At 39.7% G+C, this 57,671-nt stretch carries 57 protein-coding genes, 1 pseudogene and 1 riboswitch (2 of these 59 cut by a window edge); of the genes and pseudogenes, 37 read left to right on the plus strand and 21 right to left on the minus strand.

What is annotated here, in order from left to right; genetic code table 11:
• Positions 1-568 carry the 5' portion of a D-2-hydroxyacid dehydrogenase gene (locus tag J2S74_RS20925; protein WP_307329608.1) on the minus strand. 395 nt of this gene lie to the left of the window's left edge, so only the first 568 of its 963 coding nucleotides appear in the window; it begins with the start codon at positions 566-568; its stop codon lies off the left edge, out of view.
• A gap of 557 nt (positions 569-1,125) precedes the next feature.
• Positions 1,126-2,556 carry a hypothetical protein gene (locus tag J2S74_RS20930; RefSeq protein WP_307329611.1) on the minus strand — a complete coding sequence of 477 codons (1,431 nt, stop codon included), beginning with the start codon at positions 2,554-2,556 and terminating at the stop codon, positions 1,126-1,128.
• A 241-nt stretch (positions 2,557-2,797) separates the two neighbouring features.
• On the opposite strand from J2S74_RS20930, the gene J2S74_RS20935 reads away from it, so the two are divergent.
• The 4 genes from J2S74_RS20935 to J2S74_RS20950 all read left to right on the plus strand — a co-directional run bounded on the left by J2S74_RS20935 (position 2,798) and on the right by J2S74_RS20950 (position 7,482).
• Positions 2,798-4,513, plus strand: a complete 1,716-nt coding sequence (locus tag J2S74_RS20935) for an ABC transporter ATP-binding protein (RefSeq protein WP_307329614.1) — start codon at positions 2,798-2,800, stop codon at positions 4,511-4,513.
• A gap of 104 nt (positions 4,514-4,617) precedes the next feature.
• On the plus strand, positions 4,618-5,232 hold the full coding sequence (locus J2S74_RS20940; protein ID WP_307329618.1) for a DNA-3-methyladenine glycosylase: 615 nt from the start codon (positions 4,618-4,620) through the stop codon (positions 5,230-5,232).
• Positions 5,233-5,291: 59 nt separating this feature from the next.
• On the plus strand, positions 5,292-5,516 hold the full coding sequence (locus J2S74_RS20945) for a DUF3892 domain-containing protein (protein WP_307329621.1): 225 nt from the start codon (positions 5,292-5,294) through the stop codon (positions 5,514-5,516).
• Positions 5,517-6,219: 703 nt separating this feature from the next.
• Positions 6,220-7,482 (plus strand): M20/M25/M40 family metallo-hydrolase, encoded by a 1,263-nt coding sequence (locus J2S74_RS20950; RefSeq protein ID WP_307329623.1) that lies wholly within the window; start codon positions 6,220-6,222, stop codon positions 7,480-7,482.
• A gap of 1,259 nt (positions 7,483-8,741) precedes the next feature.
• On the opposite strand, the gene J2S74_RS20955 is transcribed toward J2S74_RS20950, so the two are convergent.
• Positions 8,742-10,406, minus strand: coding sequence for a M20/M25/M40 family metallo-hydrolase (locus J2S74_RS20955; protein ID WP_307329626.1), 1,665 nt, complete (start codon positions 10,404-10,406; stop codon positions 8,742-8,744).
• Positions 10,407-11,014: 608 nt separating this feature from the next.
• On the opposite strand from J2S74_RS20955, the gene J2S74_RS20960 reads away from it, so the two are divergent.
• The 5 genes from J2S74_RS20960 (at position 11,015) to J2S74_RS20980 (ending at position 16,694) form a co-directional block, all read left to right on the plus strand.
• On the plus strand, positions 11,015-12,280 hold the full coding sequence (locus J2S74_RS20960) for an L-lactate MFS transporter (protein WP_307329629.1): 1,266 nt from the start codon (positions 11,015-11,017) through the stop codon (positions 12,278-12,280).
• 35 nt (positions 12,281-12,315) lie between these two features.
• A complete protein-coding gene (locus J2S74_RS20965) occupies positions 12,316-12,696 on the plus strand; it encodes a Na-translocating system protein MpsC family protein (RefSeq protein ID WP_307329754.1) in 381 nt (126 codons plus the stop codon).
• A gap of 28 nt (positions 12,697-12,724) precedes the next feature.
• Entirely contained in the window at positions 12,725-15,082 is a 2,358-nt protein-coding gene (locus J2S74_RS20970; RefSeq protein ID WP_307329632.1) for an FdhF/YdeP family oxidoreductase, read from the plus strand.
• Between the two features lie 17 nt (positions 15,083-15,099).
• Positions 15,100-15,921, plus strand: a complete 822-nt coding sequence (gene fdhD / locus J2S74_RS20975; RefSeq protein ID WP_307329635.1) for a formate dehydrogenase accessory sulfurtransferase FdhD — start codon at positions 15,100-15,102, stop codon at positions 15,919-15,921.
• Positions 15,922-16,166: 245 nt separating this feature from the next.
• Positions 16,167-16,694, plus strand: a complete 528-nt coding sequence (locus J2S74_RS20980) for a YceI family protein (RefSeq protein ID WP_307329637.1) — start codon at positions 16,167-16,169, stop codon at positions 16,692-16,694.
• Positions 16,695-16,868: 174 nt separating this feature from the next.
• On the opposite strand, the gene J2S74_RS20985 is transcribed toward J2S74_RS20980, so the two are convergent.
• Positions 16,869-17,480 carry a trimeric intracellular cation channel family protein gene (locus tag J2S74_RS20985; RefSeq protein ID WP_307329641.1) on the minus strand — a complete coding sequence of 204 codons (612 nt, stop codon included), beginning with the start codon at positions 17,478-17,480 and terminating at the stop codon, positions 16,869-16,871.
• A 567-nt stretch (positions 17,481-18,047) separates the two neighbouring features.
• Here J2S74_RS20985 and J2S74_RS20990 point away from each other — a divergent pair.
• The 3 genes from J2S74_RS20990 to J2S74_RS21000 all read left to right on the plus strand — a co-directional run bounded on the left by J2S74_RS20990 (position 18,048) and on the right by J2S74_RS21000 (position 22,178).
• The gene (locus J2S74_RS20990) at positions 18,048-19,838 is read left to right on the plus strand and encodes a S9 family peptidase (protein ID WP_307329643.1); all 1,791 of its coding nucleotides are present in this window, start codon (positions 18,048-18,050) and stop codon (positions 19,836-19,838) included.
• 326 nt (positions 19,839-20,164) lie between these two features.
• Entirely contained in the window at positions 20,165-20,671 is a 507-nt protein-coding gene (locus J2S74_RS20995; protein ID WP_307329646.1) for a DUF5392 family protein, read from the plus strand.
• A gap of 259 nt (positions 20,672-20,930) precedes the next feature.
• Entirely contained in the window at positions 20,931-22,178 is a 1,248-nt protein-coding gene (locus J2S74_RS21000) for an ATP-binding protein (RefSeq protein WP_307329755.1), read from the plus strand.
• 14 nt (positions 22,179-22,192) lie between these two features.
• On the opposite strand, the gene J2S74_RS21005 is transcribed toward J2S74_RS21000, so the two are convergent.
• Complete coding sequence (locus J2S74_RS21005; RefSeq protein ID WP_307329648.1) at positions 22,193-23,152, minus strand: calcium/sodium antiporter; 960 nt, start codon at positions 23,150-23,152, stop codon at positions 22,193-22,195.
• Positions 23,153-23,374: 222 nt separating this feature from the next.
• Positions 23,375-23,572: a hypothetical protein gene (locus J2S74_RS21010; protein ID WP_307329650.1), complete on the minus strand. Its 198-nt coding sequence runs from the start codon at positions 23,570-23,572 to the stop codon at positions 23,375-23,377.
• Between the two features lie 513 nt (positions 23,573-24,085).
• Here J2S74_RS21010 and J2S74_RS21015 point away from each other — a divergent pair.
• The 6 genes from J2S74_RS21015 to J2S74_RS21040 all read left to right on the plus strand — a co-directional run bounded on the left by J2S74_RS21015 (position 24,086) and on the right by J2S74_RS21040 (position 29,514).
• Positions 24,086-25,411 carry a S8 family peptidase gene (locus J2S74_RS21015; RefSeq protein ID WP_307329757.1) on the plus strand — a complete coding sequence of 442 codons (1,326 nt, stop codon included), beginning with the start codon at positions 24,086-24,088 and terminating at the stop codon, positions 25,409-25,411.
• 221 nt (positions 25,412-25,632) lie between these two features.
• Positions 25,633-26,196 carry a DUF6944 family repetitive protein gene (locus J2S74_RS21020; protein WP_307329651.1) on the plus strand — a complete coding sequence of 188 codons (564 nt, stop codon included), beginning with the start codon at positions 25,633-25,635 and terminating at the stop codon, positions 26,194-26,196.
• A 74-nt stretch (positions 26,197-26,270) separates the two neighbouring features.
• Positions 26,271-26,870 carry a DUF6944 family repetitive protein gene (locus J2S74_RS21025; protein WP_307329653.1) on the plus strand — a complete coding sequence of 200 codons (600 nt, stop codon included), beginning with the start codon at positions 26,271-26,273 and terminating at the stop codon, positions 26,868-26,870.
• Positions 26,871-27,041: 171 nt separating this feature from the next.
• Entirely contained in the window at positions 27,042-27,368 is a 327-nt protein-coding gene (locus tag J2S74_RS21030; RefSeq protein WP_307329656.1) for a hypothetical protein, read from the plus strand.
• A 71-nt stretch (positions 27,369-27,439) separates the two neighbouring features.
• On the plus strand, positions 27,440-29,110 hold the full coding sequence (locus J2S74_RS21035; protein ID WP_307329659.1) for a CocE/NonD family hydrolase: 1,671 nt from the start codon (positions 27,440-27,442) through the stop codon (positions 29,108-29,110).
• 137 nt (positions 29,111-29,247) lie between these two features.
• Positions 29,248-29,514 carry a DUF1871 family protein gene (locus tag J2S74_RS21040; RefSeq protein ID WP_307329662.1) on the plus strand — a complete coding sequence of 89 codons (267 nt, stop codon included), beginning with the start codon at positions 29,248-29,250 and terminating at the stop codon, positions 29,512-29,514.
• Between the two features lie 28 nt (positions 29,515-29,542).
• Here the strand turns inward: J2S74_RS21040 and J2S74_RS21045 are convergent, their stop codons facing one another.
• Complete coding sequence (locus J2S74_RS21045; protein WP_307329665.1) at positions 29,543-30,022, minus strand: DUF456 domain-containing protein; 480 nt, start codon at positions 30,020-30,022, stop codon at positions 29,543-29,545.
• Positions 30,023-30,412: 390 nt separating this feature from the next.
• Between J2S74_RS21045 and J2S74_RS21050 the strand changes: the two genes are divergently transcribed.
• The gene (locus tag J2S74_RS21050; RefSeq protein ID WP_307329668.1) at positions 30,413-30,973 is read left to right on the plus strand and encodes a GNAT family N-acetyltransferase; all 561 of its coding nucleotides are present in this window, start codon (positions 30,413-30,415) and stop codon (positions 30,971-30,973) included.
• A 44-nt stretch (positions 30,974-31,017) separates the two neighbouring features.
• On the opposite strand, the gene J2S74_RS21055 is transcribed toward J2S74_RS21050, so the two are convergent.
• From J2S74_RS21055 to J2S74_RS21065, 3 genes are all read right to left on the minus strand, one after another.
• Positions 31,018-31,788: a class I SAM-dependent methyltransferase gene (locus J2S74_RS21055; RefSeq protein ID WP_307329671.1), complete on the minus strand. Its 771-nt coding sequence runs from the start codon at positions 31,786-31,788 to the stop codon at positions 31,018-31,020.
• Positions 31,789-31,961: 173 nt separating this feature from the next.
• A complete protein-coding gene (locus J2S74_RS21060; RefSeq protein ID WP_307329675.1) occupies positions 31,962-33,323 on the minus strand; it encodes a PFL family protein in 1,362 nt (453 codons plus the stop codon).
• A gap of 13 nt (positions 33,324-33,336) precedes the next feature.
• The gene (locus tag J2S74_RS21065; RefSeq protein WP_307329676.1) at positions 33,337-33,624 is read right to left on the minus strand and encodes an ACT domain-containing protein; all 288 of its coding nucleotides are present in this window, start codon (positions 33,622-33,624) and stop codon (positions 33,337-33,339) included.
• 151 nt (positions 33,625-33,775) lie between these two features.
• Positions 33,776-33,853: riboswitch (glycine riboswitch) on the minus strand.
• 568 nt (positions 33,854-34,421) lie between these two features.
• Between J2S74_RS21065 and J2S74_RS21070 the strand changes: the two genes are divergently transcribed.
• Entirely contained in the window at positions 34,422-35,198 is a 777-nt protein-coding gene (locus J2S74_RS21070; protein ID WP_307329678.1) for a FixH family protein, read from the plus strand.
• 146 nt (positions 35,199-35,344) lie between these two features.
• Here the strand turns inward: J2S74_RS21070 and J2S74_RS21075 are convergent, their stop codons facing one another.
• The 5 genes from J2S74_RS21075 to J2S74_RS21095 all read right to left on the minus strand — a co-directional run bounded on the left by J2S74_RS21075 (position 35,345) and on the right by J2S74_RS21095 (position 38,131).
• Positions 35,345-36,217: a hypothetical protein gene (locus J2S74_RS21075; protein ID WP_307329680.1), complete on the minus strand. Its 873-nt coding sequence runs from the start codon at positions 36,215-36,217 to the stop codon at positions 35,345-35,347.
• A 140-nt stretch (positions 36,218-36,357) separates the two neighbouring features.
• Positions 36,358-36,546, minus strand: coding sequence for a hypothetical protein (locus tag J2S74_RS21080; protein WP_307329760.1), 189 nt, complete (start codon positions 36,544-36,546; stop codon positions 36,358-36,360).
• 269 nt (positions 36,547-36,815) lie between these two features.
• Positions 36,816-36,977 (minus strand): YfhD family protein, encoded by a 162-nt coding sequence (locus tag J2S74_RS21085; RefSeq protein ID WP_307329681.1) that lies wholly within the window; start codon positions 36,975-36,977, stop codon positions 36,816-36,818.
• A gap of 47 nt (positions 36,978-37,024) precedes the next feature.
• Positions 37,025-37,147, minus strand: coding sequence for a YfhE family protein (locus J2S74_RS21090; protein ID WP_307329683.1), 123 nt, complete (start codon positions 37,145-37,147; stop codon positions 37,025-37,027).
• A 78-nt stretch (positions 37,148-37,225) separates the two neighbouring features.
• A complete protein-coding gene (locus J2S74_RS21095; protein ID WP_307329686.1) occupies positions 37,226-38,131 on the minus strand; it encodes a TIGR01777 family oxidoreductase in 906 nt (301 codons plus the stop codon).
• A 116-nt stretch (positions 38,132-38,247) separates the two neighbouring features.
• Here J2S74_RS21095 and recX point away from each other — a divergent pair, with 116 nt between their 5' ends.
• Together recX and J2S74_RS21105 are read left to right on the plus strand one after the other, a co-directional pair.
• Positions 38,248-39,060: a recombination regulator RecX gene (recX, locus tag J2S74_RS21100; RefSeq protein WP_307329689.1), complete on the plus strand. Its 813-nt coding sequence runs from the start codon at positions 38,248-38,250 to the stop codon at positions 39,058-39,060.
• A gap of 116 nt (positions 39,061-39,176) precedes the next feature.
• A complete protein-coding gene (locus J2S74_RS21105) occupies positions 39,177-39,497 on the plus strand; it encodes a YfhH family protein (protein ID WP_307329691.1) in 321 nt (106 codons plus the stop codon).
• A gap of 137 nt (positions 39,498-39,634) precedes the next feature.
• Here J2S74_RS21105 and J2S74_RS21110 read toward each other — a convergent pair whose 3' ends face one another.
• The gene (locus J2S74_RS21110; RefSeq protein WP_307329694.1) at positions 39,635-39,796 is read right to left on the minus strand and encodes a YpzG family protein; all 162 of its coding nucleotides are present in this window, start codon (positions 39,794-39,796) and stop codon (positions 39,635-39,637) included.
• 44 nt (positions 39,797-39,840) lie between these two features.
• Positions 39,841-40,002 carry a small, acid-soluble spore protein K gene (sspK, locus tag J2S74_RS21115; protein ID WP_307329696.1) on the minus strand — a complete coding sequence of 54 codons (162 nt, stop codon included), beginning with the start codon at positions 40,000-40,002 and terminating at the stop codon, positions 39,841-39,843.
• Between the two features lie 92 nt (positions 40,003-40,094).
• Here sspK and J2S74_RS21120 point away from each other — a divergent pair, with 92 nt between their 5' ends.
• Complete coding sequence (locus J2S74_RS21120; RefSeq protein WP_307329699.1) at positions 40,095-40,361, plus strand: YfhJ family protein; 267 nt, start codon at positions 40,095-40,097, stop codon at positions 40,359-40,361.
• A gap of 241 nt (positions 40,362-40,602) precedes the next feature.
• Here the strand turns inward: J2S74_RS21120 and J2S74_RS21125 are convergent, their stop codons facing one another.
• Positions 40,603-41,586 (minus strand): metal-dependent hydrolase, encoded by a 984-nt coding sequence (locus tag J2S74_RS21125; RefSeq protein ID WP_307329702.1) that lies wholly within the window; start codon positions 41,584-41,586, stop codon positions 40,603-40,605.
• A 328-nt stretch (positions 41,587-41,914) separates the two neighbouring features.
• Here J2S74_RS21125 and J2S74_RS21130 point away from each other — a divergent pair, with 328 nt between their 5' ends.
• The 9 genes from J2S74_RS21130 (at position 41,915) to J2S74_RS21170 (ending at position 51,207) form a co-directional block, all read left to right on the plus strand.
• Positions 41,915-42,223, plus strand: coding sequence for a hypothetical protein (locus J2S74_RS21130; protein ID WP_307329705.1), 309 nt, complete (start codon positions 41,915-41,917; stop codon positions 42,221-42,223).
• A 28-nt stretch (positions 42,224-42,251) separates the two neighbouring features.
• Entirely contained in the window at positions 42,252-43,361 is a 1,110-nt protein-coding gene (gene mutY, locus J2S74_RS21135) for an A/G-specific adenine glycosylase (protein ID WP_307329708.1), read from the plus strand.
• Positions 43,346-44,104 (plus strand): SDR family NAD(P)-dependent oxidoreductase, encoded by a 759-nt coding sequence (locus J2S74_RS21140; RefSeq protein WP_307329711.1) that lies wholly within the window; start codon positions 43,346-43,348, stop codon positions 44,102-44,104. The genes mutY and J2S74_RS21140 overlap by 16 nt, the downstream gene beginning before the upstream one ends.
• 235 nt (positions 44,105-44,339) lie before the next feature.
• Positions 44,340-45,098 carry a DeoR/GlpR family DNA-binding transcription regulator gene (locus tag J2S74_RS21145; protein WP_307329714.1) on the plus strand — a complete coding sequence of 253 codons (759 nt, stop codon included), beginning with the start codon at positions 44,340-44,342 and terminating at the stop codon, positions 45,096-45,098.
• Positions 45,095-46,006, plus strand: coding sequence for a 1-phosphofructokinase (pfkB, locus tag J2S74_RS21150; protein WP_307329717.1), 912 nt, complete (start codon positions 45,095-45,097; stop codon positions 46,004-46,006). The genes J2S74_RS21145 and pfkB overlap by 4 nt, the downstream gene beginning before the upstream one ends.
• A 14-nt stretch (positions 46,007-46,020) precedes the next feature.
• On the plus strand, positions 46,021-47,904 hold the full coding sequence (locus J2S74_RS21155) for a PTS fructose transporter subunit IIABC (RefSeq protein WP_307329720.1): 1,884 nt from the start codon (positions 46,021-46,023) through the stop codon (positions 47,902-47,904).
• Positions 47,905-48,291: 387 nt separating this feature from the next.
• Positions 48,292-49,905, plus strand: a complete 1,614-nt coding sequence (locus J2S74_RS21160) for a gamma-glutamyltransferase family protein (protein WP_307329723.1) — start codon at positions 48,292-48,294, stop codon at positions 49,903-49,905.
• A 196-nt stretch (positions 49,906-50,101) separates the two neighbouring features.
• On the plus strand, positions 50,102-50,671 hold the full coding sequence (locus tag J2S74_RS21165; protein ID WP_307329725.1) for a chromate transporter: 570 nt from the start codon (positions 50,102-50,104) through the stop codon (positions 50,669-50,671).
• The gene (locus J2S74_RS21170; RefSeq protein ID WP_307329728.1) at positions 50,668-51,207 is read left to right on the plus strand and encodes a chromate transporter; all 540 of its coding nucleotides are present in this window, start codon (positions 50,668-50,670) and stop codon (positions 51,205-51,207) included. Before J2S74_RS21165 ends, J2S74_RS21170 begins: the two co-directional genes overlap by 4 nt.
• A 274-nt stretch (positions 51,208-51,481) precedes the next feature.
• Here the strand turns inward: J2S74_RS21170 and J2S74_RS21175 are convergent, their stop codons facing one another.
• Together J2S74_RS21175 and yfhS are read right to left on the minus strand one after the other, a co-directional pair.
• Complete coding sequence (locus J2S74_RS21175) at positions 51,482-52,444, minus strand: NADPH:quinone reductase (RefSeq protein WP_307329730.1); 963 nt, start codon at positions 52,442-52,444, stop codon at positions 51,482-51,484.
• 80 nt (positions 52,445-52,524) lie between these two features.
• Positions 52,525-52,749 (minus strand): mother cell protein YfhS, encoded by a 225-nt coding sequence (gene yfhS / locus J2S74_RS21180; RefSeq protein WP_307329733.1) that lies wholly within the window; start codon positions 52,747-52,749, stop codon positions 52,525-52,527.
• Between the two features lie 107 nt (positions 52,750-52,856).
• Here yfhS and fabL point away from each other — a divergent pair, with 107 nt between their 5' ends.
• The 5 genes and pseudogenes from fabL to J2S74_RS21205 all read left to right on the plus strand — a co-directional run bounded on the left by fabL (position 52,857) and on the right by J2S74_RS21205 (position 57,103).
• Positions 52,857-53,648 (plus strand): enoyl-[acyl-carrier-protein] reductase FabL, encoded by a 792-nt coding sequence (fabL, locus tag J2S74_RS21185; protein WP_307329736.1) that lies wholly within the window; start codon positions 52,857-52,859, stop codon positions 53,646-53,648.
• 164 nt (positions 53,649-53,812) lie between these two features.
• Positions 53,813-54,013: pseudogene (locus tag J2S74_RS21190) on the plus strand (gamma-type small acid-soluble spore protein); the annotation flags it as partial.
• Positions 54,014-54,253: 240 nt separating this feature from the next.
• A complete protein-coding gene (locus tag J2S74_RS21195) occupies positions 54,254-54,721 on the plus strand; it encodes a DUF3939 domain-containing protein (protein ID WP_307329741.1) in 468 nt (155 codons plus the stop codon).
• 16 nt (positions 54,722-54,737) lie between these two features.
• The gene (gene ntdP / locus J2S74_RS21200) at positions 54,738-55,265 is read left to right on the plus strand and encodes a nucleoside tri-diphosphate phosphatase (protein ID WP_307329744.1); all 528 of its coding nucleotides are present in this window, start codon (positions 54,738-54,740) and stop codon (positions 55,263-55,265) included.
• A gap of 95 nt (positions 55,266-55,360) precedes the next feature.
• On the plus strand, positions 55,361-57,103 hold the full coding sequence (locus tag J2S74_RS21205) for an ABC transporter ATP-binding protein (RefSeq protein WP_307329747.1): 1,743 nt from the start codon (positions 55,361-55,363) through the stop codon (positions 57,101-57,103).
• Positions 57,104-57,321: 218 nt separating this feature from the next.
• Here the strand turns inward: J2S74_RS21205 and J2S74_RS21210 are convergent, their stop codons facing one another.
• Positions 57,322-57,671, minus strand: partial view of an FUSC family protein gene (locus J2S74_RS21210; RefSeq protein ID WP_307329749.1) — the end only. It continues 730 nt past the right edge of the window; the window shows 350 of its 1,080 coding nt (coding positions 731-1,080); the start codon falls outside the window, past its right edge — the gene reads right to left on this strand; it ends in the stop codon at positions 57,322-57,324.

The raw sequence follows: 57,671 nt of genomic DNA on the forward strand, positions 1-57,671 counted from the left end.
CATTTAGTTGTTCAGTCGTATACATCTCATCCACATTTTCTTCCTCTTTAGAGGAATGACGAATGCCTATTACATGCATTCCGAAGGCCTTTGCTATTTTTGCAGTTTCTTTTCCAATGGCCCCAATCCCTAAAATTCCTATTGTCTTCCCATGGATTTCAAGGTTTAGATTAGCATGGTCCCATGTCTTTGTTTGCTGATTTCGGACATAGCTATGTATCTTCCTAGTTAATCCAAGAATTAATGCAAAGATTGTTTCAGAGATGGGAAAGGCGTGGACGCCATTGGCACTAGTTAAAATCACATTTCTATTTTCGATTTCTTCCAAAGGCATGCTATTAACACCGGCACTCCAGCTTTGCAGCCAACGGAGCTTTGAATTTTCATGTAAACATTCCTTTTCTATACCCTTCTTCCATCCGGCAATAATCTCAGCATCCTCTATGTGGTTTTCCCAGATGTCACGATCCCTGCCCACAATGATCTCCCAATCAGGAATGACTTCTTTCACCTTCTCCACTAAATCTTGTTGAATGTTATGTGTAATTACTAATTTTCTATTTTTCATTATTTAACTCTCCATTCAAAGGGGAATTTACTTTTTATTTTAACAGAATATGAAGAAGGGAAGTAGTGTCACAAAATATTCATTTAAAAATGGTAAATAGTGTCCAAAATTTTTATAGCACATGGCATATTAACGTAGAATTACTTCCTAGCTTCTGCTCCTACTATGGATAAATAGGAGGAATAAAAATGAAGTGTAGAACATGTAAAGGATCTGGTACGTTAAAGTGCAGGAAAGGTACCTGGCCGATTTAAGCAATTGTTTAAGTCTAGTTAAAGCTTATTTCTCAAAAAATATAGTCATAAAAGTATAAATGGTAGCAGGCCATACGGGTCCTGCTACCATTTTATTTTGTTTTATAAAATTCGTCTCCCGCGGTTAACCTTGCGGTATAGTTGTATAGATTTATTAGCCACACAAAATTTCGTGATCCAGATGTTAACGCGACACTTCTGTACTTTCTAATGGTACTAGCTTTCTCATGTAAAATAATTTACCTTTTTTAACGAGTTAGCGATTGGTTAACTAGGCAGTTCCTCTTTCTTCTATTGCTTTATTCATATTAATAATATAGCTATAATGGTTGCAATAAATAAACCTGCCATTACCGGAATAAAGTTTTGCCGGACTAAATCCATTGGTTTGACACCTGCTATTCCTGCATCCGCTGCAACCCCGAAGGCCCATGCTGCCAGTGTTCCACCACCTGCGAAAATAGTAGCTACTTGCCCTATAGAAGCAAGGACGGCAATATCTAAACCAGCTCCACCTCCAATGCCTGCTGCAAGTGCCCCAACTAATGGCAATCCGGAAAAACCGGAACCATCCATTCCAGCAAGAATTGCGATAATCACCATTCCAACAACGATTGTAATTGGGTTGCCATCAATGTGGTGAGCCATTGCTGTCCCTAGATCAAATAAAAATCCTGGTGCCCCTTCCCCAAGAACTTTTTCTGCGTGGTCTGGGTGACCTAACAAGAAAAATGCTGCAATTGGAATAATGGGAGCAAAGATCTTGATGGCAAAATAAAATCCTTCACGAATGTGCGTTACGATATTTTCAAAGGATTTCGTTCCTGTTGTGATAAAGGAGGAAATGAGCAATAAAGTAACGGCTGTTCCTCCAAGCAATGCAGTTGCGGAACCCCCTTGGATGGCGGCGTCTGGGTTAAAGAAGGCCCGGTAGAGCATTAGAAATACGACACTGAACAATACGAAGGGAACAAACATTGCAAGGAACTTCGTTTGTTTAGTTGGTTTCTTAATGCTATTAGTATCCCCGATTTCTAATGCTTCCTCTGACTGCATGTATTGCATTGTACCTGTTTTAATCCCTTTTCTTATTTTAAAATAAGCTAGGGTAATGGCCACCAATCCAACAGTTAATGAAAATAAAGCCGTATACGGTAAAATCTCACCGGAGCTCACTCCTGCTGCAGAGGAAGTAATCCCAGTAGCACCTTGAATGACTAAATCCCCAGACAGTGCCATTCCATGACCAAAAAGGTTAATGGCAATAGCTGCACCCATGGCAGGTAAGCCTGCTTTCATAGCTACGGGAATAAGGACGGTACCAACAAGGGCAACGGCTGGCGTCGGCCAGAAAAACGTTGCGGCAATATACATCGCTCCGCCTAATACGAAAAAGGCGGTTGTGGGATTAACCATTAATCGTTTTAATGGTGATACCATCAAAACATCTGCCCCCGTGGCCTGGAGGGATTTTAGCATGGCTACCATTAAGGCGATGACAAGCATAATATCAAAAAGAGTGATACCTGCATTTAAGAAAGCCTCAAATACCACCTGTGAGGAGGCGACAAAACTATCAATAAAAGGTTTATCCATATGATAAATGAACCCTAATACAAATGTACCGATAATGGACGGCAGAACCACATCCCGCCGGAAAATCATGAATGTAAAAATTGCTAATATAACAAGAAGGAATACCCAGTGTGAAAGTGTTAAAGTAACCTGTTCCATCGTAATCTCCTTTCGGATGAGTTTAGGTTAAATTGTTCACCATACTGTATGGTTTTGCCTGGGTATGTGTTCCTGATGAAAAAGCCTAATGGAGACGTTTCGATCTTAGTAATGAACGTATGGGGCTTAGTGGAGGCATGAAAAGTCTTGCAAATATCTACATATTTAATTTTCATTGATTAATATGCTTGTTCCCTCTATAATCCATATATACGTTTTCGAAAATAAGGGAGTGGCAGCTTTGATACGCCGTTTTTTGTCTTACTATATACCACATAAAAAATTATTTGCCGCCGACTTTACCAGTGCGGTCTTTGTAGCCATTTTAGAGCTTGCATTCCCATTAGCTGTGCAATGGTTTGTTGATGATCTACTGCAATATGGCGATTGGTCGACCATTCTATGGGTAGGGGCAGGATTGTTTTTTATTTATGGATTAAGCACATTTTTACAATATGTCGTTCACTATTGGGGCCATAAACTGGGAATTAACATTGAAACAGATATGCGGGAACAGCTTTTCGAGCATGTACAAAAGCAATCCTTCCGTTATTTTGACAATACAAAAACAGGCCACATTATGAGTCGATTCACAAATGACCTCTTTGACATTGGGGAGCTAGCCCACCATGGCCCTGAAGATATGTTTATCGCCATTATGACCTTCATTGGTGCCTTCTGGATTATGTTTACGATCAATGTGAAATTGGCCATTGTCATCCTTTGTATCGTTCCATTGTTAATTGGCCTTATCGTATTTTGTAACCTGCAGATGAATAAAGCTTGGAAGCAAATGTTTCGGGATATTGCAGATGTAAATGCTAGAGTGGAAGACTCTGTTTCTGGTGTCCGAGTGGTCCAATCCTTTACAAATGAAAGATTTGAGATTTCTAGATTTAATAAACAAAACAAGAAGTTTAGAAAAGCAAAGATCCTATCGTACAAGGTGATGGCCTTTAGTTTATCAAGCATTTATATGCTCACGAGATTCATAACCTTAGCTGTTCTTGTTTATGGAGCTTGGTTGAGCTTTAATGGACAACTATCTAATGGGGAGCTTGTTGCTTTCATTCTTTATGTGAATGTCTTGTTAAAACCTATTGATAAGATCAGTGCCTTAATGGAGCTTTACCCGAAAGGGATGGCAGGATTTAAACGATTTACGGATATGATTGACTCGGAACCTGAGGTACAAAATCGAAAGGATGCTGTTGAAGTATCCTATCTTCATGGAGACATAAAGCTTGATAATGTTAGCTTTCGATATGATAACAGTAAATCAGTTTTAAACAACATTAATTTGAAGATTGAGGCGGGACAAACAGTGGCCTTTGTGGGACCTTCGGGAGCTGGAAAAACAACGATATGCTCTTTAATCCCAAGGTTTTATGATGTTGACGAAGGTTCTATTTCCATCGATGGTTTTGATATTCGTCAAATGACGAAGGAATCCCTGCGTTCTCAAATTGGGATCGTTCAGCAGGACGTATTCTTATTTACAGGAACATTGAGAGAAAACATCGCCTATGGAAAACTTGATGCTACAGAGGGACAAATTAGGGACGCTGCTCGCCGGGCTCATTTAGAAGACTTTATTCATTCCTTACCTGACGGTTATGAAACACAAATTGGGGAAAGGGGCTTAAAGCTCTCTGGTGGACAAAAACAACGTATTGCCATTGCTAGAATGTTCTTGAAAAATCCGCCGATTCTTATCTTAGATGAAGCTACCTCTGCTTTAGATACAGAAACAGAATTAATTATTCAACAGGCACTGTCCGAATTGGCGCAGAATCGAACAACACTAGTGATCGCCCATAGACTTGCAACTATACGGAATGCAGATAAAATTGTAGTAGTAACAGAGGATGGTATAGCTGAAGAGGGAACCCATGAAGAGCTCCTTAACAAAGGTGGTATCTTTGCGAATCTTCATCAAGTGCAGTTTCAAAAGTAACAAGAAATAACCACCTTTTTCTGGGTGGTTATTTCTCTGTGTAGAATTTGATGTTTCTTCAAATAGTAACAGGAAGAAGAGGATAAGGTGGTAATTAGGAGCCAATGAATAGCAGACCATTAAACCAACAGTTTTTTGATCAACCAACACTTGAATTAGCAAAAAATTTGTTAGGGAAGCTTCTAGTGAAAGAAACGGAGGAAGGTATTACATCTGGATGGATAGTAGAAACGGAGGCGTATATTGGACCAGGGGATCGAGCGGCTCACAGCTACGGAAACCGAAGGACAAAACGGACGGAAGTAATGTTCGGCCCCCCTGGATTTGTTTATACATATGTTATGCACACCCACTGTCTTGTAAATGTGGTTAGCGGGGAAGAAGGAAACCCTGAAGCAGTACTCATACGAGCGGTGGAACCTTGCGATGGAATGGACCTTATGTATCAACGAAGAGGCCAGGATAAACGAGAAAAGGACCTCACGAACGGCCCAGGTAAATTGACCAAGGCAATGGGGATAGTAAAAGAGGACTATGGTCGTCCTTTTTTTGAACCTCCCCTATATATTGCAGAAGGGAAGCCACCCGGAAGTATGGAAGAAGGACCTCGAATCGGAATCGACAACAGTGGAGAAGCAAAGAATTACCCATGGCGTTTCTGGATAAAAGGAAATCCCTTTGTCTCTAGGGCACCTTCTTCGAGAAAAAAAAGTGACTGAATTCAAATAGTATTTTTTCACAAAAATGGAACATGCTAGTTAATGAAGGAGGCGATAACATGGCACAAAAAGTTACTGCCGTTAGGAAGAACAACGAAGGAGACATCGTAGAGCTTCAATTATCGTCAGGAGAAGTGGTGGACTATAAACAGGCACAGCAAATGGCCAAAAATGGTGAAATTGAACATGTCAATGTATTCCGTGGAAGAGATGGAGAAGAGCATCTACGAAGTGACGCAGATGGAATTAAGGAAAACAACTTAGATAATTTACCAACATTTTAAACAGATTTAACGCTAAAGAAAGGCCGATCCCAGATGAGGATGATCGGCCTCTTTTTAGTTGTTTAGGAAATTATATTTTTTATGAATGTGGATAACAGTAGCTGAATAATCGTCTAGCTTCATGTGCCATCGACTCGAGAAAATTTCTGCCCGAATAAAAAGCAAGAAGCGCTTTTTATCGGTCAGAGCATTTTCCGTTCGAATAGGCAACGCGCGCGTTGCCGCTTTGATAGGCAGGCGCATTACGCTTTTGTACTGTGAACAGAGTAATGTATGTTAAGATTAAAATAGTTGAGTCTGTTCAAAAAAGTCGGTTTTTGAGCTTTCTGTTTGAAAATTATGTATTGATACATTATTTATTTCAAACGAAGTTGATTGAAGCGCAAGGCATGGGCTGTCTCTTCCTCTACTAGCAAAGCTCCGAAGCGAAGCTAGCAAATGTTTTAGCGACGAGTAATCGCAGGAGCAGAGGAAGAGACACAGTTTTTTCCCGAGGAGGCTGAAGCGTTGCCCGCCGAGCCAGGATGGCGACATTACGCCGTTGCCCACAGGACGTGGACTGCCCTTAGGCGTAAATGGAATGCCTGAAGCGTAAATCAACAAAATAGTTTTCATTTTTCGTTGGGTCTATAAAGACATGGGTACCTTGAACACGCTCTTGGAGATGGTTTAGAAATTAAATTGATAGTTGGAGGTCAGGATAATGGTTGAAGAAAATAAAGTAACGATATCACAAAGAATAGAAGATAATTATCAATTACTTATAGAACATTCATACATAAAAGAAGCATTACAATTCATAAAGTTGGAAAACGAGAATACGTTAAAGGATCAAATGGAGTTAACCGAAATCCCTGCACCAACCTTTGACGAAAAAGTCCGCGGTGTGGAGTATAGAAAACGTTTGGAACAATTAGGCCTGAAGGACATCCAGACAGATGAAGTTGGTAATGTATTTGGTATTCGTCCTGGTACGGGAGATGGACCAACGTTGGTGGTATCGGCACATTTAGATACGGTTTTTCCTGAAGGAACGGATGTAAAAGTAAAAAGGAAGGACGGAAAGGTGTATGCTCCTGGGATAGCTGACGATGGGAGGGGATTAACGGTTGTCTTGACTATTCTTAGAGCTTTGGAACAACTTAATATCAAAACCAAAGGGGATATTTTATTTGGTGCAACCGTAGGGGAAGAAGGACTGGGTGATTTAAATGGCGTAAAAGCGTTGTTTAAAAATCGGGGGGAGGAGATTGACGGTTTTATCTCTATTGAACCGGGATCTCCAGCAAGGACAACCTACTTAGCTACTGGAAGTAAAAGGTATAGCATTACTTTTACAGGTCCAGGTGGACACAGCTTCGGTGCATTTGGCCTCCCAAGTGCCATCCATGCATTAGGCCGTGCAGTGGCCAAGATTTCCGAGCTTGAAACACCAAGTGATCCGAAGACAACCTTTACGGTAGGAACAATTGAAGGGGGAACATCTGTTAATACCATTGCTGCAAAAGCCAATATGGTTATGGACTTACGTTCCACTTCCCAGGAGGAATTGTTGAAGCTGGAAGATAGGGTATTGAAGATGATTCAACAAGCTGCAGAGGAAGAGAATAAACGCTGGGATTCAGAGGGGATCGCCGTTGAGATTCAGCAAGTAGGAGACCGTCCAGCCGGCTCTCAACCTGCAGATTCCATTATCGTCCAAACTGCCTTGGCTTCAACGAAAGCAGTAGGGTTTGAACCGAGCTTAGGTTCACCAAGCAGTACGGACTCCAATGTCCCAATAAGTTTAGGGATACCTGCTGTTACCCTAGGTGGGGGCGGAGAGTTTGGGGGAGCCCATACCTTAGAGGAATACTTCGATCCAACGGATGCTTACTACGGACCGCAACAGGTTCTCTTAACTGTATTAGGTCTTGTGGGAGTAGAAGGGGTTTCTGAGCCATTGTTAGAAAAAAGAAGTAAGTGAATGGTAACAGGGAGCGGGTTCAACGTGACCTAAAATGCGTTGCCCGCGGAACCAGGACCACCTGACATTACGCCTGTAACTAGTTCGAGAGACAAGGTTAGTACCATTTTCATATTCCATCGTACAAAATTACTATTGCACGGAGGTCTCCCCTGAAATATACGAAGTCCATGTTGCCGTTGGCACTCTCGAAGGAGTGAAAGGCGGCGACTCCAGCAGGAAAAGCAATAGTTGAAGACCCCGCAGGGTGCACTTCCCGAGGAGGCTGAGGCATTGCCCGCGGAAAGCGTCCGCCTGTAACGGATTCGAGTGACATGATTAATACCCATTTTCATAATCCATGGTGCAAGTATTTACTTGCATGGAGGTCAACCATGAAAATACGAATCTGGTTGTTATTCGCTACGGTCCACTCCCTTTCCGCGGACGACCTGTCAAGCCCCCACGGGCTTTGCCCTGTGTGGTCTTGGCTTGCTCGTTCTTCCGCAGGAGTGTCGTGGACCTTCGCTCATTCCAATGCAGATTAAAATTTTCATTCTCCATGGTGCAAAATTTCGTTTGCATGGAGGTCAACCATGAAAATACGAATCTGGTTGTTATTCGCTACGGTCCACTCCCTTTCCGCGGACGACCTGTCAAGCCCCCACGGGCTTTGCCCTGTGTGGTCTTGGCTTGCTCGTTCTTCCGCAGGAGTGTCGTGAACCTTCGCTCATTCCAATGCAGACTAAAATTTTCATTTTCCATAGTGAAAATTTCACTTGCATGGAGTCTACCTTGAAATTACGAAATCCATGTTGCCGTTGGCACTCTCGAAGAAGTGGAAGGCGGCGACTCCAGCGGGAAAAGCAATAGGCGAAGACACCGCAGGGTGCACTTCCCGAGGAGGCTGAGGCATTGCCCGCGGAAAGCGTCCGCCTGAAGCGAATTCGAGAGACAATGTACAATTTTCATTCTCCATGGTGCAAAATTTCATTTACATGGAGGACTACCATGAAATATACGAAATCCATGTTGCCGTTGGCACTCTCGAAGGAGTGAAAGGCGGTGACTCCAGCGACGAGCACAGCTTCTTGAATTCGCTACGAGTTGTCTCGACGGATATGCTACGAAGCAATACTTGTAGAGGAAGAGACAGGACTTACAGCTGAAGACCCCACAGGAGCACGCTAGTGCGACGAGGAGGCCGAAGCATTGCCCGCGGAAAGCGTCCGCCTGAAACGGATTCGTATAATTCCCTTGGGTTTAACAATTTAGAAACCTTATACCTTCTCCCCATTCAACAGCTCGCGAATCACTAGGTTTGTTAAATTAGGAACCACTTCTAAGGAATAATCCAGCTCCATTCGCTCAAACTGCTTATGGGCATCAAACCCATAGGGTCCAATATTAATGACAGGTACATTAATATCCTGAATATCCTGATACTCTACGTAATGCTTCGTGCCCCATCCAGGGTTGTTATCACTAACAGCATTAATTCCCTCTTCATCATCACTTAAAGCTACGAAACTCATATCAGAAATGTAAGGGAAATAGTTTTTCGTTACAATTGGATGCTTATACTTCGGCTGTACCGCGGCAACGGCATTATCCAGAGCTCCGATCAAGCGCGTCTCCAACTCATTTTTTCCCGTAACATCAATTCTTGGAGAATATAAAGAAGAGTAAAACAAAATGATTGCTGGGCTACGGTCCGTCATCCATTTCCACGCCTCTTCCACGACCTTCGCCGCAAACATCCTTGTATCCACCTCTGGACTAGTGAGTAACAAATCTTCCTTGAATGCCTTCATATGCTTCAAATAGGCATCCCCATGCTCCGCAACTAACGTCTTTTCCAGTTCCTCGTAAGTCATAACACGAGCCTTCCATGGTGCTTCCACATATTCTTGGCCAGTGGTACTACTAAACTGAGCAAGCCTTTCATTAAAGAGTGTCAAAGCATTATGAAAGGCAATCTCCGCCTGCTCCTTCAGTTTCACCAACACATCCTTTGGCGACCAAGAATGGATAAAAAAGTTGTAATAAACGTAAGCAGACAGGGCTGTTTGCACCGTGTACGTTGGCTTTAAATCTGTTTGCTTAAGAGAAACAGGAGGTACCGTTGTTTCCCCATGGGCCTCGTTACACAACTCCGGGTTATAGCTGATCTGTCTCGTAAGCTCGGCAGCAATAAAGTTAGGATCAATCCCCTCAAAACAAGAACCCACGTGAGTTTCTGCCCCTGTGATAAAAAACGATGGCAGCAGCTTCCCAACGGTTCCTTTATAAATATAACGACTCACATCTCCTTCAAATCTTGGTGAAACGAAATCTGCATTGATTGCGGCAATATACTCAAACCCGTGTTCTTCTCTCAAAGCTTTTAATTCCTTAAGTGCTGATAAAATACCGTGGGAGCTGTCCTCCTCATCACATTCGATGACAACACATAAGTTCCCGGACAATTCTTCCGGATGGTCCGAATAATAGTTTAGTAGATATAAATGACTGGCCACACCACTCTTCATATCTAGGACGCCTCTTCCAAATAGATAATCTCCAGAACGTAAATGCTCATCTATCAATGGAGGAAGCTCTTCTCCTTTTAAGGAATCCATAAGTTGATCTGGGTCACATGCCTTGTCCTTTAAGTGATTAAAATCATCGATACCAACCGTATCCATATGCCCCATTAAAACAACCGTTTTATTACTAGGAGCCTTTGTTCCCTTCACAAAGGCAATCACATTATATCTCTCTAAGCTATCATCGTTCGTTTGCTGCTTAATAACAAATCCAGGATTCTCTTTAAAGTAAGGAAAGGAGGAAATAAGTGTGTAAATAGCTTGGCTGATCTCCTTTTCTCCTTCTGTATTTACAATACTTTCGACGTTCACTAACTGCTTTGTGAAAAACAAAACGTCTTCTCGACAAGATAACATATATAAATTACCCCTTTATTAATTTCATTCTAATTAGCTATTATATTATACCCTAACCCTCAATCTACCTAGAAATATTAGGAACTACTATTTTTTCATCAAACTATTAACAACATAGATATAGTAATAACCCTTGACCACACGGGAAAAATAAATTACTATGTTAATAGAAAAAGTGAACATTTTGTGAACGTTATTGTAGCTAGTTTGGTCCTGAGACAGCGTCCCTGTTATCAACTAAACAGCAATGAATTGGAAACGCTTTTACTAGATGTTACATTGTTCTTAGCCTAAAAATGAAGAATCTGTGATTAGGCGTTAAACAATCTTATTCGTTTATGAAACTAGGATAGTGGTCAGAAGATAGCGCACCTGTTGATCAACCACCGTCACATTCGAAAGAAGCCATATGGGCTTTCTTCAGAAATGTGACGGTTTTTTATTTGAGAAATCTTCAAAAGGGTGCACTTCCCCTTTTGGCAATTTCTCAAATAAAACGATGCGCGTAGGCGGCGTAACCTTTTAAAGCCGATTATGAGTGTTTTTTTCGTAATTGGCGCACGTCGATGAAGCCATCGTTACTGAGTTAATAACAAGGAGATGAAATCATGAATCAAAAAGTAAAAAATCGTTGGTTAATCGCTTTATCGGCAGTAGGAATTCATATCTCCATTGGAGCGGTTTATGCATGGAGTGTATTCACAAATCCATTAAGGGAGCAGTTTGGCTGGACATCGAGCCAAGTGCAGTTGACATTTAGTATTGCCATTTTATTTCTTGGACTCTCAGCTGCCTTTTTAGGTCACTTCGTAGAGAAATACGGACCAAGAAGAGCAGGTCTATTGGCATCGTTTTGTTTTGGGGTTGGTGTTTTTTCCTCTGGATTTGCAGTCAACCTAGGCTCACTTCCACTTTTATACCTTTCCTTTGGGGTATTAGCAGGTATTGGTTTAGGAGTTGGTTACATAGCTCCAGTATCAACGCTAGTGAAGTGGTTTCCTGATCGTAGAGGGTTAGCAACAGGATTAGCCATTATGGGGTTTGGTTTCGCGGCAGCTATCGCAAGCCCCATCATGAACTCCCTGATAAGCTCCGTTGGTATTGCCAACACATTCTTTATTCTTGGAGCCGTTTATTTTGTTGTCATGACATTATCTTCTTTATATTTAGAGCGTCCACCAGAAGGTTGGATGCCTGAAGGCTTTAAGGATAAAGTGAACTCTGGAAAAGTTAAAGTGAAGAAAGATCTTTCACAATTAATGGCAAACGAAGCTATTAAAACCCGTCGATTTTATTATTTATGGATAATGCTGTTTATCAATGTTACTTGTGGTATTGCCATTTTATCTGCAACAAGTCCATTAGCGCAGGAAACGGTTGGTTTAACGGCAGCACAAGCAGCAGCACTTGTGGGTATTCTCGGTGTTTTTAACGGCATAGGGCGCCTTGGATGGGCATCTATTTCTGACTATATCGGCCGTCCAAATACGTATACAACGTTTTTCGTTATCCAAATTGTTTTATTTGCACTATTACCATTTACTACAGCAGCACTACCATTCCAAATCATGTTAATGATTATTTACACATGCTATGGAGGAGGATTCGCTTCTATCCCAGCTTATATTGGTGACATGTTCGGCACCAAACAACTTGGCGCGATTCATGGATACATTCTAACAGCTTGGGCTGCAGCAGGATTAGTTGGACCATTGTTTGCTGCATGGATGTACGACACCACAGGAAGCTATGCTAATAGCCTAATTTTCTTTGCTGGATTATTCGCAGTTGCCTTAATCATCTCCCTTGTGATTCGTATTGATATTCGAAAACTGGAGAAAGCTAACGAAGAGAACGAACAAGCAGCGGCTTAACGTTTAAAGAATTGATAGAGGAAGGCATGGATTCCATGAATAAATATGAAGCGGAATTTAGTAATCTAGTGAGAAGCTTTCGTAAACGGCATATGGGAAAGGGACCGAGTCAAATTCGAACTACCTTTTGCCGCAACTGGGCAATATGCGAAATGGAAGGCAACCTTTCCCCTGTGGAAAAATTCATTGCCACAGCGGAAGATGGCAAGCAGATGCTTCGAGCAGCGCGAACGGAAATGGTAAAGGATATTTATAGAAATAATTATCCTACCGAAATGGAAGAGCTTTTAGGAGCAAAATATTTAGATTTGTTCGTTGATATAGATATTGAAAAGGACTTTGGCATGTCCATTTTTGTTTTTGATGAAAATCTTGAAAAGAAGTTTGGGTCCGGAAGAGCAGAGGAGAAAAGATAATAATCTTTAAATAGAAAAGGTGATTAGCATGGGGAAAACAAAACATCAAGGACCAATGAAAAAATCAAAATTACCAGCACCGGAACACTGGGTAAGTCCCATTCCCTTTGGGTTAGGGAAATTGAAACCGAAACATATCCGAGATTCCTTTAAAACCATTTGGGAAAATAAAGATAATTTAAATTATGCAAAAAATATTATAACGAAAGGTGTTTGCGATGGTTGTGCATTAGGGGTTTCTGGATTATATGACCAAACGTTGACGGGACCTCACGTATGTACAACAAGATTCAATGTCCTTCGTTTAAATACAATGCCGGCGATTAAAGAAGATATTCTTCATTCCGATATTAATGAACTAAGAAAATATTCAAGCACAGAGTTACGTAAATTAGGGCGTATCCCATACCCAATGATTCGTAGAAAAGGTGAAAGGAAGTTTTCTCGGATTACTTGGGACGATGCAATGGATATGATTGCAAATAAAATGAAGAAGTTGGACCCGAAGCAATACGCTTTTTATTTAACTTCAAGGGGAATTACAAATGAGTCTTATTATGTAGCAGGGAAAGTAACTCGCTTCCTTGGAACAAATAATATTGATAATGCTTCCCGCATTTGCCACTCTCCAAGTAAAACAGCATTAAAGCGTTCCATTGGAGTAGGAGCCTCAACTGTTAACTATCAAGATTGGATTGGTACGGATGTACTTTTATTTTGGGGAAGTGTTGCCTCCAATGCGTCTCCTGTATCCACAAAATACATGCTCGAGGCAAAGAAAAAAGGTACAAAAATTATTGTAGTTAATCCATACAGAGAGCCGTCTATGGATAAGTACTGGGTACCTTCTGTTCCGGAGTCTGCTCTTTTTGGAACGAAAATTGCAGATGACTTCTACCAAGTAAACATTGGTGGCGATATTGCCTTTATGCACGGAATTATGAAGCATTGGTTTGAGATGGAAGCAAGTGAGCACGGCTCAGCTATTAATCATGCATTTGTTAAGGAACACGTGAATAACTACGAGGAATTAAAGGACCATGTAAATAATCAAAGCTGGGAGGAGATCGTGCAGTCTTCCGGTGTAACAAAAGAAAGAATTATAGAGTTGTCTCAACTACTTGCTAACAGTAAAAATGCTATTTTTGCTTGGGCGTTAGGATTAACAATGCATTCCTTCGCCACAGATAATATCTCTCAGGTGGCAAACCTTGCTCTGTTACGTGGATTCTTAGGACGTAAACATAGCGGTGTCATGCCATTCCGCGGTCACTCCTCTGTTCAAGGCAGCGGTGAAATGGGAGCTGATCCTTTCGTATTACCTGGGGGCGATTTCAAAGGCGATAACATCGAGCGTATGGAAAAACTCTGGGGGTTTGAATTACCAAAATGGCAAGGGGATATTGTGGGAGTTACCCTTGAAAATATTGTTCTTCCTGAAGATCATGAGCGAAAAATCAAGCTCTACTATTTATCAGGTGGTAATTTCCTAGAAACCATGCCAGATCCAAATTTTGTAGAGAAAGCTTTATCTAAACTAGATATTCGTGTTCACCAAGATATCATTTTAAACACATCTACACTAGTGGATGCGAAGGAAGCGGTTATTGTCTTACCAGCAAAAACACGCTATGAACAAGAAGGAGGAGGAACTTCCACCTCTACGGAGCGAATGGTCTACTTCTCTCCAGAAATTGAAGGAAACAAAAATAAAATCGAAGAAGCACGTGCTGAATGGAAGATTTATATAGATCTTGCGAAGCGGGTAAAACCAGAAACGGCTCATCTAGTAGATTTTGAGGATGCACACGCCATTAGAGAAGAAATTGCCAAGGCGAATCCAAGTTATGATGGAGTTCAGCACTTGAAAAAGCAAGGAGATGTATTCCAATGGGGCGGTGCTTGGTTATGTGAGGACGGAGTTTGTCCAACACCAGATGGAAAAGGAAATTTAATTTCTGTTGAGATTCCAGATTTAAATAAAGAACCTGGTGATTTCTATATCACTACACGGCGTGGAAAGCAATTTAATTCCATGGTTTACAGCGAAAAGGATCCTTTTAATGGGGCCGAACGATATGATGTTCTCATCAATGAAGAGGATGCGAAGGAATTAAACATCCAAGAAGGAGAAGGAATCGTAGTTCATAATAGTTTCGGTGTATTCCAGGGTCGAGCTAAATTCGATGCCATCACTAGAGGGAATGTGGGTGTTCATTTCCCAGAGGGTAACTTCTTATTACCTAAGGGACGCTACGAAAAATTTGCTGGTATTCCAGATTTCAGCATTGCCGTAAAAATTGAAAAGGCAGATAAATATAATGCACGAAAAGATACGAAGTATGTAGAGCGCCGAATTGAGGATTTAGAAACGGAAGTAAGCTAAAAAGGAGTTGATCTTTTATGGTCAATGAAGTAAGGAGAACACAGCCTATCACTAAATATGAATATGGCAAGTTATTCGAGGTGGAGGACACGATAGCTACGGAATATCCTTTAACGGTTTTCGTTAATGGGGAAGAATTTGCAACGATGGTGTGCACCCCAACACACTTGAAGGAACTTGTCATTGGTTTCTTAGCTTCCGATGGAATAATTCGCTTCCCTGATGATATAGACTCCTTATCAATCGATGATGAAAAGGGATTTGCTTATGTTCAATTAAAAAATAAGCAAATATCCAGTCAATCGTTTGTCACGAAAAGGTTTATCGGTTCATGCTGTGGAAAAAGCAGACAATTTTATTTTCAGCATGACGCAAAAACGGCTAAAACAATACGAAGCAGAAATACCTTAACTGTTCAGCAGTCTATTCATTTAATGAAGACCATGCAAGAGGACTCTTCCGACTTTCAACTAACAGGAGGTCTCCACAATACAGCGTTGTGTACAAAAGATAAAGTAATCGTCTCCCGTTCCGATATTGGAAGGCACAATGCACTGGATAAAATCTATGGATATTGTATGGAAAATAATATTTCCCTAGGAGATAAGGTATTAGTTTTTAGTGGAAGGATTTCTTCAGAAGTGCTGTTGAAAGTTTCCAAGATTGGCGTGGGTATCATCCTATCTAAATCAGCTCCGACCACATTGGCCATTGAACTTGCCGAGGATTTAGGAATAACGGCTGTGGGATTTGTAAGGGGAAATCGCTTAAATGTTTACAGCCACCCAGAACGAATAATCAATGACTTAACTAGTAGGAAAAACTCATACACCGTATAACAGAGATATTGTTATGTTAAATTGAAGGGGATCCAGCTAACGAATGAGTGGGTCCCTTGTTTTTCTTATTCGTAAAAATACAGCTTTAAAATGTCTAACAAGTGGACTTTGTTAGGCATTTTGTTTTTATGTGCACAACTTAACTTACAAAAAGTAAATTTATTTCTTGACTGATATTAATTTATATTATAAAGTTGGTTACATAAAGTAAGTAATAGTAAAAAACAAAATGGAGGAAGATGAAAATGACAACTTTTACTTTAGACAAAGTGCACAGTGGTTTGGAATTTCAAGTGAAGCACATGATGGTAGCAAAGGCGAAGGGAGAGTTTAAGAATTTTGATGTGGCAGTTACGGGGGACATTAACAATTTAGAAGATCTAAATGTAGATGTTACTGTCGATGCAGCATCCATTAGTACAAACAATGATGATCGTGATGGTCACTTACGTTCAGCGGATTTCTTCGATGTGGAAAACTTCGAAACTATTAAAATTAAAAGTGAATCCATTAAGCGACTCTCTGACGATGAATATGAAATGACTGCACAGGTTACGATCAAAGATGTTACAAATACAGAAAAATTTGTTGTTGAGTTTAATGGAACGTCCAAAAATCCAATGGACGGCAGTACCGTTGCAGGCTTCGAAGTAACGGGGAAAGTTAATCGTGAAGCTTATGGATTAACTTGGAATGCTCCACTAGAAACTGGGGGAGTACTTGTGGGGAAAGACGTTAAATTAAACGCCAATTTCGAGTTTATCCTAAATTAATAGAAACATAGATTTGCTTGGATACGCTACAGGCGGACGCTTTCCGCGGGCAACGCTTCAGCCTCCTCGGGAAAACCACCCTGCGGTGTCTTCAGCCGTTGCTTTTCCCGCTGGAGTCGCCGCCTTCCGCTTCTCCAAGCTTTTAAAAAAAGCAATAAAGTTCGCGAAAACAGCCTAAAAATTACTGGAAGACCCAGTCTTCACTGGTACCTTCCAATTATAATGAACGGAAAGCATTCGAAGAACGATTATGGAAATAAATAATGCACCTATGGCAAAATTAGATGTAATCCAGCCCATTCCAATAACGAACCCTCCAAGTGCTGCCCATACAATATATATTTCTTTTCTTAATACTAATGGTTTCCTTCCAGCTAGTACATCTCGAATCATTCCACCGCCAGTTCCAGTTAAAACTGCAGCTGCAATTACAGCACTCATTGGGTGTCCCATGGAAGTGGCGAATAGTGCCCCTTGAATGGCGAAGGCGGCTAATCCGATTGCATCAAAAAACACACCCCATTTTTTCCAAAGCTGGAGCCAAATACGGGGTACTAGAAATGCCACTGTCATAACGATAATAGCTATTGTAAAAAGGGTTCCTTGCTCCCATAGTGCTGAAACGGGAATTCCAATGAGTAAATTTCGAATCGCACCACCACCGAAGGCTGTGGCAAATCCCAATACATAAACTCCCATTAGATCATATTCTTCCTCTAAGGCAACTACAACACCACTCAATGCAAAGGCAACAGTACCAATTATATTTAATATTTCCCAAGTCATTTCAAATCCCCTTTTAATAGGTAAATGCTAACTTAGTCTTAAGCTGTTTTCTAAAAGGTTGCTTCTGCGCCACTCCGTTTGCTCGTCGCAGGGAAAGAGTGCTTCTGCGCCACTCCGTTTGCTCGTCGCAGGGAAAGAGTGCTTCTGCGCCACTCCGTTTGCTCGTCGCAGGGAAAGAGTGCTCCTACGCCACTTCGTTTGCTCGTCGCACAAGATCATGTTGTTTTTAAAGCATACTTTTTGCTTGGATACGCTACAGGCGGACGCTTTCCGCGGGCAACGCTTCAGCCTCCTCGGGAAACCCGTCCTGCGGTGTCTTCAGCCGTTGCTTTTCCCGCTGGAGTCGCCGCCTTCCGCTTCTCCAAGCTTTATAAAAAAAAGAAACAAAGTATGTGAAACATCCTATCTATAAAACAGATGACTAATTATATCACTAATTTTTTTGAATGATAACCATTCGTAGTTGTAAAAACTATTTGATTATTATGAATCTACTTTTTTTGTTATGATGGAGTAGATTTGGAATTGAATTATACCACCATAATAAGAGAGGAGTGTATGACTTCAATGAGTTCAGTTAATATTAACGCTTATTTACATGTACGCAAGGCAAATAATCCTGTATATCATCCGAATGGAGAAAGGTTAACATTTCTTACTGATTATACTGGTCTGCCACAAGTATGGGAATTAAATAGGGGAGAAGGTTGGCCATCTCAAATTTCCTATACAGATGAAAGAATCATGTTTGTACAGTACATAACCGGGACAACGAAACGTATCGTTGGTATGGATGAAGGGGTGAACGAACGGCAGCAGCTGTTTTTATTAGAGGATGATGGAGAAATGATCCCTTTAACGGATTCACCTGATCATATCCATCACTACGGCGGTAGTTCCCCAGATGGTAAATTTATTGCCTGGGCAAGTAACCGCCGGGAGCATGCTTTTTTTGATTTGTATATCCAGAACCTTGATACGCTCGAATTCCAACGAGTTTTTTCAGGAAATGGAAATTTTAAAGTCCTAAAATGGCACCCAAGTGGTAGGCAATTATTAATTGAAAAAACAAATGCTAGTTTGGATAACGACTTAGGCTTGCTCGATCTTGAAACAGGGGAAGGGCATTGGTTTACGTTACATGATGGGGAAGCGCTCTTTCAATCCCCTCAATTTAGCGGGGACGGCAGGATTCTTTATGTATTGACCAACAAAGACCATGAATACCTTTCCTTGGCTGCGATAGATGTACAAACGAATTCGTGGACTTGGTTAGATGAAAAGGGGTGGGATTTAGAAGGCTTGACCATGAGTCCGGATAAAACAAAATTAGCATACACAGTCAATGAAGGGGGAAAGTCAAAGGGCGTCATTCTCGACATAGACAGGCATTCCTTTCAACTTTGGGAAACTCCTCCCGGAACTATCTCTGATCTAACTTTTTCACCTGACGGGGCGAAACTGGCTTATGTTTTTAATGGTGCTACTCATCCAGCTGACATTTGGGAATTAGCTATTGCCTCTAACCGAAGTGAACGTATAACCTATGTTTCCCAATCTCCTGCTGTGGAAAAAGAGTTGGTGGAACCTGAACTCATCCATTTTACATCCTTTGATGGGTTAGAAGTACCTGCCTTTTACTATAAGCCAAAAAACGTATCCCATGGGGAAAAGTTTCCTGTTGTTGTTTTCGTTCATGGTGGGCCAGAAAGTCAAATCCGTAGTGTATATAACCCATTTCTTCAATATTTTCTAAATCGGGGCTATGCCGTTTGTACGCCAAATGTTCGGGGAAGCACAGGTTATGGCAAGACATATACCCATCTGGATGATGTTCGAAAACGAATGGATTCTGTAAAGGATTTGACTGCCCTAGTGGATTGGCTGACGACAGAGGGGGATGCAGCCCCTGATAAGATTGCCATCATGGGTCGAAGTTATGGTGGCTTTATGGTCCTTGCTGCCATTACCCATTATCCAAAGCTTTGGTCTGCAGCCATTGATATTGTTGGTATCTCAAGTTTTCGCACATTTTTAGAAAATACGAGTTCTTGGCGTAGAAAGCTCCGTGAGTCTGAATACGGAAGTATTGAAGAGGATGGTGATTTCTTTGATGAAATTGATCCTCTCCATCGTACCGATCAAATAACATGCCCAGTCATGGTGCTCCATGGTGCTAATGACCCCCGAGTACCAATTGAAGAAACGGAACAAATTGTAGACGATCTCAAAGGGCGTAATCATCCAGTTACGTATATCCGGTTCGAGGATGAAGGGCATTTCTTTGTGAAGTTAAAAAACAATATCACAGCCTACACAGGAGTAGCAGACTTCCTAGATAACTATATTGGTAAATAACAAAGATAACAGTACTGAGCATTGGCTCAGTGCTGTTTTATTTAATTTGAAATGGTTAACGAAAATATCACAAGGTTGGTGTTTGTTGATAACTCGAAGGAGTGAAAGGCGCCTGTAACGGATTCGAGTTATAACCTAATTTAAAGAAACATTTTACATGCGACGAGTAGTTCTAGGAGCAACCTTTTAGAAAACACTCCATTTTGATAGATGCTATTAAAAGCATTTTATTTTACAAATAATAGTCCAAGTATTATCTTAGTATGTAACCTTTCCTAGGTTATGTTCGTATTTAATTGAATAAAAAACTCATAAACTGTCATACAATGAAAATAGGCTTAATAAATGATCAATCTGTCCGAGGAGTGATGGAGATGAATCCTTTCGCAACAAATAGCAGGACACCACTATATATAAAAAAAGAATTTGAGGAAATGAAAAAATTAACGGCTCCCATTGTTAGGAGATATTCTATTTATAGCTTTATTTCTGCACCATTGGTTATTTTTTCAGCAATTAACCTGTATTTTTTACTATTTCATAGTACTTGGACGTCGGAAATACCTCTCTTAATTATTTATGGTGTCCTTGGTGCAATAGGTTTAGCTCTATTCAAAGAATCAACTTTTCAAAGCAAACAAGTATTTAAAATGGGTTATCATTATATGATTAATCGTATGAAAGAAAGTAAGTACCTATATGATTATCGAAAGGAAAGATATCTCCAATTAATCAATCAAAACCCAGTAGATGCTGTAAATATTTTTCGTGAATTTCTTAAGGAAGAAGAGCGAATGAGAGGAAATTCAGTGAACAAGGATACGATAACATAGTGAGTAATGTACGAATTACACTTTATTAGGTGTTTTTTAAGTAAATATATAATGGCTCAGTTCAGTTTGAACTGAGCCATTTCGTTTTGCTTAAGTAAGGAACCTCTCAGGGAGAATTTTTTGTAAAAAACAATCAAACGGTCAAAAAATTAGTAAATAATTTTCTGAAATTATCATATTTTGTATTCCCTATTACATAAATCTATAATATGGTAATGGTAGTAACATTAGGTAACAGGGGGAGAATACTTTGGACGGTATGATGCAAATATTTTTGCTTAACTTCTTATTTCTATTATTCTTTCTATTATTTATACCGATATTAATTGATCAAATTCATTTACCAGACAAGTGGAAGACAGGATTAAAGATCCTTTCATTTAGTATTGCTATTATCTCCTGTATCAGTATTCCTATCAAAGTTGAAGGTGGCTTTATTTTAGATCTTCGATTAGTTGCAACGATTATTGGTGGGATTTATGGTGGAATCCCTGCAAGTATCGTATTATGGTTAACCAACATCTCGTATCGGTCTTTATTTGGTGGTGAAGGGGTAGAAACTACTGTTGTACTAGCTACTGTTCATATGATCTTTTTTGTTTTTTTATTTCCTAAACTAAAAAAATTAACCAAAACAGAAAAGCTTCTTATAGGGACAGTTACAGGGTATTTCTCAAGTATCTTTACGATTGCTTATATTACTATTTTTTATAGTCCCACTGTCCCTTTTGTTGTAAGTATTACTCTCATACTCCTCCAAACCACAGCGGTAGCTATCATTATATACTTCCAGGAACTAATGGGGGAAATGACCATTATGAAAAACGAAATACTGCGTACAGAAAAGATGGAAATTGTGAGCCAATTAGCATCTTCCATTTCCCATGAGGTAAGAAATCCCCTCACTGTAGTGAAAGGTTTCTTACAGCTTATGAGGGATAGCAATTTACCTCCCGAGAAAAGAAATGAGTTTTTGAAAATCTCTATTAGTGAATTAGACCGTGCCAATTCGATTATTGGAGATTATTTAGCTTTTGCCAAACCTTCTCAAGAACGTCAGGAAAACTTATGTATTAATGTTGAATTAGAAAAGACAGTGGAAGTAATTACTCCACTGGCAAATATGAATTCAGTAACTGTTAAGGTGCACAGTATTAGTGAGGAATTATTTATTAAAGGGGAAAAACAATTATTACAGCAGTGCCTGCTTAATATTACAAAAAATTGTATTGAAGCCATGCCAAAGGGAGGAGAACTTACTTTAGGTATAACTAGAAATGATAATGATATTTTGCTCCATATATCTGACACTGGTGTTGGCATGTCCGAGGAGCAGCTGAAAAAAATTGGTGAACCTTATTTTTCCACAAAAGGGGAAGCAGGGACTGGACTTGGGATGATGACTTCCCTAAGAATCATCCAGTCCATGGGTGGCTCGTTAAAAATTACAAGTCAAGAAAACAAGGGAACAAATTTTGAGCTTTGTTTCCCTATAGTTAAGAAATAGGGAATCACCACTACCTAATTTCTTATAATAATATAGATAAAATAAAGGATGTATGCCAATGTTAACAGGAGTCCTTCTCTCTTTGATACTTTACATTGTGTTAATGCAAATACAAAGAGAACAATTGTCAGGATAATCATAACTGTTACATCGAAGAAAATCTTATTATTAACGGGCAATGGGGCGATCGTTGCAGCAATTCCAAGTACAAATAAAATATTAAAGATGGAGCTACCAACAATGTTTCCTAAAGCTATATCACTATGTTTTTTTAGTGCAGCCGTAATGGAGGTGATGAGTTCCGGTAAGGATGTTCCGATTGCGATAATAGTTAACCCCACTAATGTTTCACTCATACCAAAGGAATAAGCAATGGTAGTACTGCTATCAACAACCAAATGCCCCCCATAAATGATTGCTCCTAAACCTACTAAGGTAAAAAAAATGTTTTTCCCCCAAGTTCCTGGGTTTTCAGGAATCATTTTTTCCCCTAACTCATCATCCCTGCTATTTCTTGCAGCTTCATAAATGTAATACATGAAAATAGAAAAAAACAGTAAGAAAATGATTCCATCACTACGTGTGATGATATTGAAATCTGCTCCATGCAAATGAACATCGCTAATAAGAACAAACAGGGCGAAACTTGCTAAAAACGTAAAAGGTATTTCTTTTCTAATGGTGTCGTTTTCTACTTTTAAAGGGGATATAAACGCAGTTAACCCCACAACTAATGAAATGTTTAATATGTTACTCCCTACAACATTACCTAAGGTTACATCTGTACTCCCTTCCAAAGCTGCAATAATACTGACTGTCCCCTCCGGTGAACTTGTCCCAAATGCAACGATGGTTAACCCAACCAGCAGTGGTGGTACCCTTAGCTTTGTGGCAATTTTCGAAGACCCGTCTACAAAGTAATCGGCTCCCTTTATTAATAAAATAAATCCTATAATCAATAAGACATAAGGCATTCCATAGACACCAACCTTAGTAGTGCAGAATCAATTACTATTGTTTACTATTGATAAAAAAATTATCAAAATCTAATCTTTAATTAAGTTTCGGGACACCCTTTACCCTTGAAGGTTAACAAAAAAAGTGAAACACAAGGTCATTTTGTACCCTGTGTTTCACCTTTAAGGAGACATGTATGTTTGAACCGTTTTCCTTTCAACTTTTGTACTAAGAAAAGGTTAACTTATCATTCCGATACGCTCTTCAATAAGTCTACGTCGTCCCTTGGCCACTAATAAATCTAGCTCTTTTTTATAAAATTTAGCATCGTTAGGAGATATGGTTCGGTTCAAATAATATTTCAATTGCTTAAACCTTTCATATTCCTCCACAGTAAGGCCAATTTGATTAACTTTACATTCTACCACTTTCATCATTCTCTCCCTCTTCAGCATAATAAAGTTAGCATGAATAACCAACGTATTTATAAATATATGGAGAACTGCCCCCAAATATACCAATAAAAAAGAAGCCGCTGAAAAAGTTTATCTTTTCAGTGGCCTAAGCATATCATTCAACATAGGGAATAGGATGTCATAAAATATAAATAAGGCTATAGTAAGAAAAGGGGTGTTCGTGTTGTTTGCCAAACTCTTTGGTGCCAAAAAATGTGCAATATGTAAAAAGAAATTAGAACGACCTGCAAGCTATTTGGATGACCAAGGAAACACCATTAAAGTTTGTTTTAAATGTGTGGCCTATGCAGAAAGAAGGGCTTACCGAAAAATATAAAGTTAAGCTAATTACTGGTTACTTTTCCTATCGAGGAAGTATCCAGTTTTTATTTTTAGTTAAACTGCTATTTTTGATTAAAAAGGACGAATACCGTTTCTGTGAGTCTTACAGTTTCATAGAATAATCCATACTATAATAGGATGGGAGTAATCATGATGTATGGTTTTTCTATGGTACAAATGGTACGAACAAATGCTTATAAGTTAGACAAACCCCTACGTGAAAAAGTATTAAATCTTTATCGACCATTTAAGTGGACACCTTGTTTTCTACACAAGTACTTGGAGAAGGTAATAAAAAGAACAGCCAAGCTTTCTATTATCATTGAATTTGAAGAGGGGTGCTTTGATGCAGGATGTAAGGAAATTAAATCACTATTAAATGAACATTTTCGTTGTAAGTTTAAAAAAGAGTACAAGAGGGTGGACTGCTGTAGCGTTGACATAACCCCATCTGCTTTAGAAGAAATGTTAACGACTTGCAGTCATGTAAAAAAAGTACATTTAAATCGAAAGGTAAACGCATTGCTGGATGTAGCAGTAGAATCGGCAAATGCAAGGAAGGTTGTTAGAAATGGTACAGAGCTAACAGGAGAAGGTGTAACCATTGCAGTGGTAGATACAGGAGTTTATGAGCATGAGGACTTATCAGGAAGGGTCATTGACTTTGTAGATTTTATCAATGGACAAACAGAACCATATGACGATAACGGACATGGAACTCATTGTGCCGGTGATGCAGCTGGTAACGGTTCTGCTTCTGGGGGAATATATGCTGGCCCTGCTCCAAGGGCCAATATCATTGGAGTTAAAGTGTTAAATAAGCAGGGCGCAGGTTCCTTAGAATCGGTTATGGATGGAGTAGATTGGTGTATTTCCTTTAATGAAAATAACCCCGATCAAAAAATTGATATTATTAACATGTCCTTAGGGAGCCCTGCTCAGCATTATGGGGAAGAAAGTGATGATCCTATGGTAAAGATAGTCAATGAGGCTTGGGAACAGGGGATCGTCGTATGTGTTGCGGCTGGAAATGAGGGGCCAGAAGCAGGTACTATTGCTAGTCCTGGTGTTAGTACAAAGGTTATTACTGTAGGTGCTTTAGATGATAGAAATACCGTTGATCGTTCTGATGATCGAGTGGCTGATTTTTCTAGTAGGGGACCTACGATTTATGGAGAGGTAAAACCAGATATAGTTGCACCGGGAGTAAATATTGTATCTTTACGTTCTCCAGGCTCTTATTTAGATAAGCTACAGAAAAAAAGTCGTATAGAGGGAGAATATATTAGTTTGTCAGGTACTTCCATGGCAACACCAATTTGTGCAGGAATAGTAGCATTATTACTAGAGTATAATCCTCAACTAACTCCTGATGAAGTGAAAGGGTTTTTAATGGAAGGAACTGATTTATGGAGAGAATTAGATCCTAACATATATGGTTCTGGTTACATTAATGCCGAGAACACTATTCCTCGATAAAATGATGAAGGGTGTCTCAGTATTATGAACATTTGGGACACCTTCTGCTACTAAAGAATCCCCCTAAATTTTTATTAATCTTTAGCCTCCTTTTTTTTATAAAAAAAAATAATTATTGGTGCCTAAATTTGTCGGATGTTTCTTCTCACCCTATCCTCTATGGTTATTACTGCATATGTAATTAATAGCGGGTTTATTTTCTCAATAGGTGGCGGTTACGTATGGATGACGAATTATTGGATCTTATAGGAAACTGGGTAGAGCATATAGGTGCAACTATTGCTGCCATTGGAGAAACGAAGCAATTAGCTGGAGAAGAAGAGCTAGGTTATCAAATCGGTACGGTAGGAAATGCAGTACAGGGAATTGGTAATGCCCTGCAAGCAATAGCTGGTATGGAAGGCACTGGAGCTGTCGTAGGAAACTGGATTCAAGCCTCTGGGACGGCTGCCAACTCCCTGGCAGAATATAAATTACTTCAAGGCACGATTGATGATATTGATGCTGGTCGCTTAGAAATTATTGGAGATAGTCTTCAATCTTTCGGTTCCATGTTTGCATCACTTGAACGATTAGGAGAAAACCCAAAGCTTGTTTATGGGAATATCCTTCAGTCCATAGGTGCTGCATTGGAGGGAATTGGTGTCTATACGTCGATGGTAGCAGACGAACAGCAAGGGCAACTTCTTGAAACGATAGGTGGTTGGTTCCAATCCATAGGAACAGCATACCAAGCCATTGGAGCAACAAGACAATATTTAGCGGATAACCAGACCTATTTCTAGCAGAAAGTTTGAATTAATTATTAAGGGCTTTCATCGAATTTGAATGGAAGATTACCAAATGGGTGGCGACTGAAATGCCGAACCAATTATTATATATTTTAGGGAACTGGATAGAGGCTATAGGTGCTAATTTGGCGGCCCTTGGTGTCAGCATCCAAATTCAGGACAGTGTTGATGGCAAAAGATTACGAATATTAGGGGATGCTGTTCAAGGTGTAGGGAACTTTTTGATTGCCGAAACGACACCTGCGGATGGTCTAGCGGTAGCGGGAAATAGATTACAGGGGATTGCCTCTTCTGCTAATGCTGTCATCGCTCACCGGGAGCTTTATGTGGAGGATAAATTAAATCATCAGCTAGAGGTTATTGTGGACTCCCTTCAAGCCATAGGTTCTTATATAACAGCAATAGCAAGGAGGGATGATAATCCTCCGAAAGCAGTCGGTAACTTAGTTCAGTCCGTTGGTGCTATGATCGAGGCTACTGGTGTACTTCATAAATATATATCACAACAAGAAAAAGGAGATCATATAAGAAGCGTTGGAAAATGGATTCAAGGGCTTGGAACTATCATGCAAGCCGCATCCGTTACTCCTGGGGTAGAACAATACCTTCAAAAAAAATTAGAGAAACTCATTGATATTATACTAGAGAAAGATACTGAGAAATCGTAAAGTTCGAGGACCCGGTCCCCGAACTTTTTGTGAACAAGAAAATAGTCTGAATAGAGTCATTTTTAGGAATAGTATGATACGATTGTAATGAAGGGAATGGCAGTTGGGGGCGGTAAGGATCAGTACATCACATAATGGAGCTTTAAAATAAAGTGTTTAGGAGGCGAAATGATGAAAGAATTCTTTCAAGAGGATGAGCGTCTTGGGATTTCCTTACCAAAGCTTGAGAGAACTTGGGAAGATCATACATTAAAAGAACAGACAAAGATCCTGTCCTACTGGGAAAAGGAAAGGGCAAAGATTCCTGATAGAATTAAAGAATTAGAGGTTCTAGTTAAGGGAAAAACAAACGATTTGCTGTTAGAAAATGATGAACAAAGAATGATAGAACTAAATAATGAGGTCATCTACTTAGCAAGCATCATCAATGACTTGAATATTTGGTTTCGAATAGAACCAGTGATAACCGTTGAAGAAGGTAAAAAGCTACATAAATAGAAGGAAAAATGATTTTGTAACTGGAAATATAGTTATAGAGAAATAATTATTTATTTATAGGAGTGGTGTCATTGAGTGTATCAAAATTTGAAACAATCGTTTACCGTAACATAAGAATACCGATGCGGGACGGTATTACATTATCAGCGGATATTTATCGTCCTAAAGAAGATGGGGAGTATCCAGCAATAGTTGTGAGAACGCCATACTTAAAAACATCTCAAGTCATTCATGACACAGGTACATATTTTGCGGAGCATGGCTATGCAGTAGTATATATGGATGTTCGGGGTCGGGGAGATTCTGATGGTGAATTTGTACCATATCGAAACGATGGTATTGACGGGTACGATTCCATTGAATGGGTTGCAGAGCAGCCGTGGTGTACAGGTGCAGTGGGAACGATGGGAGGCTCTTACTTAGGCCGTATTCAATGGCTGACAGCTTTAACGAAGCCCCCTCATCTTAAGGCAATGATTTCAGCAGTAACCCCATCAGATCCATTTGTGGAATGGCCAACGGGACTTCCTAATACACAGCATATTTGCTGGACCTTTATGACTAGTGGTCGGGTGATGCAAAACATTAATGCCGTAGACTGGCAAACGGTTTATGATCATTTACCTTTTACTACAATGGATGAAGCTGCTGGCTTTATATCAGAGCAGTGGAGAGAAGAAGTTAGCCACACACAATTAGATGACTACTGGAAGCACATTTGTTATCAAGATAAATTTGACCAAATGGATGTTCCGGCCCTCCATGTGTCCGGTTGGTACGATGACGAGCAAATTGGCACACCACTTAACTTTATGGGGATGACAAACAATGGGGAAACGGAACATGCACGTAAAAATCAAAAAATGCTGATGGGACCGTGGCCCCATCAAATTAACCGTTCTACAAAACTAGATGACTTGGACTTTGGTGCATCTTCGTTAATTGACTTAAATGCCTATCAACGAAGATGGTTTGATTATTGGTTAAAAGGAATCGATAATGGCATAATGGATGAACCAGCCATTGATATGTTTGTTATGGGAGAAAATAAGTGGCGAAAGGAAAAGGAGTGGCCTTTAGCCCGGACGGAATGGACGAAATTCTACCTCCATAGTAAAGGGAATGCTAATAGCAGGTTTGGTGATGGTGTTTTATCAACTACTCCACCAACTGGGGAAGAAGTTGCTGGCCAGGATGAGTATGATTATGATCCGAAAAATCCCGTTCCTTTTATCACTGATCTTGTTTCTCACCAAATTGGAGGACCGGACGATTATGCTGCAGTGGAACGGCGAGATGATGTTTTAGTATACACAACAGAGCCATTAGAAGAGGATGTGGAAGTTACGGGACCTGTAAAGGCACATATCTTTGCTTCTTCTGATGCAAAGGACACAGATTTCATGGTTAAACTTCTAGACGTTCGTCCAAGTGGCTTTGCCCAGCGGTTAACAGATGGTATGGTTAGAGCTCGATTTAGGGAAGGGATGGAAAAACAAGTATTAATGGAGCCAGGAACCATTTACCCCTTTGAAATTGATTGCTGGAACACTTCCCATGTTTTCAAAAAGGGCCATCGGATCCGAATTGAAGTAGCTTCTAGCGCCTTTCCGAAATATGATCGAAATTTAAATACGGGGGATGTCTTAGGGCAAACGACTGAAATGAAGGTTGCTCACCAAACCATCTATCATGATGAAGAACATCCATCTGCTATTGTTTTACCAATTATTCCGAAGTAAAAAGCATTTCAAGCACACAAGACTATTCTTGTGTGTTTTTTTCGTTTACATCAAAAAATAGTTCATGATAGTGTAAATGTTGAGTAGGATAAGATCAAGAAGGCTCTTAATGAATAATTTAATTGGAGGGTTTATCCTTGGATAATCGAATGTATAGCATCGTTAAAAAGCATATCAAACAATGGGATCCGGAATGTTTATTGGCCAGCGGTGCACCAGAAGATGAGTATGAAACGGAAATAAAAGAAATCGTTAATGGAGATATGGACAACGTTTTTCAAATTTCCAAAACAATAAAAGCTGTTTTTGAAAAGTACTTTCATTTAGAGTACGATCCAAATGAATGTTTTAAAGTGGCAGAAAGGATTTGGAATGACCTGGAGGGAGGACATTCAAACAGATAAAATAAGGTATGTTTATGAAACGTAAATGTTAAAAAATAACAGAAATCAAAAACCAAGTAATCATAATCATTTGCATAATGAACTTGGCGAAAGTACTGCTTAAAAAGGCAACTAAAGAGGCTGCCCCGATTTTCAAAGCTAATTCTCCATCCTTTTGAATAAGATATTCCGTTACGACAACTGCAACAAAGGGCACGATAATAATACCAAAGGGTGGAGTGACAAATGCCCCTACAATGACTCCAAGAACCGCCATCCGTTCTCCCCACTTCGAGCCACCATAGCGTTTTACAAAATAGCTATTAGCAATAATGTCTGCTACAAAAATAATAGCAGTTAATATTATCATCCCAATCCAAAACCAAATAGTTAAATTTTCTCCAATTGTAAATACATACAAAAGAAACCCGGCCCATATTAGTAAAATTCCAGGGATCAATGGGAAAATAAGACCAACGAAGCTTACAATAAATAGAAGTGAAATGATTAACCAAATGATTATTTCCATTGCCAAAACTCCTTTTTAATTCCTTTACATTTTCACCACTAAAGGAATGATTTAGACGATAGCATTCTTTTTTTTAGTTAAGCTCTGTTAACCTTTGGTGTTGATTTCTGCTTTAGATACTCCAATTACGCCGTTGTTTTTCCCGCAGGAAAGAGCGATGCTTCATCGAATAAACTTCGATTTGTTTCGATGAATACACTTCGAAGCTACACTCGTAGAGGAAGAGACAGTTCGTATCATACGCTTCAATCAACTATGCTAAAAAATCAAACATCAGCCATTAACAGAGTCTTTAGTTATATGGAAAAAATTAGCTCTCACTATTCATAATTATGTTACCATAGTTGTAATCGAAAATGGGTATTTATAAATGTCTTGGGGGTGGGTGCTATGAATCCAATTTTACTAGATTTTCCACATGAATTTTACTCAGAAAGGTTATTGATCCGTTTACCTCAACCTGGTGATGGTAAGTTAGTCCACAGCGCAATCACCGAATCGATGAAAGAGTTAAAGCCTTGGCTCCCATTTGCTCAAAAGGAACAAACGGTAGAAGAAGTAGAGGCAAATATTAGGGATGCACATATTAAGTTTCTAAAACGTGAAGATTTGAGGTTTCATATTTTCCATAAAGAAACAGGTGAGGTTATTGGGTGCTCAGGATTGCACCGAATTGACTGGGATGTTCCGAAATTTGAAATTGGTTATTGGGTAAACAGCAGGTTTAGTGGACGAGGGTATATTACGGAAGCTGTAAGACGCATTAGTGACTTTGCCTTTGATGATCTAAAGGCACGGCGAGTGGAAATACGTTGTGATGCTACAAACACCAGAAGTCGAGCTGTGGCAGAAAGGCTAGGCTATCAATTGGATGCAATTTTAAAAAACGAGGATGTTTCCGTTGATGGGAAAGAATTAAGGGATACATGCATATTTTCAAAGGTAAAATAGTAGTTAGGGTGTCTCGTTGATGAGCCACCCTTTTTACTAGATTTCTAGCCTTGTTTAACGGCTTTAATAAGTACCGCTTCCCCTTGAAAAGAAATAATCTGTTTATCGTTTTCTTTTATTTGGAAATGGTGTTTTGCTTTTAATGGGGCATCTAGCATAAATTGTTCTAAAGCTTCTTTTTCTTGATGATGGAGCTGCATTCGGTTACACCAGTCTTCAAATATAAATGTTTTTTCAAATCGATGTAACTCCTCTATAACGAATCCCTTTTCTTCGAGGAGCTTTATCCACTCTGTTTTTTTCCACGCCCTATAGTGGCTATAATCCCGTTTTTTTTCAACAGTATTGTAAAACATATCGAGCTCATTATCTTCTGGTGCCACATTATCATCTAAGAGAAATTGCCCGCCTGGGATCAATACCCGAGCCACTTCCGATACAAAGCTATCAATGTTAGTAAAATGATGTGGTGCTATTCGACAAGTAACAATGTGAAAGGAATTACTTGAAAAAGGCAATTTTTCTCCATTTCCTTCTACAAAATCTACATTTGTATGGCCGTTGCTTTTAATGAATTTCTCTGCTTCCTGTAACATTTCCTTTGTGATGTCTAATGCTGTTACTTGCTTAACGTGGGGTGCTAAGGCGTTGGCAACATGGCCACCTCCGGTTGCAATATCAAGGACGATTTCTTGACCGTTCGTGTTTGTAATTTCCACGAGTTTTTGCAAATCGTTACCTAATCGATGAATATTACTTGTGACATAGGCATTGGCATTCTTTCCAAATTGTTTCTGTACATTGGATTTTGTCATGGATAATTCCTCCAATTCGCAGGTCTTATCTTTATTGTAAGGGAAGTTGTGGTATAAGAATAGGATGGATAAATTATTTGTAGTGATAAGGAGAACTTATACTTTAAGGAGGATAGGTTGTAGTGCACGAAAATTTAGGGTAAGTTGAATTTCGTGCACTACCCACAACGTTTTTAATTAATCAAGGCTTGTAATGGTGCTGGGATTCTTCCTCCGCGGTTAATTAGTTTTTCTGAACTAAAGTTGTTTACCCCCATAACGGGTGCACGACCAAGTAATCCTCCAAATTCCACCATATCCCCTTCTTTTTTACCAGGAACAGGGATAACACGTACTGCTGTTGTTTTTTTATTAATCATCCCAATAGCTGCCTCATCAGCAATCATTGCTGATAAAGTAGCAGGGGACACATCACCGGTAACCGCGATCATGTCTAGGCCAACCGAGCAAACACATGTCATAGCCTCTAGCTTGGACAAGGATAATGCACCATCAACAATTCCTTTTATCATTCCGTTATCTTCACTAACAGGTATGAATGCACCACTTAAACCACCAACATAAGAACTGGCCATTGCGCCACCTTTTTTCACAGCATCATTCATTAACGCTAGAGCTGCGATCGTACCATGTGTACCAACACGTTCTAGACCAATTTCCTCTAAAATCTCTGCAACACTATCATTCATAGCATTGGTTGGAGCTAAGGATAAATCCATAATTCCAAATGGGACCTCCAAGCGTTCAGCCACCACACGTCCTAGGAGCTCCCCAGCACGAGTAATCTTAAAGGCGGTCTTTTTTATAATATCGGCAACATTACCTAGATCTACATCAGGGTGTTTCTTCAATGCATTTAAAACAACTCCAGGACCGCTAACTCCCACGTTAATAACACATTCTCCTTCACCTGCTCCATGGAATGCTCCTGCCATAAATGGATTATCTTCCACCGGATTGCAAAATACAACGAGCTTAGCGCAGGCAATTCCATTTCTATCGCTAGTTAGTTCCGCAGCTTGCTTTATAATTATCCCCATTTGACGTACAGCATCCATATTAATTCCAGTTCTTGTTGTAGCAACAGAAATGGAGGAGCACACTCGCTCTGTCACACTAAGTGCTTCTGGTAATGCATCTAGGAGAGTTTGATCCCCTTTTGAAATACCTTTATGAACGAGGGCGGAATACCCCCCGATAAAGTCTACTCCGAGCTCCAATGCAGCACGGTCCAGGGTACGGGCCAACTCGATGGCTTCCTCCTTGCTAGCGCTCCCTAATATTTCCGCTATAGGTGTAACAGAAATTCTCTTATTGATAATAGGGATACCGTATTCCCGTTCGACTTGCTCCGCTACTGCTTTTAAATCTTTAGCATACGTTGTGATTTTTTCATAAACCTGTTTATTTAATTTGGAAAAATCAGAATCGGCACAGTCACGGAGGTTAATCCCCATTGTAACCGTTCGAATATCTAAGCTTTCCATTTGAACCATCCGAATGGTTTCTTGAATTTCTGTAAAGGCTATTGTCATGTTGTTTCTCTCCTTATACTCGGTGCATGGATTGGAATATATCTTCCAGTTGAATATTGATTTTTAAACCTAACTGACTACTGACCCTCTCAAAATCCGTCCGTAAAACATCTAAACTGGATAATTCCTTAACTTCAACAAGCATCATCATCGTAAAGAAATCTTGTAATATGGTTTGGCTGATATCAAGAACATTGATATTATTTTCAGCCAAGACAGTAGTAACTTTTGCAATAATTCCAACTTGATCTTTTCCTACTACACTGACAACAGCTCTCTTTTGTTTTTCCTTTTCCGTCATGTTCAACACCTCACGAGTTTTTATGAATCCATATTCGCCTTCAAGGAGTGAGGTCACTTGATAGAGTAATGATGATCGCATCTTTCCCTAATAAAAAAGAGACTGGATTTTTATCCAATCTCAAAAGGGCAAGAATAACATTCACATGATAGGTTACTCTTCTGTCCTTTTGCCTGAGATTGTGAATCCTTCGGCGTCGTAAATAAACGAACTCTCCAGAAGCTGCTCCTGCTATAGTTTTATCCATAACATTCATCGCTGGAATATGTTAAATTGTTAAAGTGATAGTATCAGCTTTTTAATACTTAGTCAATAAAAATTTGTGATTGGAATAATTAAAATCCTTTTATATCTAGCATGAAAATTCGAATCAGGTTGTCATTCGCTACGGTCCACTCCCATTCCGTGGCGTATCTTTACGTTAAGGTAATTGTGCCCTTAGGATGACTACCTGAGGACACAACTATCGAAAAAATTTAAGTTCTGTCCTCAAGAGATTAAAGCGTTGTCCGCGGAAACAAGGACGGTAATATTACGCGTTGTCCACAAGCGGAACCTGAGATGCTTCCGCGAGTAGTTTGCGTCGAGTAATCGCAGATGCAGGACGTGGGCTGCCCTTAGGCCTAATTGGTCCGCCTATAACGGATTCGAGAGACAAGATGAATACATTTTAATTCTCCATGGTGCAAATTGTTCATTTATTTGGAGGTCTTCCATATGATAAGTATCTTATTTTCTTTTCCTTATACGCTCGTGTACAATAGGGAGAGAATAAGACAAGTAGGAGTGAATAACTTATGAAAAAAATATTAACTGCCTTACTAATAATCAGTATTTCACTTATAGCCGCGTGTGGACAAACAGAACAGGATCCCCAAACAGGCTCTAATACAGAATTGAACCTCGATCCGATAGAAGTGGAAATAATTGCTCCAGAGGAAGCAGATCCAGATACGGACGTGACGATTCAAGCTTTAGTTACACAAGGGGAAGAGAAGGTAAACGATGCTAGCGAAGTTACCTTCGAGATATGGAAGCAAGGTCAAAAGGAAGAGAGTGAGATGATTGAGGGGACTCTCACAGATGAAGATGGTGTTTATGAAATTACGTACCGATTTCCTGAGGAAAACCTTTATTTTATCCAACCCCATGTAACTGCTAGGGGGATGCATCGAATGCCAGTTGGTGAAATCATTATCGGTGATATCCCTGATGAAGAAAGCCATCATGATCATGGAGATGACCACAGTCACGACCATCACCATGGAGCCATTAATGAAAATTTAAGCCTCCAGTGGCTGACCCCTGAAGAAGTTCAGTTGGAAGAGGAAGTTGAAATCAACATTTCTGTTCAGTGGAAAGGGGCGCCTTGGGTAAATGGTGAAGTTACCTATGAAATATGGCAAGAGCACGATCAAGTACATCAATGGTTAGATGCTGAAGAAATAGAGGAAGGTGTCTACTCCTTAAAGCATACATTTGATCAGCAGGGAGAGTTTTATATTATTATCCATATAGAAGATGAGGAAATTCATGAGCATATCCTCAAAACCGTTCACGTACATGAGCATTAATGAAAGAAAGACCTTTTATCAAGCTTTTCACTGATAAAAGGTCTCTTTTTTAATGTTTTTTCTTAAAGTTTGTTATTTACGGAAACTCAAAGGAGTGAAAGGCGGCGACTCCAGCGACGAGCAACCGTAGGACCTACTTAATAAAACTATCCAATTTTCTTTTTGATAGAGTGAATAATGGATTGTTTTAATGCTTTGTCGAGGATGGTTTCCTTTAACCAATCCTTCGGTGCTTCTCCTTTTTCGGCTTTTACACGTTTAAATAAACGGCTTAATAAGTGCCTCATGATGTTCGAATAATAAATATGATCGATTCGTTTTGCTGTCTTAAGGAGATTTTCAATCAGTACTTGATTATCAACGGATACATTTTTTACTGCTTCATGAAGGAATTCCTCTACAATTTCCTCATGGTTATGAGTTAAATAATAGTGAGTTACATCGTCTAAGAGCTGCTCATTCGATTCAATATGCTTACCAAGTCTCGGGATAAAACGGTCATACCGGTGACGTATTAAAAATTGAAAGGATTTAGTTGGATTTGCAAGGTCTAATGCGTCGTTTAGTGCGGCTAAAATTAGGGAGTCGTCTGATTTTCCATCTGTGTTTTGCAGTGTTAACAGTCTTGAAGGCCAAAGATGTTTAATATCCTCAAGGTGCTCATCTACGAGTTGCTTTTTAATGTTTGTATTTTTCATTTTTGCTTCTGACAAAGGTTTAAGGGCATCACGTAAATCATCCTGTGTTACCTTATGCTGTTTCTTTCTTTCCGTAATCTTTCTAAATCGCTCTAGTGTACTGGTTGATTCCTGCGTTGTTTTGTTAGAGAGGTAAAAGGAATCAAGGAACTTGCCATTATTGTCTAAAACGGCAAAAATGACCGGTGCTTCCTGATCGAAAAGTAGAACATTTGATTTCTTCTTGCTAATTTGCTCCTCATACTTTATGACATAATAACGCTGTTTCGTACCGTCGAGGTATACTTTTTTGCCTAAAAAACTAGGAGGTAATGTACTCATGGACGTTCACCAATCCTTTCGATTATATTAAGGTCGAGCCATATGAAATTGTATAAGGCGGGTGTTAATTTGTATTGTACTAGCTGCGATGAAAAGAATGGACAACGTTATAGCAGTATGGTGATGGAGTCTGAGGGTGTCTAAGCATCTCTACGTATCACAAGATAAACAATTAATCCAAGGACAGGGAAAAATAATGTTCCAATAAGAACGATAATGCTGAATTCCTTACTATTACCGTTACGTAAGGAATCTCGATAGGCCCAAATACTTGTCAAGATGTTAAGAAGAAATAAAATGAACGCAATTGCAAGAATGAAGAAAATGATACTTGTTCCAGGAAAATAGTTGACAGTCACGAAGTTATTCCCCCTTTTCTATGTCTACCTATAATGATAACTGCCATGGATTCTTTTGCACAGTCTTATATCAAAATAATTAGAAGAAATTTCAAGGTAAACAATGAAGAGCTTGATATTCAGGGGGCATAGAAAGTATCAAAACAAATTATGAAAAATAAGAAAATTTCTGTGGAAAATAAAAAAATACAGGCTCTTTAATGATAGTATACCATTAAAGAGCTAGATATTCTCCCAATTTATTTGTTATCTTTATTTACACGGTTTTGTGCTGCTTCTGCCCTTGCTTGTGCTTCTCTGTCTTCTGCATCTGCTAACTCTTCAGAATATTCCACTTGATGGTTCTCATTGATATTAGGAAGCTCTTCTTCGTTTGCTTTACGATTTTTGTCCTTAGCCATACAAATTCATCCTTTCAATCTACTGAGGTGTAAAAGAACAGAGCGAGTTATAGATTGTTCTTTGCACGTTGGAATGCCCTATCGGCAGCTTTAAACTCTGATTGGTATAACACTTCTTGTGTACTGCTCAAAGTTTTGCGCTCAGCTCTTGTCTTTTTCTTCTTTTCCATTTTGCTCACCCCATCTTTTCATTTCATATTGGTCCCTATTAGTATGGCCATTGATCTATTAGAGTATGCAAGTGAATGTTATTTTTCTAGCAAGTTATCTAGTGCCGGTTGTAATTCAAGAAATTGAAATGTAAATCCGTTATCCATTAATACCTTTGGTACTACATGTTGACCTTCCACTACTAAGATACTCATTTCTCCTAAAACTATTTTTAATAGGAAGCCTGGTACTGGGGCCCAATATGGTCGGTGTAAAGCGCTAGCTAATGTTTTTCCAAACTCTTGCATTCTGACTGGATTAGGGGCAGTCATATTCACAGGTCCCTCCATATCCTTATTTTTGATACAAAAAAGGATGGCCCTGACCACATCATTAATATGTATCCACGACATCCACTGCTTACCAGACCCTAAATTTCCACCCATAAATAGCCGGAACGGCAGGAGCATTTTTTTTAAAGCACCTTCATTACTGTCCAATACCATTCCAAACCGAGCAAACACTACTCTTACTTGATCCTTTGCGCCTGAAGCCTCTTCTTCCCACTTCTTTACTACGTTTCCTAAGAAATCATTTCCCATACTTGTAGACGACTCTGAAAAAAATTCATTTGTTGAAGTTCCATAAACTCCTATGGCTGATCCATTAATCAGTACTTCCGGTTTCTTGTTCATTGAATGGATGATTCTGACCACTTCTTTCGTTGCTTCTACTCTGCTTTGAAGTATGATCTCCTTTTTGCTCGAGGTCCATCGGCCGCTATTTAAGTTTTCCCCCGCTAAGTTCACAAACGCATCTACGTCCTCAAGCTTTTCCTCTGGCTTAGCCCCTTCCCTTAGCCATTCCACATAGGTCACCCCAGTTTCCTTCTCCCTGTTAGAAGCATTTCTTGTTAAAATGTATACGTCATTCCCCTCTTCCACTAGTTTCTTTGTAATTGCTCTCCCAATAAACCCCGATCCACCTGCAATTGCCACCTTCATATTCAATCCCTCCCCTTTTTCTATTCCTATACTTCATCATTACCTTACACTGGAAAAAATCAAACGTTATCTTCTACTACTATGATAGGATAAAATGAGAGAATGAGGTGAAAAAGATGCCAATTATTACGAAAATTTCTGTAGCGAAAAGAAATAAAGGTCGTTTTCATATTTATTTAGACAAGGGCGAAGGGGAAGAATACGCCTTTACGGTTTCAGAGGACGTTTTAGTGAAGCGTCAATTAATAAAGGGAAGGAAGCTTACTGAAAAGGAAATAGAGGCTATTAGAGAAGAAGATGTACTAGACAAAGCTTTTCAAAAGGCATTGAACTTCCTATCCTATCGAATGCGTTCTAAAAAGGAAGTACTGCAATATTTAAAGGATCAAGAGGTGCAGCAGGAGGAGGCTTCCCAGCTGTTAGATCGTCTAAAGGATTTAAATTTATTAGATGACCAAATGTTTGCAGCTGCCTTTGTGAGGACAAAGAAAAATACACAAAAGAAAGGTCCATTAATCATTGAACAGGAGCTTTATGAAAAGGGTATTTCACAACGAATGATCGATAAAGCTATGGAAGAATATCCAGTAGAAGAACAGTTAAATAATGCCATGAACGCAGCTTCAAAAAAGCTGTCTAGCTATAAGTCAGAAGCACACCGGCAGAAAAAGCAAAAGTTAGGCCAATTTTTAATGCAGCGAGGGTTTACGAGTTCGGTAGTGCAGCAAGCGGTAGAGGAGAGTATGAAGGACAACGATGACAATCTAGAGCTGGAGGCCATCAGAAAACAAGGAACAAAGGCAGTAAAAAAGTTTTCGAAGCTGGAAGGCTGGGAAAGGGAACAAAGAATCAAGCAACATTTGTATCAGAGGGGATTCTCCATGGAAATCATAGAAGAGTGGTTAAGGGAGCAAGAAGAAGAGGAGTAATAGAGTTAAAAACTGGTTAAAGGGTTAGACGTGTGTAATCAATACCTCTTCCTTTAATCGAGGCATACTATTGATTATAATGAAAGCAAAGACAACAATAGAGGGAGAACCAAGATATGGATAAGCGATATAGTCAGATGACACAGCAAGAATTATTAGATGAAATAGCAGATTTAAAGGTAAAAGCCCAAAAGGCAGAACAGATGGGGATGGTAAATGAGTACGCCGTTCATGAACGTAAGATGACGATGGCACAGGCCTATTTAATGGATCCTTCCGTTTTCAAGCCAGGTGAGAAATATGTAATCCGTGGAGCGGAGGATGAAATATTCATTATTTCCTATATGAACGGCGTATTTGCTTGGGGGCACCGGAACAACGAAGAAAAAGAGGAAGCCCTCCCCATTTCTTTATTAGGAAACAAGGTAAAGAATTAAAGGCAGGTATTGAAACGCGAGGAAGCACTAGGAAGAGAAACTTAGCTCTTTTTTCATAAAAACAACAATCTATGCAAAAAAGCCAAATAAAATGAAAAAAGGAAAGACGGATAGTCTAACCGTCTTCCCATCTAACACTAAGACCTTTTACGAGTTTGAACCTCGAGTATTTGGTTATGCAAGCTTTGTTCCGTTTCTCCATTTACTTGGTGAAAGGCATGTTTCGGATTTGCTCTTGGAGATTGAAATGGACTCATGTACCCAAACTTCCCATTCTGTGGTGAGTTCTGTTTACTCATTATCCATCGCCTCCTACGCAGCCAAAATCAGAAATCAGAATGAATTATCGATTATCTCGATTTCTATCCTGTGTCGATGCTTGCATACGTTCTGCAGGGTGATTGTTTATTGACCCATCTGCCCGTTTCGATGCATAAGCAGGTTTTGCACGGGGCTCCCCATCAAGAGACATTCGGTGCGGAAATCCTTTTTCTTTATTACGCATTTGGAAAACCTCCTTTTTTGTGGGGCAATTTTAGTTTGTGTTATCTTTTAAATAAAATGAAATGAAATTCCTGACAAAGGGGGATAACAGTCATGAATGATTACTTTGAACGCTTAACTAAGCTTTTGTTAGAACAAAATGATCAAATGTCCTATGCCGAAGCTAGAACATGGATCGAGCTATTGTGGGAGGACTTCGAAACCACTTATGCAAAGGCAGGACGAGAGTATAAAGGGAAGGAAATGACGGAGAAGGTATTAACTCAATGGATACAACAATATGGCCCTCGCCTACATGAAGTGCTACTGGAAAAACCAAAGTACCGAGAGCTATTTGAAAAGAAAAAGCACTTACATTAATCCCCATTTCATTTTAAGGGTGATTTTTTATAACTTTAATGCTTTTTTTAAAAGCTTGGAGGAGCGAAAGGCGGCGACTCCAGCGGGAAAAGCAACGGCTGAAGACACCGCAGGGCGGTTTTCCCGAGGAGGCTGAAGCGTTGCCCGCGTAAAGCGTCCGCCTGTAGCGTATCTAAGCAATAACTTTATTGTCCATAAAAAGTGTCTTAAAGAGGGACTAACCCCTCTTAAGACACGTTTTTTAGGACTGGGGGACAATTTCTAATTTACGTTGTAATGTCTCCTCTTTATAAATCCAGCCTGTATAAGAGGATAAAATATGTTTATCTTCGTCTAAGCGAACGATGGCAATAAAAGGATAATGACCTTTACTTCGGTATCGTAAATCAACAAATTTTACGGTATACCCATGAGATTCCCTCGTTACTTGCCAACGGTACGTTGGGGAAAAGGAAAGGAACGCATGTAAATTATCATCTTTTCTAGCTGCGTTGATGATTGGATCATCAGGGATAGGTTCAAAGGGATAGGTCTCATGATAGATTACCTCTCCTTTTTTTACCTTAGCAACATGCATTTTCTCCTGTGTCCGAACAACAACATGCCATGAATTCCATTTAAAGGTAGGAGAAATGAAAATATGTGTAGCATCAGGATGTCGCTTTTTTAAATCATAATAAACCAATCGTTGAGAACGAATTCGCCATAAATAATAACCGATCAAAAAGACATACATCCATAAAAACGTAAACCCTGGGTCTGTACCAAAACGCCAGAAAATAATGCCGATTATATGGGTTGCAAAAATGAATGGATCGAAAATGTTAATTATCCCTAATGCAATCCACCTGTCTTGAAAGGGTGCCAAGGCTTTTGTACCATAGGCATTAAAAATATCTACAAAAACATGGAGAAAAACTGCCAAAAAGGTCCATAACCAAAGATGGAAAGGTTGACTTATGGGCAACATCAAGCTAAGAAATAAAGTAATCAACGTTGGCCATATAAACAAGAAAGGGATCGAATGGGTGATACCACGGTGATTACGAATATAAGTGGCATTATTCTTTAATTTTAAAATGGTATCAAAGTCAGGAGCTTGGGAACCAATAATTGCCCCAAGCATTACCGCTTGTGTCATGGCCGGGGTACTTGATACAACCGGGTCTAATGTAGCTAAACCACCAATTGCTACCCCCATTACCACATGAGTACCAGTATCCAAATTCGTTCCCTCCCTTGACGATATAACTATAAGAGCGTGTTGCAATGCTCCGTTCGCTGCGCGCTAGCTAGGAGAAACCCACTCCTAGCTAGCTGTAAAGAAAAGCAGCGACTTCGCTCACTGCTCCGAGTCGGTTAAAAAAGCTCAGAAACCGAGCTTTTTTAACCGACTCTATGGAAAAGACTTTTCAATTACAATACGATTAAATGGATGCATCTAATTGTGCTAATGTAACAAAAATGGTAATTTCGTATGAATTGGGCTTGGTAAATGTTTAGTCCTTTTTATTATTACCCTAAAAACCATTATTTCAAAAGGAGAAATCTATATGAATCGACCATTGCAAATTTTTATGGAGTATAAAATTAAAGATGACTCTGTTGAGACATATGAAGGAGCAATGAAAAAGGTGTTAAAGGCATTGGAAGAAAATGAAGCTTCAGATATACATTGGTATAAAGCAGCAGATCAAGGAAGCCTTTATGTGGAAATGTTTAAAGTACCAACCATGTCTCATTACAATGAAATAAAAGAAAAAAGAAGAGACGAGCAACACCCTGTTTTTGGCCACTTAGAGAAATACGTGGACGGTGGTTTAAAAAAGGTCCATTGTTGGGCATTTATAGAGAAAAATTAGAGAAATCATCATAGAGGAGAGAGCTGCGTTGGAAAAGGAGAAATTAGATATAAATATCGCTAAATTTCAAGGGGATCTCTTGAAATGGTACGGGGAAAATAAACGAGACTTACCTTGGAGGAGGGAGCGGGACCCTTATCGTATATGGGTTTCTGAAATAATGCTGCAGCAAACCAAGGTGGATACGGTCATCCCATATTTTGAACGTTTTATGAGTCTTTTTCCAACCCTCGATGCATTAGCCGATGCAGAGGAAGAGACGGTATTAAAGGCTTGGGAAGGTCTCGGTTATTATTCAAGGGCAAGGAATCTTCACCAAGCAGTGAAGGAAGTGAAGGAAAGTTATAACAGCAAAGTTCCACATACGGAGGAAATACATAAGCTTAAGGGAGTTGGACCATATACAGCAGGTGCTATTTTAAGTATCGCCTATGGAATACCTGCTCCTGCCGTTGATGGGAATGTGATGCGCGTCCTCTCACGAATTTTTCTTATGAAAGACGACATAAGTAAAGTATCCACAAGAAAGAAATTTGAAGCTTTAGTGGAAGAAATTATATCTCAGGAGCAACCATCCGATTTCAACCAAGCCTTGATGGAATTAGGTGCTTTAATTTGTACCCCAAGATCCCCATCCTGTCTCCTATGCCCAGTACAAGCCCACTGTGAAGCGAGAGAGGAAGGGATCCAGGAGCAACTCCCTGTGAAAATAAAGAAAACAGCAGTAAAGGAAAAGAACATGAAGGCTGTTGTTCTAATGGACAAGGCTGGGAAGGTATTAATCGAGCAAAGACCGGATACTGGTTTATTGGCAAAACTCTGGCAGTTCCCGAATATAGAAGGAGCTTCAAAGGACATTTCTGACATAACGAATTATATGGAAGCAGAAGCAGGGCTGAAGGTAAATATAGTGCCGGAGGTTAAACAGCACGTAAAGCACGTATTTTCCCATTTAATATGGAAAATTGATGTTTATATAGGAACAGTGGATGAGATTGTTAATGAAAATACACTGAAGGGAAGCTCCATGCAATTTGTGGAAAAAGAAGATGTGGATTGGTACCCATTTCCTGTTTCCCATCAAAAAATAATGGATGGAATTTTGAAAGGAGATATTGAAAATTGGATTTACAATTAGCGGGAAAAAAAGTGATGGTTACAGGCGGTTCAAAAGGGATTGGTAAAGGTATTGCAAAGTCTTTTTTACAAGAAGGGGCTAATGTAGGCATTGTTGCTAGGGGAGAAGCGGCCCTTGAAAAAGCCAAGGAGGAACTTCCAGGGATACAAACGATTCAAGGGGACCTTACGGATAAAGGGAGCAGAGAAAATGCCTTTAAAGAATTCATTCGATTATTTGGAGACATTGATATTCTCATAAATAATGTTGGTGGCAGTAATGGAAGTACGACCACGGAAACCCCACTAGAATTGTTTGAAGAAGCAATGACTCTAAATTATTTTTCATCCGTACACTTCAGCCAATTAGCCATTCCATATATGAAAAAGAAAAAGGATGGTGTGATCATTAATATTTCCTCCATTTTCGGCCGTGAATCTGGCGGGAAGCCAACGTATAACAGTGCAAAAGCTGCCATGATCAGTCATACAAAATCACTGGCGGATGAACTAGCGAAGGACGGCATTCGAGTGAATGGAGTAGCACCAGGCTCTATCCTCCATCCAACGGGAAACTGGCAGCGGAGAATAGAAGAAAACCCAGAGAAAATGAAAAAGTTTGTAGAAGCAGAAATACCTGCAGGTCGTTTCGGGACGGTGGAGGAAGTAGCAGATGTAGTTGTTTTCCTCGCATCCAAACGGGCAAATTGGGTTGTAGGTGCCACCCTAAACGTGGATGGCGGGCAATCTCGTATGAACTTCTAATGCCAATTTAAACCAAAAATAGTATGTGTAATAAAGAGATCCCATTTCTTTTTTGAAGTGGGATTTCTTTATTTATAGAGGGAAATATTAAGGGTGCTAACTTAATTTTATGATCGTTTTTGGTTGAATGAATAAAATATATCGATTGAATTTGAATGTTATTGAAAGAAAATGATTGAATTTTGAAAGCGCTCCATATATACTTAATGTTAGTAAGAGATAAGGGGTTATGATAATGCTTACTTTCGAAAGACAACAGCTTATTTTATCTTTATTGAAGGACAAAAAGGTCGTGAAGCTCCAGGAGATAGTTGATGCTACTAACGCCTCTGAGTCTACTATCCGCAGAGACCTTACTGAATTAGAAAATAATAATCAGCTAAAAAGAATTCATGGTGGTGCTTCACTCCTAACTAGCATGATTGAAGAACCAACGATTGAAGAAAAGCAATCGAAATATACAGAGGAAAAGCTGTTAATTGGTCAAGAGGCCGCTTCCATTGTTAAAGATGGTAGGAGTATCTATATCGATGCAGGAACAACAACAAAGGCTATGGTGGAGTATTTAAAGGAAAAGGATATCGTTGTCGTTACGAATGGACTAAATGTATTAAACGAACTTTTACTACACGGAATGAAAGCTTATATTCTTGGGGGCTTTGTAAAAAGGGGAACCCACGCAATGGTAGGAAGGGGAGCGATCGATGCTTTGGAAACCTACCAATTTGATATGGCCTTCATGGGAACAAATGGTCTAGATTTATCTAGTGGATATACAACACCAGATCCGGAAGAAGCTCAAGTAAAAGCAATCGCGATTAAACGTTCAAAGGAAGCATACTTTCTAACGGATCATTCTAAGTTCGGTGATACTTCCTTTGCTAAAATAACAGATTTAAGTGAAGCAGCAATTATTACTTCGGACAAATTAAACCCAGATATTTTAAAGAGTTTTGCAGAAAAAACAGAAGTGAGAGTGGTGAAAATGCCTTGATATATACACTTACATTAAATCCATCTGTGGATTACATCGTTTCTGTGGATCCGTTCGAATTTGGCAAGACAAATCGAACTGCAACAGAGATGAAAAACCCTGGTGGAAAAGGGATTAACGTTTCAAGGGTATTAAACAATTTAAATATAAAAACCAAGGCCCTTGGATTTATTGGTGGATTTACTGGAGGATTTATTGAACAGAAGCTTCGTGAGGAAAAGGTGGATACAGATTTTATTCAGGTTAATGGTGATACAAGAATTAATATAAAGCTGCAGACTGGGGAAGAAACGGAAATCAATGGGCAATCTCCTTCCGTTGATCAAGAGCACCTAAATACCTTATTGGAAAAGCTTCACGTACTACAAGAAGGGGACTTATTAGTTTTAGCAGGGAGTGTCCCTAAGTCCTTGCCATCAAACATCTATTATTCTCTTTTAAAAGAAGTGGAGGAATTAGGTGTAAAAGTCATTGTGGATACGAGCGGCGAAGCCCTTGAGAAAAGTTTCCCAGGTAACCCCTTTTTGATTAAGCCTAATCATCATGAACTGGGAGAACTGTTTGATAAAAGTGATTTAACTGTGAAGGATGCAGTCCATTATGGAAGAAGGATTCTCGATAAAGGGGTTCAGAATATTATCGTTTCTATGGCAGGGGAAGGAGCTTTATTTTTGAATAAAGAAATAACTCTTTTTTCTAATGTTCCAAAGGGGATTGTAAAAAATTCTGTTGGCGCTGGCGATTCCGTTGTAGCAGGATTTGTTGCCTCCTATAGCCAGCATAACGACTTAGTAAAGGCCTTTCAATATGGAATAGCTGCTGGAAGTGCAACAGCGTTCTCTAATCATTTTTGCGAAAAAGCTGAGATTGAGAAATTAATAGATGAAATAGAAATTACTAAATTATAAAGGTGGTCGTCACTATGAAAATAGTAGAATTGTTGAAGAAAGAAACAATGATACTAGATTTAAGATCAACAACGAAGAATGAAGTAATTGAAGAGTTAGCAAATGAGTTAGATCGTGCAGGTCGCTTAAATGATAGAAAAAAGTTTATCGAGGAAATTCATAACCGCGAAAGTCAAAGTTCAACAGGTATTGGCGATGGTATAGCCATTCCACATGCAAAAACAAACGCTGTCAAAGAACCGACAATTGTATTTGGTAGATCTAAGTCTGGAATTGAATACGATTCCCTAGACGGTAACCCTAGCCATTTATTTTTCATGATTGCTGCTAGTGAAGGGGCAAATAATGAGCATTTACAAACATTATCTCGTTTGTCTACATTGTTAATTGACGAAGACTTCCGTGAAATATTAATGAAGGCAGAGACGAAAGAGGAGATCTTAACAGCCATTAACGAAAAGGAAATAGAAAAGCTAGGTTCTGAGGATGAGGAAGCTTCTAAGACCGATGCTTCGGAAAAATTCATTGTTGCCGTTACTGGCTGTCCAACTGGTATTGCACATACGTACATGGCTGCAGATTCCTTGAAAGACAAGGCAAAAGCTATGGGTGTTGAAATTAAAGTAGAAACGAACGGATCTGATGGTGTGAAAAACCGTCTTACTAGTGCTGATATTGAGAAGGCTGTTGCCGTTATTATCGCTGCGGATACAAAGGTAGAAAAGGAGCGTTTTGCTGGTAAACCTTTAATTGAAGAACCAGTGACTGCTGGTATTCGCCGACCAGAGGAATTAATTACAAAGGCTATCAACGGTGATGCCCCTATTTTTAAAGGGGAAGGGGGCGGGGCCTCAGAATCCGGAGAAAGGGAGCCAAGACAAAAAGTAGGGTTCTATAAACACTTAATGAATGGTGTTTCCAACATGCTTCCCTTCGTTGTTGGTGGAGGTATCTTAATTGCTTTATCCTTCTTCTTTGGTATTGAAGCATTTGACCCAGATAGTGCAGACTATCATCCCCTTGCAGATGCACTAATGACGATTGGTGGCGGTACTGCATTTGGTCTAATGATTCCAGTATTGGCCGCGTTCATTGCCATGAGTATTGCGGATCGTCCAGGTTTCGCCCCAGGTATGGTTGCAGGTATGATCGCGGCCAATGGTGAGGCAGGGTTTCTAGGTGGTATCATCGCAGGTTTCTTAGCAGGTTACTTAGTTGTTGGTATTAAAAAGTCATTTAATTTCGTACCTCAGTCCTTAGCTGGTATTAAAACCATTTTAATTTATCCATTACTCGGTATCTTATTAGCAGGTTATATTATGCTAGAATTTATTGTAGACCCAGTTCAAGCCCTTAACAGATCATTAGAAAATTGGTTAGGGGGAATGGGCACTACTAACATCGTATTAATGGGAATTTTACTAGGTGGGATGATGGCCGTAGACATGGGGGGACCAATCAACAAAGCCGCGTTTACATTTGGTATCGCTATGATTGACGCTGGTAACTTCGGACCACATGCTGCTATCATGGCTGGTGGAATGGTTCCACCATTAGGTATCGCTTTAGCTACAACTTTATTTAAAAACAAATTTACAAAGCAAGAGCAAGAAGCAGGAAAAACGAATTATGTTATGGGAGCGTCCTTCATAACAGAAGGTGCCATTCCATTCGCAGCTGCAGACCCAGGAAGAGTAATTCCGTCCATTATTGCAGGATCCGCAGTTGCCGGGGGACTTTCTATGGCATTTGGCAACACGTTAATGGCTCCCCACGGTGGTGCGTTCGTTATATTCGTAGCAGTAGAGAACTGGCCCCTATATATTTTAGCAATAGCAGCCGGATCCCTTGTAACAGCATTAATGTTAGGATTCTTGAAAAAACCAGTTGTGAAGTAAGTAGATTATTAAACCTTAAGCAGAGAGTTTAGATGCTCGTAAAAAATTAGTTACTTAAACCTCTTGAAATTGGATGTGGAGTAAACAAGTCCCTACTTAAATGTATGTAGGGGCTTGTTTTTAGTGGAAAGCAAAACACGGTCAAGTTTTCAAAAATACTCTATGAAACGCGAACCAGGATCTCCCGTTCCATAACCCCTCCCTGAAACGAAAATCCCATATTTCCATTCACCCTCCAAGAATAGTTTTTTACAAAGAACAAAATTTCGCGTAATTTGAGTCAAAATTGCAAAACCTTCAATGGAAGGGTTTTCAAACGTAAAACATATTCCTTCGTTACTCGAAATATGTTACGATAAGAAAAAAGACATAGGAGGTACATACAACATGATTTCATTTGATAGTTCTCATTATCCTTATTCTTCACAGAGAATGGTTACATATGGTCGCAATGGTATGGTTGCTACTTCGCAGCCACTAGCTTCCCAAGCGGGATTAGACATCCTTAAAAAAGGGGGGAACGCCATTGATGCGGCAATTGCTACTGCAGCTTGCTTAACGGTGGTTGAACCAACATCAAACGGTATTGGTAGTGATGCGTTTGCTTTAGTATGGGTAAAAGGGGAGCTCCACGGTCTTAACGCCAGTGGTCCTGCCCCGCAGTCCATTTCTATTGAAAAGTTAAAAGAGCAAGGTATAGAAGAAATGCCGAAATTCGGGTGGACTCCTGTAACCGTACCAGGTGCACCTGCTGCCTGGGCAGAGCTATCCAAACGTTTCGGTAAATTGCCTTTATCGGAAGTATTAGCACCTGCGGTAAAGTATGCGAGGGAAGGCTTCCCGTTAAGTCCAGTTTTAGCTTATTTTTGGGAGCGGGCAACTGCCGGTTATTCCAAAGTTCTAAAGGGGGAGGAGTTCCAAGGCTGGTTTGACACTTTTGCTCCAGGTGGAAAGGCGCCGAAAGCTGGGGAAATGTGGCGTTCAGAAGGGCACGCAACTACGTTAGAAGCCATCGGTGAAACAAACGCAGAGTCTTTCTATAGAGGCGAGCTTGCAGAGAAAATAGCCGAGTTTTCCAAAAGGCATGGTGGTTATTTAACGAAAGAGGACTTAGCAGCTTTCCAACCGGAGTGGGTAGATCCAATTAGTGTTAATTACAAGGACTATGATGTTTGGGAGATTCCTCCAAATGGGCAAGGGCTTATTGCATTAATGGCATTAAACACCTTGAAAAATGACGAGTTCAAGTCTAGAGATGATGTAGTTACATTCCATAAGCAAATTGAAGCCATGAAGCTTGCTTTTGCTGACGGGGAAAAATATATTACAGAAGAGAAGGAAATGAGTACGGCAGTTGCTGATTTACTAAGTGATAAGTATGGACAACAACGACGTGAACTTATCAGTAATGAAGCGTTGACGCCAACTCCAGGTGAGCCTCCAAAGGGCGGTACTGTTTATCTCGCAACTGCAGACGGGGAAGGAAATATGGTTTCCTTTATTCAAAGTAACTATATGGGCTTTGGATCTGGAATTGTTGTACCAGGAACAGGAATCTCCATGCAAAATAGAGGACATAACTTTAGTCTTGATCCTAACCATGAAAATGCATTGAAACCAGGTAAGCGTACGTACCACACGATCATTCCTGGGTTCCTAACGAAAGACAATGAAGCGGTAGGTCCTTTCGGAGTGATGGGTGGATTTATGCAGCCACAAGGACATATGCAGGTCATTATGAATACGATTGATTTTGGTCTGAACCCTCAAGCGGCATTAGATGCTCCTAGATGGCAGTGGATGAAGGATAAAGAAGTGCAATTAGAGCACTCGGTACCAAATCACATTGCTTTAGGATTAGCAGCGAGAGGCCACAACATCCAAGTAGCACACCATCCTGGAGGTTTTGGAAGAGGTCAAATTATTTGGAGAGATCCGAAAACAGGTGTCCTTGCAGGAGGAACGGAAGCCCGCACAGATGGAGCAATAGCAGTTTATTAAAAAGGGTCAAAGGACATTGTTTATTTTTAAATAGCGTTGATTGTAGCGAAAGGTGCGAGACTCCTGCGGGAAAAGCAAAAGCTGAAGACCCCGCAGGAACGAGGAGGCTGAAGCGTTGCCCGCGGAAAGCGAGCATCCTGAAGCGTAAATCAACATCGAAGTTTAACAGCGTTATTAAAAAAGGGAGTAGAAACTAATGAAACATGGGGAAATATTTATGGCTTTTCTTCGTGTTGGATTATTAGGTTATGGAGGCGGCCCTGCCTCCATTCCTTTAGTTCACAAGGAAGCCGTAGAAAAATATAAATGGATGACTAGTGAAGAGTTTGCGGATATATTAGCTATTGGAAATACTTTGCCAGGTCCAATTGCTACAAAAATGGCAGGGTACATTGGATATCGAGTTTCTGGCACCCTAGGAATGATCAATGCCATTATTGCATCGGTAATACCTACTGTTATTTTAATGATTATTTTACTTACATCATTAGCCTCGTTCCGTGAATATCCTTGGGTACAAGGAATGACACACGGAGTTATTCCGGTTGTGGCAGTGATGATGGGGGTAATTACTTGGAGTTTTATTGATAGTTCCAAAAAAGGATTAGGCTGGTTAAAAGTTGTCATATTACTTATTCTTTCTATTGTACTCATTCAATTATTAGGTATTCATCCTGCAATAGTAATAGGAGCACTCATTTTATTTGTCTTAGTTAAAAGACCAGCTAAAGAAAATCAGGAGAAAAAGGAGGGAGATGCTCCATGATTTATTGGGAGATATTCCTGGCGTTTTTTATTCCTGGTATTGTAGGTTACGGTGGAGGACCAGCGACAATTCCTCTTATTGAATATGAAGTAGTTCACAGATATGGGTGGATGACGGTAGAAGAGTTTGGAGAGGTTCTAGCATTAGGAAATGCTTTCCCGGGACCGATAGCAACCAAAATGGCGGGATATATAGGTTTCGTTGAAGGGGGAATCTTAGGTGCAGCCATTGGTTTGTTTGCTACCATTGCCCCTTCCCTTATTCTAATGGTTGTTCTACTCGGCTTATTGTATCGTTTTAAGGACTCACCGAAGGTAAAGTTACTTTCCACAATTGTAAGACCTACCATCGCTGTATTATTGGGAGTATTAACTTATCGATTTATTGAAACTTCTTATATTGAGAGTGGTTGGTTACAAACCATTTTCCTTTTAGGGATTAGTTATTTCTTGTTGGAAAAAAGGAAGGTTCATCCTGCATTTGTCATTTTAGGAGCTCTCATCTACGGAGCTATATTCCTAGCACCAGCCACATAATGAGGCTGTTTTTCTATCAAATTGCTCTTGCGCAACTTCGTTTACTCTTCTGAGGAAGATCACTGTTGTATTTAATCAACAAGTTTACTGTTCATGGTGCCTGAAAAGAGTTGACATCGATTTTTCTGCGGATAAATGACAGGGCAATACTAGAACAGATGGAGACACTGGCCCTTTCCTCTTTTCAAGCTTTTCAAAAAGCGACAAATTTACTAAAACAGCCATTAAAAAAGGCTTGCACTGTTGATAAAGTGCGAGCCTTTTTTAGTTTCTTTTATGGTACCAATACGATACTGCCGTTTACTTCATGGTTTTCTAATGCAGTGTGGGCCTTTGCTGCTTCTTCGAAGGTGTATGTGGCACCGACATGGGCAAAGATTGTTTGCTGCTCTAATAGGCTGCTTATTTCATCTCCTGCTTTTTTTAGTTCCTCTTTTGGTGCAGTGAAAAGTAATACACCTAGTAAGGAAGCGTGCTTTTGGTTTAGAAGTCTCCAAGGGAGCGACGGGGTATTATTTTTTGGAGAACCGATCGTTACAATTCTTCCCCCCGTTTTTATTATTGTTAAATTTTGCTCAATATTTTCACTTAAGGACATGTCTAAAATAATATCAATACCTTGGTTATTTGTTATTTCGTTTACTTTTTCAACCAGGTCCGTTTCTTTATATAAGATAACGTTATCCGCACCTGCTTTTTGGCAAAAGGCTGCTTTCTCTTCATTTCCGGCGGTAGCAATTACTTTTGCACCAGCCCTTTTAGCCAGTTGAATACTAGCGTTACCAACTGCTCCTGCACCGCCATAAATAAGTACTGTTTCGCCAGGCTGAATTTTTGCCCGGTAATGTAATGACAAATGTGCCGTCATAAATGGCATGGCAAGGGCTGCACCCTCCACCTCAGTCGTCGTGTCTGGCAATGGGAAAACTGCTTCAGAAGAAGCTGTTACATATTCAGCACTAGTTCCAGCAACATTCGTTGCCCAAACACGATCCCCTGCTTTTACATGAGAAACCCCCTCACCAACCTCTTCAACCACTCCACCTAAGTCAAAATGAGGAATATGGGGAAAACGAGGAACTTCTCGAATTCCTTTACGAAAATACGTATCAACGGGGTTTATGGCACTAGCTCCGACTCGAATAAGAACTTCATTTTCCTTTGGAGAAGGCTTTTCCATTTCCTGTACATGAAGTACTTCTGGATTACCGTATTCCTTATAAACAACAGCTTTCATTTTCTCACACTCCACTCCCAATTACTTACTTTTCCTCCATTGTAATCGGTTTTATATAGGAAAGCACGTAAAATGATTTATTAGTCAAAGTGAATGCGGCTGCCGCTTGTTCCGTTACTTTCTAGATGATTTAATCCTCCGCGGTCGATCATTTCATTGACGATTTCACGATGGATGGTAACTCCCTCCGAGTTTAAATAAGGGACCATTTGTTGTAAATTGTAATGGAAGTAGGCTAATTCTTTATCCGTCCATTCTTTTTTTGAGATCATGGAAAGCTCTGTAAAGTCTCGTCCAACATACATTATTATCTCTCCTTTACGGTTGTATTTCTTACTTTAAGATAGTTTCCCTAGAGTAAAGGGATGATATTCGATATAATGGGTTGGAAAAATAGGTAGTAACATGATGGATGAAGTTTTTAGAAAGTGAGGAAGTTATTATGGATCAATCAACGAAGAAGGTGGCACTAATTACTGGTAGCAGCCGGGGAATTGGGAAAACGATTGCCACTAAATTAGCAAAGGAAGGCTATAATATCGTAATTAATTACGCTCGAAGCCGTGGGAAAGCGGAGGAAACTGCGGAAGAATTACGTCAATTAGGGGTAGATGTTCTAACAGTAAAAGCAAACATTGCAAAAAAAGATAAGGTAGAGGAAATGTTTGCTCAAATTGATGAACATTTTGGAAGGGTTGATGTTTTAGTAAATAACGCTGCTTCTGGTGTCCTTAGACCCGTTTTAGAACTGGATGAATCCCACTGGGACTGGACAATGAATATTAACAATAAGGGAATGCTATTCTGCTCACAAATGGCTGCAGAACGTATGAAGAAGCAAGGGACTGGTGGTGCCATCGTCAGTTTAAGTTCATTAGGATCACAAAGATATTTGAAAAACTATACGACAGTAGGGGTCTCGAAGGCTGCAGTGGAATCATTAACAAGGTATTTAGCAGTGGAGCTTGCCCCAAATAATATTCGTGTAAACGCTGTTTCTGGAGGTGCTGTGGACACAGATGCCTTAACTCATTTTCCAAATAGGGACGAGCTGTTAACGGATGCCAAGGATAGAACCCCAGCAGGTAGAATTGTGGAACCTGAAGATTTAGCCGATGCAGTTATGTTTTTATTATCACCACAAGCAAAAATGATTTGTGGACAAACCATTGTGGTTGATGGTGGAATTTCATTATTAACTTAGGTTGGAATATCATATTACTGGAAAGTCTCTTCAGGCGGATGCTTCCGCGGGAAAACTAAAATAAAATTGTCAAAAAAATACAAGGTTTTAGTCGGATAAAAATTCACCTCGGGGTTATCATAATCTTTGTGGAGGTGATACACATGGCTAATCAAAATCAAAACGCTTCTCAAACAAATGCTCAACAAGTAAGGAAGCAAAACGCACAGTCTGCTCAAGCTCAACAAGCTCAACAAGGGCAACAAGCTCAACAACAACAAAACTTTGAGTTTGCAAGCGAAACAGATGCTCAACAAGTACGTCAACAAAACCAACAAGCTGAAGCACGTAAACAACAAGCTTCTAGTCAACAACAACAGCAGTAATGTGCGTTATACTAATGGATCCACATTAGTATAAAGGTATCATCTGCCTTACCCCTTTTCCCTATACGGGAGAAGGGGTTTTTATAATGGTTTTATTTGATATTATGATGATTTATTTTAAAATCATACAATCAATAGTATAATGGAAGAGAGAATAGCTAAAAAAGATAAGGATTAAGCCAATTGAATAAGGGATAAGCATGTGATTTACAATTCCAAAGGGCTATGGAGGGGATGAACATGTTTTTCAAAAAAAAGCGCTCCAAAAAACAGAAAGATAAGGAGAAGAACAAAGAAATGAAAATCATCACCGTGTCTGTTGATGAGGTCAGAAAAGCGATTAATAATTATACATCCACCCTCCAAGAAGGAATATCACTTCGCTGCATCATTAAAGAAAATAATGAAATTGACTTTGAATTACTTTATGCACATCTTGGGGGCATGCCGGATAAAAGCTTTTACATGTCCAAGGAGACCTTTGAGGTATTTGAAGATCAAAGCTATGCGAAATACATCGACCTATGCCAAATTGCATGTGACCAATATTTATTGGAAACTGGGATGGAACCAATAACTCCTGGTGATCCCTATCGAAAAATTAATTATTTGAAATTGCAAAATTATTTAACAGAAAAGCCTCCATTTGACCTTTATTTACACCCAGAAGATCAAATGGTAACTCCCCGTGCCCTTAAAGATTCGTAACGAAAGGAGAAAAAAAGTGAGCTTTCCGAAGTCAGGAAGTAATATTCTAGTACAGAGTTACAAACACAACGGGCAGCTTCATCGAGTTTGGGAAGAAACCATTGTCTTAAAAGGCACTTCTCAAGAAGTAATTGGCGGCAATGACCGAATTATGGTTCAAGAGTCGGACGGCCGTCAATGGCGAACAAGGGAACCAGCTATTTGCTACTTTACTGCTAATCATTGGTTCAATGCAATTGGAATGATAAGAAATGACGGAATATATTATTATTGCAATTTAGGGACTCCATTTACTTACGATGAAGAAGCTTTGAAATATATCGATTATGATCTGGACATTAAAGTTTTTCCAGACAAAACGTACAAGCTATTAGACGAAGATGAATTTGCTTTACATAAAAAACAAATGAATTATCCAGATGAAGTGGAGGTCATCCTCCGAAGGAGTGTGGATGAGCTAGTCACTTGGATTAGTCAGCAAAAAGGGCCTTTTGAGCCTGGATTTATAGAATATTGGTACGAGCGTTTCTTAAACTACCGTTAAAAATTAGAGGGAAGTTATGCTTGAATAGTAAAGAGCACGGTTTTTACGGAAAGCCGTCTCTTTATTTTTGCCACTAGGATTGGAGTGTCAGCTATTTGGATAGTATAAAACGTTATTTAGCTTTTGTTAAACCATATTGGAAACAGATTATTTTTACGGTTATTATCGGGGTATTTAAATTTGGAATTCCTCTTATCATTCCCCTCATTTTAAAATACGTGATTGATGATATTATTGGTGCTCAAGGTTTAACTAATGATGAAAAAATGACGTCCCTTTATTGGTTAATGGGGATCGTATTATTTGTTTTTCTAGTGTTTCGTCCTCCCATTGAATATTACCGACAATACTATGCCCAGTGGACAGGTAGTAAAATTCTGTATGATATTCGTGATCAGCTTTTTACACATTTACAAAAGCTAAGCTTAAAGTTTTATTCCAATCGAAAATCAGGGGAAATCATCTCTCGGGTCATTCATGATGTGGAACAAACGAAGACCTTCATCATAACTGGAATGATGAATATTTGGTTGGATATGTTTACTATTGTTGTAGCAATCATTATTATGTTTACGATGGATCCTTTGCTAACCCTTGTGGCCATTTCGTTATTGCCCTTTTACGGAATTTCTATTAAATATTTTTACAGCCGATTACGATCTCTCACAAGAAAGAGGTCCCAGGCTCTGGCAGAGGTGCAAAGCCATCTACATGAACGACTGCAAGGGATGAACGTTATCCGGAGCTTTGCGTTGGAGGATCATGAACAGAAACAATTTGATAAGCGCAATGAGAATTTTTTATCGAAGGCATTAGATCATACAAGATGGAATGCAAAGACCTTTGCTGTGGTCAACACCATTACCGACATCGCTCCAGTCCTAGTCATTGGAGTTGCCGGGGCGTTAGTTATTCAAATGGATCTAACGGTGGGAACTATGGTCGCCTTCGTAGCTTATATGGACCGTTTATATAACCCATTGCGAAGATTGATCAATTCCTCCACCACATTAACGCAATCTATCGCTTCCATGGATCGTGTTTTTGAGCTAGTGGATGAAAAATATGATATTACAGATAAGGAGAACGCTGTACCCTATTCCCATCCACAGGGAGAGGTAATATTTGATCGTGTAAGCTTTAGCTATGACGATGATCAAAATGTTCTCCACGACCTAAGTTTTCGTGCAGATAGGGGTGAAACGGTTGCCATTGTAGGAATGAGCGGCGGTGGAAAAAGCACCATCATGAGTTTAATCCCTCGATTTTATGATGTAACAAGTGGCCGCATTATTATTGACGGTAAAGACATTCGTGACTATCAAATGCGATCCTTAAGGGACCGGATTGGCATGGTGTTACAGGACAATATCATCTTTAGTGATTCCGTCCGCTTCAACATTTTAATGGGAAAACCTGATGCTACAGAAGAAGAAGTGATAGAAGCGGCCAAAGCAGCCAACGCCCATGATTTTATTATGGAACTTCCTGATGGTTACGACACGAGCATTGGGGAGCGGGGAGTAAAGCTTTCTGGTGGGCAAAAACAACGTATCGCCATTGCACGGGTATTTTTGAAGAGCCCGGAAATCTTAATTTTTGACGAAGCAACAAGCGCATTAGACTTAGAAAGTGAGCATCTCATCCAACAGTCCCTATTTAGATTAGCAGAAAATAGAACAACCTTTATCGTGGCACACCGTCTCTCCACCATCACTCACGCAGATAAAATTGTGGTAATCGAAAACGGCCGATTAGCGGAAATGGGAAGCCACGATGAATTAATGAAACAGCAAGGAGCTTATTATAATCTATTCCAAGTGCAGCAGTTGAACTGATAATTTTAACAAGGCTACCCTGAAAATACAAATCAGGTTGTCATTCGCTACGGTCCGTTCGCTCATTCCAATGCAGACTAGAATTTTCATTTCCATGTAAAGAACAGTGTTGGCTTTGAAAAAGCGTTGATTATAGCGCCTGAAGGGAAAATCAACATCAAAGTTTAACAGAGCTTAAAACAAAAAGAGGAAGAGGAGGCTCTTGGGAGTCTCCTCTTTTATAATTCTTTTTCTTTTACACTTACTTCATTTTCATCTGTATGATATTTGAAAAAGCTGTTAACTCGGCGGTCTAATTTTTCCAATTCCTCACTGTATTCTATAATTTGCGCAATGACGGGGAAGAAGTGAATCCATTCGTTTCGATCAATCTCGTTGTTATCGTGAAAATCTAAGAACAATTCGGTCAGCTGTTGCTTACCTGTTCCCACCTCTTCATAAATATCTTCCGCCGAGTGGGACCTCACCTTTCCCATATACTTTAATAGGATACGTTCATGATAGTTTGTTAAATAGTCTAATTGGCTACGAATAAGCTCTTGCATCTCTTCCGGGAATTGATGAATAA

The sequence above is a fragment of the Evansella vedderi genome (assembly GCF_030813435.1).
GTDB classification, from domain to species: Bacteria; Bacillota; Bacilli; order Bacillales; family Salisediminibacteriaceae; genus Evansella; species Evansella vedderi.

Coding starts and splice junctions, on each gene's coding strand:
- J2S74_RS21005 (WP_307329648.1), bottom strand. CDS start 23,152: ATGCCTTATGTCTTATTGATTATAGGATTTATTTTATTAATAAAGGGA.
- J2S74_RS20950 (WP_307329623.1), top strand. CDS start 6,220: ATGGTTGAAGAAAATAAAGTAACGATATCACAAAGAATAGAAGATAAT.
- J2S74_RS21110 (WP_307329694.1), bottom strand. CDS start 39,796: ATGAGTAAACAGAACTCACCACAGAATGGGAAGTTTGGGTACATGAGT.
- yfhS (WP_307329733.1), bottom strand. CDS start 52,749: ATGTATGTTGGACGAGACTTTACAGAGCTTTCCATGATCTCAAAAAAA.
- fdhD (WP_307329635.1), top strand. CDS start 15,100: ATGGTCAATGAAGTAAGGAGAACACAGCCTATCACTAAATATGAATAT.
- J2S74_RS21120 (WP_307329699.1), top strand. CDS start 40,095: ATGAATGATTACTTTGAACGCTTAACTAAGCTTTTGTTAGAACAAAAT.
- J2S74_RS21085 (WP_307329681.1), bottom strand. CDS start 36,977: ATGGCTAAGGACAAAAATCGTAAAGCAAACGAAGAAGAGCTTCCTAAT.
- J2S74_RS21165 (WP_307329725.1), top strand. CDS start 50,102: ATGAAACATGGGGAAATATTTATGGCTTTTCTTCGTGTTGGATTATTA.
- sspK (WP_307329696.1), bottom strand. CDS start 40,002: ATGCGTAATAAAGAAAAAGGATTTCCGCACCGAATGTCTCTTGATGGG.
- J2S74_RS21000 (WP_307329755.1), top strand. CDS start 20,931: ATGATGCAAATATTTTTGCTTAACTTCTTATTTCTATTATTCTTTCTA.
- J2S74_RS21050 (WP_307329668.1), top strand. CDS start 30,413: ATGAATCCAATTTTACTAGATTTTCCACATGAATTTTACTCAGAAAGG.
- J2S74_RS21055 (WP_307329671.1), bottom strand. CDS start 31,788: ATGACAAAATCCAATGTACAGAAACAATTTGGAAAGAATGCCAATGCC.
- J2S74_RS21070 (WP_307329678.1), top strand. CDS start 34,422: ATGAAAAAAATATTAACTGCCTTACTAATAATCAGTATTTCACTTATA.
- J2S74_RS21045 (WP_307329665.1), bottom strand. CDS start 30,022: ATGGAAATAATCATTTGGTTAATCATTTCACTTCTATTTATTGTAAGC.
- J2S74_RS21090 (WP_307329683.1), bottom strand. CDS start 37,147: ATGGAAAAGAAGAAAAAGACAAGAGCTGAGCGCAAAACTTTGAGCAGT.
- J2S74_RS21105 (WP_307329691.1), top strand. CDS start 39,177: ATGGATAAGCGATATAGTCAGATGACACAGCAAGAATTATTAGATGAA.
- J2S74_RS21030 (WP_307329656.1), top strand. CDS start 27,042: ATGAAAGAATTCTTTCAAGAGGATGAGCGTCTTGGGATTTCCTTACCA.
- J2S74_RS20960 (WP_307329629.1), top strand. CDS start 11,015: ATGAATCAAAAAGTAAAAAATCGTTGGTTAATCGCTTTATCGGCAGTA.
- recX (WP_307329689.1), top strand. CDS start 38,248: ATGCCAATTATTACGAAAATTTCTGTAGCGAAAAGAAATAAAGGTCGT.
- J2S74_RS20995 (WP_307329646.1), top strand. CDS start 20,165: ATGAAAATAGGCTTAATAAATGATCAATCTGTCCGAGGAGTGATGGAG.
- J2S74_RS20970 (WP_307329632.1), top strand. CDS start 12,725: ATGGGGAAAACAAAACATCAAGGACCAATGAAAAAATCAAAATTACCA.
- J2S74_RS21170 (WP_307329728.1), top strand. CDS start 50,668: ATGATTTATTGGGAGATATTCCTGGCGTTTTTTATTCCTGGTATTGTA.
- J2S74_RS20940 (WP_307329618.1), top strand. CDS start 4,618: ATGAATAGCAGACCATTAAACCAACAGTTTTTTGATCAACCAACACTT.
- J2S74_RS21095 (WP_307329686.1), bottom strand. CDS start 38,131: ATGAAGGTGGCAATTGCAGGTGGATCGGGGTTTATTGGGAGAGCAATT.
- J2S74_RS20955 (WP_307329626.1), bottom strand. CDS start 10,406: ATGTTATCTTGTCGAGAAGACGTTTTGTTTTTCACAAAGCAGTTAGTG.
- J2S74_RS21025 (WP_307329653.1), top strand. CDS start 26,271: ATGCCGAACCAATTATTATATATTTTAGGGAACTGGATAGAGGCTATA.
- J2S74_RS21010 (WP_307329650.1), bottom strand. CDS start 23,572: ATGATGAAAGTGGTAGAATGTAAAGTTAATCAAATTGGCCTTACTGTG.
- J2S74_RS20945 (WP_307329621.1), top strand. CDS start 5,292: ATGGCACAAAAAGTTACTGCCGTTAGGAAGAACAACGAAGGAGACATC.
- J2S74_RS21065 (WP_307329676.1), bottom strand. CDS start 33,624: ATGACGGAAAAGGAAAAACAAAAGAGAGCTGTTGTCAGTGTAGTAGGA.
- J2S74_RS20930 (WP_307329611.1), bottom strand. CDS start 2,556: ATGGAACAGGTTACTTTAACACTTTCACACTGGGTATTCCTTCTTGTT.
- J2S74_RS20985 (WP_307329641.1), bottom strand. CDS start 17,480: ATGACTTGGGAAATATTAAATATAATTGGTACTGTTGCCTTTGCATTG.
- J2S74_RS21075 (WP_307329680.1), bottom strand. CDS start 36,217: ATGAGTACATTACCTCCTAGTTTTTTAGGCAAAAAAGTATACCTCGAC.
- J2S74_RS21155 (WP_307329720.1), top strand. CDS start 46,021: ATGAAAATAGTAGAATTGTTGAAGAAAGAAACAATGATACTAGATTTA.
- J2S74_RS21145 (WP_307329714.1), top strand. CDS start 44,340: ATGCTTACTTTCGAAAGACAACAGCTTATTTTATCTTTATTGAAGGAC.
- fabL (WP_307329736.1), top strand. CDS start 52,857: ATGAAGTTTTTAGAAAGTGAGGAAGTTATTATGGATCAATCAACGAAG.
- J2S74_RS20990 (WP_307329643.1), top strand. CDS start 18,048: ATGAGTTCAGTTAATATTAACGCTTATTTACATGTACGCAAGGCAAAT.
- J2S74_RS21060 (WP_307329675.1), bottom strand. CDS start 33,323: ATGACAATAGCCTTTACAGAAATTCAAGAAACCATTCGGATGGTTCAA.
- J2S74_RS21020 (WP_307329651.1), top strand. CDS start 25,633: ATGGATGACGAATTATTGGATCTTATAGGAAACTGGGTAGAGCATATA.
- J2S74_RS21175 (WP_307329730.1), bottom strand. CDS start 52,444: ATGAAAGCTGTTGTTTATAAGGAATACGGTAATCCAGAAGTACTTCAT.
- J2S74_RS20980 (WP_307329637.1), top strand. CDS start 16,167: ATGACAACTTTTACTTTAGACAAAGTGCACAGTGGTTTGGAATTTCAA.
- J2S74_RS21195 (WP_307329741.1), top strand. CDS start 54,254: ATGTTTTTCAAAAAAAAGCGCTCCAAAAAACAGAAAGATAAGGAGAAG.
- J2S74_RS21130 (WP_307329705.1), top strand. CDS start 41,915: ATGAATCGACCATTGCAAATTTTTATGGAGTATAAAATTAAAGATGAC.
- J2S74_RS21160 (WP_307329723.1), top strand. CDS start 48,292: ATGATTTCATTTGATAGTTCTCATTATCCTTATTCTTCACAGAGAATG.
- J2S74_RS20965 (WP_307329754.1), top strand. CDS start 12,316: ATGAATAAATATGAAGCGGAATTTAGTAATCTAGTGAGAAGCTTTCGT.
- J2S74_RS21015 (WP_307329757.1), top strand. CDS start 24,086: ATGTATGGTTTTTCTATGGTACAAATGGTACGAACAAATGCTTATAAG.